The organism is Cytobacillus sp. Hm23, assembly GCF_051842895.1.
In the GTDB taxonomy this organism is placed as follows: domain Bacteria; phylum Bacillota; class Bacilli; order Bacillales; family SM2101; genus Nanhaiella.
The window spans coordinates 1-51525 of the sequence record NZ_JBPXRQ010000038.1; the positions used below are offsets into that span (position 1 = coordinate 1).

Sequence of the window (51525 nt, forward strand, 5' to 3'; positions counted from 1 at the left end):
TTATAATTACGATAGGTACCAAAAACGATTAAATGGCCTTAGCCCTATGGAATATAGAGCTAAAGCCGCTTAAGTGACTTTTTATTATTTCCGCTGTCTACTAGACAGGGAGCAGTTCACATTATAGTGTTATCCTCTTTTTGTTTATTTACAGAATCAATGTTGTTAAAATACGCCAGTACTAATTTTGCTTAGGTTCAAATTATGAGGAACTTTGGCACTTGCTGTTAGTTAAATTAACAACATTAGGCAGGTTTTGCGAGATTATGTAACACTGTTTCCGCTATTTTTGTTAAAATAGTTTCATAATACATAGAACCTGATATAAAAGGAGGTTTATATGCAAATAGGGGTTATTGGTGCTGGTTCAATTGGACTATTATATGCGTGTTACCTTTCAATATATCATCAAGTTACGATTTATACTCGACGCAAAGATCAAGCTAGGCAAATAAATTCCAATGGTATTCAATTGATTAAGAGCGGTATTGAATCCAAGTATAAGATTACTGCAAAAGTATTAGACGAGGAGTTAGATCATGAGGATTTGGTAATTGTGACGGTTAAAGAGTATCACTTAGAACATGTTCTGAAAACGACAAATCAATTTCGAAATGTTAATGCACTGTTATTTTTGCAAAATGGTATGAAGCATATATCACTATTTGAGAAATTAAACAATAAAGTAATACTGGTTGGGGTAGTTGAACATGGCGCGTTAAAAACTAATGACTATACAGTAAATCATACTGGTGTTGGGATAACGAAAATTTGTTCATTTAGAAATGGAGAAGGTTTAATAGAGCCGTTTCAAAAAGGTCAACACACCGACTTTGGGGTTTTAGTTGCTGAAGATTGGTATAAGGTGCTTTCTGAAAAGTTAATCGTTAATGCTGTTATTAATCCATTAACCGCCTTATATTGTGTGGAAAATGGGGACTTGCTTTCCAATCGTTTTTTTCTTTCGCGAATGAAGAACCTTTTTATAGAAGTGACTTCAGTTATGGATGTTAATACAAATAATATGTGGGAACGTCTAGAGCATATTTGTATACAAACTAAGAATAATCGATCATCTATGCTAAGAGATATTGAGAGTGGTCGACAGACAGAAATCGATGCAATATTAGGATATATCATAGCAGAGGCTGAACAAATGGGGAAAAGTGTACCAGTTAGTACTTTTTTGTATGATTCTATAAAAGGTAAAGAATTGCAGAGAGGTGATTTGTCATGTCACAGTTAGTTGCTGGTGTTTTTGCAACAGTAGTCACTATACCAATAATTGGTTTATTTCTTGTGTATTTCATCTTGTGTAAGATCACCCGTCGTAAAAGGAGTTCTATGCTAATAGCTATCGACATTTCTACAGCCTTATTTATCTTGTCAGTATATTATTTAACAGAGGTTATTTGGGGACAATCTATGTTTTGGCTTATCTTACTTGTAATCGTGTTAATTGCGATGGTTGTTGTTATTTTACAGTGGAAAATAAAACAAGATATTGATATACGCAAAGTATTAAAAGGGTCGTGGCGGTTTAGTTTTTTGTTTTTCTTTTCTGCCTACATCATTTTGTTTGTATACGGTTTAATTGATCGTGTATTGGCATTTGTTAACACTTAATAGTTTACGAGCAAGTTCTTTCCATTTTTTAAAAATCAATGCTATACTACGGGGAGTAGATATAAAAGCAGCTAGAAAGGAAGTTAAATTCATGGAGGTTAATGATCTTTTTCTCCCTTCATTAAATAAATTTGCAACTGATTACATGGAGAATTCCAAAGATTGTCATCAGTTTTTTCATTACAATATTCATGATGCATCAGTGTATGAACAAAGAAAAGATGAGCTTGCATCAAGACGGTTTCAGCGTGAGAGGCTCGTAAATCATCTACTACATTATCACTCTAAATTTCAACATAATGATAAATCTAAACAGCATATTGAGAAGCTTTTAGATCAAAATAGCCTTGTTGTAATCGGTGGTCAACAAGCTGGATTATTAACGGGACCTTTGTATACTATTCACAAAATATTGACAATAATCCAAACGGCAAAGCAGCGAGAGAAGGAACTAAATGTCCCAGTTTTACCTGTGTTTTGGATAGCTGGTGAAGATCATGACTTTGATGAAATTAATCATCTATTTGTAGAGACAGAAAACGGCATGAAGAAAAAATCGTACAACCGCCATATTACTAATAAGCAAATGGTATCAGATATACATATAGACAAACACCTTTGTGAGCAATGGATACAAGATATCATTCAATCGTACGGTGAATCGAATTATACAAATGAAATTCTATCTATGCTTAAACAGAGCTTAAAAGATTCAGAAACTGTTGTTGATTTTTTTGCTCAAATCTTAATAACATTATTTGCTGATGAAGGGCTTATTGTTGTTAACTCGGCTTCCCCTGATCTACGTGAGATAGAATCTGAATTTTTCCATCATCTTATTTATAACAATTCACAATTAGCAGAAGCGGTGTCTATGCAACAACATGTGTTAGAAGGAATTGGGTATAACAAAGTGTTAGATGTAGATATCAATTCTTCAAATTTGTTTTTTCAACATGGTGAAAATCGAGTGCTTTTGGAAAGAGATGGGGCTGAAGGGTATTTTAAAGGTAAGAATAATGAAGTGAAGATATCATTTGATGAACTTATTCAAATAGCTGAATCATCACCCCATTTGCTGAGCAACAATGTAGTCACAAGACCCCTCATGCAAGAATACTTATTCCCTACATTAGCATTTATTGCTGGACCAGGAGAACTTGCCTATTGGGGTGAGCTTAAAAATGCTTTTTCATTGTTCGATTTTAAAATGCCACCAATTTTACCGAGAGCTAATATTACGATTGTTGACCGAACAATTACATCAGATTTAGAGAAGTTAAACATACCAATAGATGCTGTTTTACAAGGTAATTTGCTCTCTTATCGTGATGAATGGGTGAAAACCGAGCTGAAGTATGACTTTGAAAGTATAATTAACAATGCGAAGAAAGAGGTTGAACAAATTCATCAACAAATTAGGCATAAAGCAACAGAAGTAGATGCTAGCTTACATTCTGTCCTAGTTAAAAATGCTCAATTAATACATTCTCAGTTTGAGTTTGTTTCAACAATAATTAATCGTTCTATCGAGACTAAACATGAAATAACTTTGAAAAAGTTTCAAAGAATAGAGAACTGTTTACGACCAAATCATTTACCTCAAGAAAGGGTATGGAACATATTTTACTTTTTAAATAAATATGGGGTTGGCTTTATGCAGCAATTAGTAAATGCCCCGATAAAATATAATGGGAACCATCAATTAATTTATCTATAAATGTAAGAAATGCTAGCTGAAGAGCGTGCACATTCTAGTTATATCAAGGTTTTCATCGCATTAATTGTTATTATAGGCTTACAAATATAAACACGTATATATCAAGTGTTCGTGGCATCATTGTTACTTTTATAATTGTTGGATTAGGATGATAAATCTAACTGGCCGTTTTTAATTAAAAGAGAAACAAAAGACAGCTAATTTAAACCTCTGTATTCATGCAGAGGTTTTTTTGTATGCCCTAATATTTTTTTGAATTATGGGCTTGTTGTTGTTTTACAAAACAAATATTGACTTTTTTGTACTGAAGCAAACAAAGTCGATATTTGACTACATATGCTTTTATGCCTAAATAACAAAAAAAGGGTGGAGAGAAGTGGGGAGATGTGGTACATTAATGTTAGAAAGTGGGGTTGTGTATCATGTTTATGGGAGAATTCCATCACAACATTGATCAAAAAGGCCGTATGATTATCCCTGTTAAGTTTAGAGATAATCTAGGTGATTCTTTTGTCCTTACAAGAGGGTTAGATCAGTGTTTATTTGCTTACCCCTTGAGTGAATGGAGCATTATTGAAGAGAAGCTTAAAAGCCTCCCATTAACAAAAAAAGATGCACGTGCTTTTACTCGTTTCTTTTTTTCCGGCGCTATAGATTGTGAAATTGATAAACAAGGTAGAATAAATATACCTATTTCACTGAGGAAATACGCTTTAATTGAAAAGGAATGTGTAGTAATTGGTGTCTCTAATCGCATTGAAATTTGGAGTAAGATAAGTTGGGATCAATATGTTTCTGAATCTGAGGAATCATTCGCTGAAATCGCAGAAAACATGATCGATTTTAACTTTTAATGAACGAGTTTAAAGCAGGTGCTTTTTTCAAACTTTGTTGCTACTATTTCATGGTCACTGATTAAAAGAGGTTTTATGCGAGTTTCTAGATTTTTTAGAAGATAAGCTCCTACGAAACTTTAACTAATATCGTGTTCATTACTTAGTAAGAAAAACAACAATCGAAATGAAAACAGCCTATGCGTAACATAGTTATTTACTTAATTGATAATTTGAACAGAGAGACAAATACTACTCAATATGTAGAAAATATGGGCAAAGTATATTTGTCTCAAGGTGGTGCTAGACATGTTTAAACATAAGACAGTTTTATTAGACGAAGCAGTAGATGGTTTACGAATTAATCCAGACGGCATATATGTTGACTGTACTCTCGGTGGTGCAGGTCATAGTGAATTAATTGCGAGCAAGCTATCTCATAGTGGAAGATTAATTGCGTTAGATCAAGATGAAACAGCGATCGAACATGCTAAAAAAAAGTTAGCTAAACATCAAGATAAGATTACGATCATAAAGAGCAATTTTCGATATATACAACAAAAGCTAGCAGAAATAGATATTCATGCTGTTGATGGTATTTTATTTGACTTGGGAGTATCTTCTCCTCAATTGGACACGCCTGAGAGAGGTTTTAGTTATAATTACGATGCTCCATTAGATATGAGAATGGACCATCAAGCAACTTTATCTGCATATGATGTTGTAAATAATTGGCCCTACGAACAATTGGTAAGAATATTTTTCCAATACGGAGAGGAGCGTTTTTCAAAACAGATCGCTCGGAAAATTGAAGCTGCTCGAGAAAAGAAACCAATTGAAACGACAAGTCAACTAGTTGACCTTATAAAGGATGGAATTCCTGCAGCGGCACGTCGGACTGGTGGACATCCTGCCAAAAGAATTTTTCAAGCTATTCGAATTGCTGTTAATGATGAACTACAAGTGTTTGAAGATGCACTTGGACAGGCTATTGACATGTTAAAGCCTGGTGGCAGAATTTCTGTTATAACATTTCACTCATTAGAAGATAGGATGTGTAAAGTAGCTTATAAAAAAGCAAGTGAAGGTCCTCCTCTTCCCCCTGGGCTACCTATAGTACCAGATGAGTATAAGCCAACCTTAAAGCTCGTTACACGAAAACCTATTTTACCATCAGCTAATGAACTAGAACAAAATAACCGAGCACGTTCAGCAAAGCTAAGAATTGCGGAAAAAATGTAACTTTTTCGATATCATTTGTCCGAGACTAATTGAAGAACCTCTAAAAAGCTATATTTTCTTATCTTTTCAAAAGGCTCTTTTCGTATCTTTTGTATAAAGAATTACAAAGTGAGAACATCTAGGTATATTTTTTATGAGGTTCATAACATGTATAAAAACGAAAAGATGCCCCGAAATGTTGTTGTGTACGTGTTACCTATGTACGATTAACAACAATTTATTGGATTCACAGCCTTTAAAAAAGGAGAGAAGAAATGAATGAGTAACTTAGCACACAGAGTTCAAGAACAGCGTCAACACGAAGTCAAACATAAACGTAAATTAGTCAAAAAGAAGAGCGCGAAGATATCATTAGGTGAAAAATGTATATTGTTAATTTTTGCAACTGCAATATTAGTTGGTGGGATAACCATCATATCAAATACAGCTACGATATATGCTTTAAATAAAGAAATTCAACAAACTGAGACGTCGATAGCTGAACAAGGAAGAGTAAATACAGATTTACAGGTGGAAATTCAAGAGCTTAGTACATACGAACGGATATGGCAAAAAGCACAGGAGCTAGGGTTACAACTAAACGAAAAAAATGTAAAAGTAGTGCAGGATTGATATTATGACGATAAAAAGAAAAAATATTAACAAAGGAGCAGCGTTGTTAAGTATTGTTTTCACACTGCTCTTTTTTATGTTGTTGACCCGTTTTGTGTTTATTCAATGGTCAGGTGAAGCAGGCGGTGAAGTATTAGCGATTAAAGCTGAAGAGAAGTATAAGAGGCAAAGAACGATAGAGGCAAGAAGAGGCTCAATCTACGATAGAAATGGTGAAGTAATAGCAGAAGACATCCCTTCTTATACAATTGCGGCTGTGATTGATGAAAGCTTAACAACTGATGAAGACGAGCCAAATCATGTAGTTGATTCACGCGATACTGCTGAAAAATTAGCACCACTAATTGGCATGAATGTACATGAGATGGTAGGAATTTTAGAGTTAGAAGATAGGAAGCAAGTTGAGTTTGGACGTTATGGTCGCAATATTAGCCATCAATTGAAAAAAGAGATTGAGGAGTTAAAATTACCTGGTATCACATTTATTCGAGATGAGAAGCGTTATTATCCAAATGGCGTATTTGCGTCGAGTGTGATTGGGTATACAGTGAAAGAAGAAATTGAAGACGATACACAAATTCGTAAACAAACAGTGGGTATGTTAGGGCTTGAACAATTACTAAATGATTACTTACATGATGAAGATGGGTATATTACGTATGAAGGTGATCAACAAGGCTTTCGACTCCCTAATAAAGAGACTAAGATTGTACCACCGGAAAATGGGAATGATGTATATTTAACGATTGACAGGAAAATTCAAAGCTTTTTGGAAGATGCTATGAACAAAGTGAATGAAGAATATACACCAGAAAAAATTATTGGCGTTATTGCAAACGCAAAAACTGGTGAAATCTTAGCAATGAGTACAAGACCATCGTTTGATCCTAACGTAAGAGATATTGAGAACTATTTAAATGATGCTATATCCTACCCTTATGAACCAGGTTCAACGATGAAAATATTTACACTTGCTGCAGCAATTGATGGCGGTGTATATGATGGCGAAGAAACATTTAAATCAGGTTCCTATTCAGTTCCCGGAAGTAAACCGATAAATGATATAAACACGACCTGGGGTGATATCAATTTTAATGAAGCGGTTAGGCGCTCTTCTAATGTTGGTTTTGCCATTCTTGCTTATGAGAAATTAGGTCCTGATAAATTCTACGAATATTTGCAAGCTTTTCATTTTGATCAGCCTACAGGCATTGATTTACCTGGGGAGGTAGCAGGAAGTATATTGTTTAACTATCCAATTGAACAAGTAACGACAGCCTTTGGTCAAGGAACAACTGTAACTCCTATTCAACTCGTTCAAGCCGCAACTGCTATTACTAATGGTGGTGAAATGTTACAGCCGTATATAATTGATAGAATAGTTGATTCAAGTTCGAATGAAGTAATAGAGCAAGGTGAATCAACAGTTGTAGGGAAGCCTGTATCTGAGAATACTTCTGAAGAAGTATTAGATTTGCTTGAGCAAGTTGTTGTAGGTGAACATGGGACAGGAGCAGCTTATGATATAGATGGCTATCAAGTTGCTGGAAAAACGGGAACCGCTGAAATACCAAACCCAAAAGGTGGGGGGTATTTAGAGGGACACGGGAATTATATTTTTTCCTTCCTCGGTATGGCTCCAAAAGAAGACCCTGAATTAATCATGTATGTCTCGGTGAAGATGCCGAACATAGCACCAGACGAAAAAGGGTCTGCACCAGTCTCAAAAATATTTAATCCTGTTATGGAAAGCAGTTTAAAATATTTAAATATACTTCCTACCGAAGTAGAGGACGAAAAAAATAATCTACAAAACACAGCTGTTACGATAAAATCTTATATTGGAAAGTCTGCGAAGGAAGCAGTTAATAGTTTACAAAAAAGCGGCCTATCCCCAATATTAGTTGGGAATGGGGAAAAAATAATAGCGCAATATCCTAATAGTCAAATCGAAGTGATAGCTAATGAAAAAGTAATTTTAGTAACCGATGGAGAATTATTAATGCCTGATATGACGGGTTGGTCATTACGGGACGTTTTAAAGGTTGTTGAACTATTAGAATTGCAGCCAAATATAGTAGGTAGTGGTTATGTTACAAAGCAAAATATTTTCCCTCATTCGGTAGTTCAAAAAGGTGATTTGTTAATCATTGATCTTCAACAACCGGCGGTAACGGCGGAACTAGAAAATGAATCATCTATGGATGGTGAAGACGCCGATTTAGAACAAGGTGAAGAAGAGGAAACAATTGAAGTGTTAGACTAGATGTGATCTGTTCTAAACAATCATGTACAAGCATATATTTGAACGAGCAATTTTATGGGAGGTTCACTTATATGCGTGTGTCTCAAGTTACAGTAAGAAAAAGGTTAACTTTAACTTTATTAGTAGGTTTACTCATCTTTTTTATCATTGATGTACGGTTAGGGTATGTTCAATTTCTATTAGGCAATGAATTAACTGAGAAGGCTGAAGGCTTATGGAGTCGGGATATAAAATTTGAACCTAAACGTGGCGAAATACTAGATCGAAATGGCGTTCCATTAGCAACAAACATAAGTGCCCCTACTGTTTGGGTTGTCCCTAGACAGATAGAGGATCCTGTTCTCACGGCAACTAAACTAGCCGAAGCATTAGACATGTCAAAAGAAAAAGCATACAAACTTGTCACTGCTGAAGAGGTGAATGTCAGAATTCACCCAGAGGGTAGAAAGATATCTCATGAGAAGGCAAATGAGATTCAGGAGTTAGACCTAGCCGGTGTATATATCGGTGAAGACTCCAAGCGTCATTATCCATTTGGTAGCTATTTATCCCATGTATTAGGGTTTGCTGGCATTGATAATCAAGGTTTAATGGGTCTTGAACTTTATTATGACAAACAGTTAAATGGTGAACAAGGCTCTGTGCAATTTTATGCTGATGCGAAAGGGAAACGGATGCCGGATATGGCAGATGATTACAACCCACCAATTGATGGTAATGATTTGAAGCTAACCATTGATACGAGGGTTCAGACGATTATTGAACGTGAATTAGACATTGCTGAAGCTGCTTATAATCCAGATGGGATTATTGCAATTGCTATGGACCCAAACAACGGAGAAATACTTGGTATGGCGTCTAGACCAGATTTTGATCCAGCTAATTTTCAAAATGTTGCCCCAGAAATATACAACAGAAATTTGCCAGTTTGGAGTACGTATGAACCAGGTTCAACCTTTAAAATTATTACTTTAGCAGCTGCTTTACAAGAGGAAGAAGTTAATTTAACTGAAGATCATTTTTATGACTCGGGCTCAATTTCTGTTGCAGGATCTAAGCTTCGGTGTTGGAAAAGTGGAGGTCATGGCAGTCAGTCATTTTTGGAGGTCGTACAAAATTCATGTAACCCAGGATTTGTAGAGCTAGGGCAAAGGTTAGGCAAAGATAAATTATTTTCTTACATTACTGCATTTGGCTTTGGAGAAAAAACTGGAATAGATTTGGCTGGAGAAGGGACAGGAATTCTGTTTGATTTGGAAAAGGTAGGGCCAGTCGAACTCGCCACAACTGCTTTTGGTCAAGGGGTTTCTGTTACGCCTATTCAACAAGTTGCTGCAGTAGCTGCTGCGGTCAATGGTGGAATATTGTACACACCCTATATCGCGAAGGAATGGATTGATCCAATAACAGGTGATGTGATAAGTCGAAATACTCCTGATGAAAAGCGCCGTGTTATTTCAGAAGACGTATCAGAACAAGTGCGATACGCTCTAGAAAGTGTTGTAGCATTAGGGACAGGAAAAGGTGCATATGTTGATGGTTATAGAGTGGGTGGAAAAACAGGAACTGCTCAAAAAGCTGTAGACGGTCGTTATTTAGAGAATAATTATGTTGTATCGTTCATAGGTTTTGCCCCAGCAGATGATCCTCAAATTGTTGTATATATTGCAGTTGATAACCCAAAAAATACAGTTCAATTCGGTGGAGTGGTAGCTGCTCCTATTGTCGGAAATATAATGGATGATAGTTTAAGGGCTTTAGATATTAAACAAAGAGAAGGACAAATTGAGAAAGAAGCAACGTGGTTAGATGAACCGCAAATTACTGTACCTAATCTTGTAGGATTAACTAAGAAGGATCTTCATACACAACTCGAAAATTTAAAGATAGACAGTAGCGGAGAAGGCGATGAAGTCATACAACAAGCTCCAGCTGCTGGCGCAAAAGTAAAGCAAGGTTCCACCATTAGAGTGTTTTTTGGTGATTCAGACAAAGAACGAGAGTGAAAAATTTTGATCTATCACTCCATTTTAGTTTATGAGTATTAAATATAGAAGTAATCCTCCCCACCTATAAAGGTGGGGTAATTAATCATCAAGTTGTAATGGTTGTCCAAATAAGTGTGATCGAGTCTATGGTGATCTAAGCAACATTAAAAACAAGTATTGATGAAAAAGAAAATTCGTTTTATAATTTTTTTTGTGTTTAAATTATATAGTATACATATATACATAACTTTGAATACGATGATAGTCATATCTATATAGATATAATACTGAGAGGAATTGGTTTTATGGACTTACAAACTTTGCAATCATTGTTGTATGATTTTCCAAGGAAGGTTGCGGAAAATCCAACTATTACTTCAATAGAAACTAACTCACGTGAAGTAAAGCAAGGAAGTCTGTTTATTTGTATAAAAGGGTATACGGTTGATGGACACGATTTTGCACAAGAAGCGATCAATAAAGGTGCCGTAGCTATCATTGCTGAAAAACCATTAGATGTGGATGTGCCAGTAGTCGTTGTTCAGGATACGACACGTGCAGTATCAGTTATTGCAGATGCTTTCTATGAACAGCCTACAAAACGGTTTAGGCTGATCGGTGTCACGGGGACGAACGGTAAAACAACAACTACGCATATTATTGAGGAAGTTTTCCAACATGCTGGACAAAATACTGGATTAATTGGGACGAATACTATAAAAATTAATAATCAAACTTATGGCGTAAAGAATACAACACCAGAAGCATTAACGCTTCAAAAAACATTTAATGACATGGTTGATAATCAAGTTGATACTGCAATCATGGAGGTATCTTCACACGCCCTTGATTTAGGAAGAACTTTTGGGTGTGATTTTGATGTGGCAGTTTTTACGAACTTAACCCAAGATCATTTAGATTATCACGAGACAATGGCTGAATATCGACGTACTAAAGGGTTATTATTTGCTCAATTAGGTAATAGCTATAATCACAGTAATCCTAAATATGCAATATTAAATGCTGATGATCATGCAAGTGATGAATTTAGAAGAAGCACAGCTGCAACAGTGGTTACTTATGGGATGGAAAATCGAAGTGATTTTATGGCAAAACATATTAAAATGACCCCTTCTGGGACAGATTTTGAACTAATAACCCCTTATGAAACATTTAAAGTATCAATGAAATTAATTGGTCTTTTCAATGTATACAATGTGTTGGCTGCAACAGCAGCTTGTTTTGTTTCTGGAATCTCCCTCACTTCAATTATTAGTACAATAGAAACTTTAGAAGGAGTAAGTGGTCGTTTTGAAGTGGTTGATGGGGGGCAAGACTACACAGTGATTGTTGATTATGCCCATACACCTGATAGCTTAGAAAATGTGTTAAAGACGATCAATAAATTTGCTAGCTCCGATGTATACGTTGTAGTAGGGTGTGGAGGAGATAGAGATCGAACTAAACGTCCGTTAATGGCTAAGGTAGCCGAAAAATATAGTAACTTGCCGATATTTACTTCAGATAACCCTCGTTCAGAAGATCCTGAAAAAATCTTAGTGGAGATGGAAGAAGGAGTAAAAGGAAAGGACTATACATCGATCATAGATCGTAAGGAAGCAATTTCTTATGCGATTGGCCATGCAAAGAAAAATGATATTGTTTTAATCGCCGGAAAGGGTCATGAGACATACCAAGAGATTGGCGACCAGAGGCTGGACTTTGATGATCGTGAAATCGTACTCCAACTTATAAAGGAGCGAGTATAACTATGCTTCGATACCATCATCTAAAAAAATTATACCCACATACTAGGGGTGTTGAGGATGATATCCATTTCAAGTATGTCTTTACAGATTGTAACATATTAGTGAATAAAGGGTTATATGTACCAATCAATAGTCAATGTAATGATAACAGAGATTTATTAACAGCAATAGAAAATGGAGCAGTAGGATCATTATGGGATGAAGAGCGGGAATTACCAAAATATATACCTAATCATTTTCCTGTTTTTATTGTTCATGATTCGTACATAGCCTTAAAGAAATTACTTGTTTTTTATGACAATTTGTTGAAATTGGAAGAAATAGGTGCAACTGATCGTACGGTTTTTAAGGGTAATATTCCAATTGAGGAAAATGAGTTGAATATAAAAATATTAAAACTAATGAAAGGGGGGGATAATCTTGCTTGAAAAAGTAGTGCTATTTTCAATATTGATGGCATTTTTAATAAGTGTATTATTATCTCCAGTTTTTATTCCCTTCTTACGTAGACTTAAATTTGGACAGAGCATTCGTGATGAGGGACCCAAATCGCATCAAAAGAAATCTGGTACACCTACGATGGGTGGAATTGTCATTTTGCTATCCATTATACTTACTGTAGTTATTATGACTTCAAAATATACAGAGGTAACGGTAAATACATATTTGTTACTATTTGTTACTTTAGGTTATGGTCTGTTAGGGTTTTTGGATGATTTTATTAAGGTAGTGATGAAAAGAAATCTAGGTTTAACGTCTAAACAAAAATTAGCAGGACAAATTATTATTGCTGTAATCTTCTATGTAGTATTAATGCAGAATAATATTTCTACTACAGTTGCTATTCCTGGATTTGATGTTTCTATCGATTTATCTTGGGCATATATTATCCTACTTATTTTTTGGCTAGTAGGTTTTTCAAACGCAGTTAATTTAACTGACGGTTTGGATGGGCTTGTTTCAGGTACAGCTGCAGTAGCCTTTGGAGCGTTTGCAGTATTAGCTTGGAATCAAACGCAATACGATATTGCCATTTTTGCTGTTGCGGTTGTTGGTGCGGTACTAGGCTTTTTAGTGTTTAATGCACATCCAGCTAAAGTTTTTATGGGGGATACTGGTTCGCTTGCCCTCGGAGGGGCTTTAGCAACTGTGGCCATTCTAACAAAGCTTGAAATTATATTACTAATTATTGGTGGCGTTTTTGTCATTGAAACACTTTCTGTCATCATCCAAGTCATATCATTTAAAACAACTGGTAAAAGGGTGTTTAAAATGAGCCCTCTACATCATCATTATGAGTTAGTAGGATGGTCAGAATGGCGAGTTGTCGTTACTTTTTGGACGGTAGGTTTATTATTTGCAATGCTTGGATTATATATTGAGGTGTGGTTGTAATTGAAGAATACTGAACGTTTTCGCGATAAAAAAATACTTGTTTTGGGCTTAGCCAAAAGTGGCTTATCTGCAGCTAAGCTTTTAATAGAACTATGTGCCGAAGTAACAATTAACGATAAAAAGCCTTACGAAGAAAATGAAAACACGAAAAATTTAATAAATTTAGGTGTGGACATTATTTGTGGAAGTCACCCAGTAGACTTGCTCGAAGAAAATTTTGATTTAATCGTTAAAAATCCAGGGATTCCTTATACAAATCCCATTGTGGTAGAAGCATTAAAAAAAGATATTCCAATCATTACCGAAGTTGAATTAGCTTATTCAATTTCAGAAGCAGAGTTTATTGGTATAACAGGTTCGAACGGGAAAACAACGACGACAACATTAATTTATGACATCATGAAGCAAGCACAGAAGAACCCTCTCATTGCCGGAAATATTGGGACTGTTGCTTCCGATGTTGCACAATTAGCAACAAACGAGCAAATGATAGTAACTGAATTATCCTCCTTCCAATTGCAAGGGGTTGACCAGTTTCGTCCTAAAATATCAGTAATATTAAACATTTTTGATGCACATCTGGATTATCATGGTTCGAAGGAAGCTTATGTTAAAGCGAAAGCAAAAATATTTCAACAGCAAACTCCAAAAGATTTTGTTGTTCTTAATGCTGACGATAATATCCTTGTAGAATTATCTAAAGCAGCTCAAGCTAAGAAAGTATTTTTTTCTACAAAGCAAAATTTAAGAACTGGAGCGTATGTAAACAATCATACGATTTTCTTTAATGATGAAGAAATTATTAGTACTGATGAAATTGTGCTTCCTGGTGAACATAGCTTGGAAAATATTTTAGCTGCTGTTGCTGTGTGTAAGCTTTTGAATATAACAAATGATGCAATAGGTGATGTGCTTAAAAGATTCTCAGGGGTTAAACACCGCTTACAGTATGTTAAAACATATCATGGTCGTAAATTTTATAATGATTCAAAAGCAACAAATATTTTAGCAACACAAAAGGCACTTAATGCTTTTTCAGAACCAATCATTTTGTTAGCAGGTGGACTTGATCGAGGGAATCATTTTAAAGACCTTGTCCCTTATTTACAAAACGTAAAAACACTTGTGACATTTGGCCAAACAGCTGAGTTATTAAAAGAAGCTGGAGTGGAAGCAGGAATAAAAAACATAGTTCGTGTCGATAATGTTGACAAGGCTGTTTCTATAGCCTATGACAACTCCGATAAAGGCGATATCATCCTATTATCTCCTGCATGTGCAAGTTGGGATCAATATACAACATTTGAGGAAAGAGGAGACATTTTTATAGACGCAGTGCATATGCTTAACTAAGGGCTTGGCCGCTCTTAATTTAGGACGTTGAGGTGTTTCTATTGTCCCCCAAAAAAGCTACTCCGGATTTTATTTTAATTCTTGTAACTTTGTCATTATTAGCAGTAGGTCTAATCATGGTATACAGCGCCAGTGCGATTTGGGCAGAATACAAGTTTAATGACTCATTTTTTTTCGCCAAACGGCAGCTATTATTTGCTGGCATAGGTGTGATAGCGATGTTTTTCCTCATGAGTATCGACTATTGGACATGGCGTACTTGGGCAAAGGTCATTTTAATTTTCTGCTTTTTGCTACTTATAGTCGTATTAATTCCTGGCATTGGCGTTGAAAGAAATGGGTCACAAAGCTGGATTGGAGTTGGTGCATTTTCAATTCAACCTTCTGAATTCACTAAATTATCAATGATTGCGTTTCTAGCAAAATTTCTTTCCGAAAATCAGAAGGATATTACTTCTTTCAAAAGAGGCCTTTTACCATCACTGACCTTAGTTTTTAGTGCCTTTGCTTTAATTATGCTTCAGCCTGATTTAGGAACAGGGACTGTTATGTTAGGGACTTGCATCGTTATCATTTATGTAGCTGGCGCTCGGATTAGTCATTTCGTTTGGCTTGGCATGTTAGGTATTGCAGGCTTTGCTGGACTGATTATATCAGCACCTTATCGTATGAATAGAATTACTTCTTTTATTGATCCATGGCAGGACCCACAAGGTACGGGTTTCCAAATCATCCAGTCACTATATGCAATAGGTCCAGGGGGGTTATTTGGCTTAGGCTTAGGACAAAGTCGCCAAAAATTCTTTTATCTACCTGAACCACAGACGGATTTTATTTTCGCTATTATATCTGAAGAGCTTGGTTTTATTGGAGCGTCATTTGTCATATTGCTTTTCAGTCTCTTATTGTGGCGTGGTATTAGAATAGCGCTTGGTGCACCTGACTTATTTGGTAGCTTCCTTGCAATAGGAATTATCTCCATGATAGCTATACAAGTTATTATTAATATTGGTGTTGTAACTGGTCTAATGCCAGTTACTGGGATTACATTGCCGTTTTTAAGCTACGGTGGCTCTTCATTAACTTTAATGCTAATGGCTATCGGTGTATTACTTAATGTGAGTAAGCATTCAAGGTATTAGTGTATACGTTCGAAGAGTAGCCGCTTTACAATAAATTTTTTTTCAAGAGACCCTGTTAATATAACGGGGTTTCTCGTATTTTATTATAGGCTCTTTTCACTTACGTTTGAAACAGATGCTAAAGTATGATTTTTATAGTCTTTAGAAAAGATGCCACGAGCTTTAATTGAATTTGTACTTAACTCATTCGAAAACAGCCTTATTATAAAATAGTGAAATAGGGGTCATTATGTTTCATAAATTAACGAAAACTTGTTGTTTCAGATGGTGTTACGAAACTGTATAATAAAGTATAATAGGCTTTTTATAACAAACTTTGGTGCTACTGTAATTAAATTAAAAGAGCAAGCTGAGTTTGGTGTGAGTATCACCTTTTAGAGAAAGGCTCTTTTAGCTAACATTGTTGCTATTGTTATCAAATTAATACTAAAAAAATGAATCTATACTGTTAGTCATCGTTGTATAGAAGAACAGATGCTATGAATATTCTAGTTGTGCACGTGTTTATTTCTTAATACAAAAAACAACAATTAATGCGAAAACAGCTAAGAGAAGGGACTAATTGTATTGATGTATATACAAAATTCTATAATATATCCATATACCATTATAATATCATTCTAGTTTATAAACTCTTAGTTTTATTCAACATAGATATAACCAGTACAGAAGGAGGTTGCCAAGATGGAAAAAATAGCTGCGGAGTTGCTTCATGAAAATGTCGGAAAAGTTCGGTTAAATGAACCGCTTGCTAATCATACGACAATAAAAATTGGGGGCCCAGTAGACTTATTTGTTGAGCCAAAAGACATACCAGCTTTATACAAAACGATGGAAATAGTAAATAAATATGGAGTAACATGGCGAGCAATTGGGCGCGGATCAAATTTATTGGTCTCAGATTTGGGAATCGAAGGAGTAGTAATTAAGCTTGGAGAAGGCCTTGATCATTTGGATATGGATGGTACAAACGTTACTGTTGGAGCGGGTTATTCTATTATAAAACTAGCTACCATCATTAGCAAAAAGGGTCTTTCAGGTTTAGAGTTTGCAGGAGGTATACCAGGTTCAATTGGTGGTGCCGTTTATATGAATGCTGGTGCACACGGATCTGATATTTCGAAAATACTTAAAAGAGCGCGCATACTGTTTGAAGACGGTACGATTGAATGGTTATCATGTGAAGAGTTGGAATTTTCATATCGAACCTCTATATTGCAAAGCAGGCGTCCGGGAATTTGCGTGGAAGCCCAGTTCACTTTTGAGTCAGGTGACCGTGAACTTATTGTAGCTGAGATGCAAAAAAACAAAGATTACCGACGTGATACGCAACCATTTCATTTCCCTAACTGTGGAAGTGTTTTTAGAAACCCCCTACCAAATTATGCAGGACAATTAATTGAAGTTGCTGGATTAAAAGGGTATGCAATGGGTGGTGCACAAATCTCTGAACAGCATGCAAACTTTATCGTTAACACTGGTAAGGCACAAGCGGAGGATGTATTGAATTTAATACAACATGTTAAGCGAACAATATACGATCTTTACGATATTGAAATGAAGACAGAGGTTGAAATAATAGGAAAAAAGTAGCATGTTTTTTCTCTGATTTCAAGTATATATTGTGATATAATAATTAACAATACAAACTATTGAAAATGTTAAACGGCATATATAACCTATGCCGTTTTGTTTCTCTTTTTCAACCCTGTTGGTAATAACGGTGTGAAAGTTTCTCCTAACATATAGCTGGCTTTCGCTTCAATCGTTGTTTTTTGGGCTTAAGAAATTAGCACGCCTACAACTAGATTTTAATTAGCCTTTTCTTCTTTAATGATGCAATTGTATAAAACCACTATTTACTGTTCTTACATAGTAACATGAGTAATAACATGAAATGAGCTTTAAATATAGATCGGGGTGACTTTTTTTGGGGAAAGAAAAAGTTGTTGTACTTGAAGATCGGGTTCCCAAACTAAAACAGCAACGAAAACAAAAGGTAAATAGAAGGCTTATTTATTATATTCTATTTTTTTTTCTTATGATCATTACAATTGTGTATTTTCAGTCCCCCTTAAGTAAAGTTTCTTCAATATCGGTAAGTGGGAATCACCATGTTTCAACTGAAGAAATCATTGATTTGAGTGGAGTTTCGACCAAAAATAGCTTTTGGAGCGTCAATGAAAACAGCATAACACAGTCCATTTCTGCACATGAAGAAATAGCAGAAGTATCTGTTCAAAAGCAATTTCCAAACAAAGTACTTATATTAGTTACAGAGACAAAGCGGATCGGTTACATGTTAAACGAAAGTCGCTTTTATCCGATTTTAGAAAATGGTAAATCCCTTACTGATGAAAAACAATCCGTTTCATCCCCAGATGCACCTGTATTTGTAAATTGGTCGAACAGTGATGATGTTGACATGATGATAGAAGAATTAGTTCAGTTACCTGATGAAGTGAGCAATTCAATTTCAGAAATTCATCATACACCAACACCTTCAGACCCATTGCATATTACCCTTTATATGAATGACGGATTTGAGGTAAGTGGTACAATAACAAATTTCTCTAGAAAAATGGCTTTTTATCCGTCAATTGTAAATCACCTTGATCCTTCAGTAAAGGGGATTATTGACATTGAAGTTGGGAGTTTCTTTTCACCTTACAACCAGTATAAGGAGGAGCAGGAGAGTGAAAATCAGGGGTAAACATGTCATTTTATCCTTTGTTTCTTTAGTTATCGGTTTTCTTATCGCATTTTCTTATCATGTTACCACAAGTAACGATGGGACTCCTCGTATAACGGACAAGCAGTGGGAGAGAGATTTTCGATATCGAGAACAATTGATAGCACTAGAGGAAAAAAACCGAGAATTGTTTAATACCATTAAAGAAAAGCAAGATGAAGTAAGAGAATACGAAGAGGAATTAGCTAAACAGGAAGGTATATATTTTAATTTAGTTGAAGATGTAGAAAAATATAGAATGTTTGTTGGAGAAATCGATGTGCAAGGTGAAGGTATTGAGGTTACTTTGTCGGATGCAGAATACGTACCTGATGAAGAGAACGTGAATAATTACATAGTTCATGAAGGGCATGTATTTAAAGTAATAAATGAATTACTCATATCAGGTGCTTCAGCGATTGCGATCAACGGACAAAGAATTTCTCGAAATTCGTACATATTATGTAATGGACCTGTTATTGAAGTTGATGGTAATCAACATGCTGAACCATTTGTCATTACAGCTATTGGAGAAGCAAACACGCTTTATGAAGCCCTTTATATTATTGGTGGTATTTATGATCAATTAGTGAGTGATAATATTTTTGTAAGTATAGACAAAAAAGAAAACATCATGTTTGAACCCCTTTTAGGAGTAAGTACACAATAGTTGGATTATTAGGCTATTTTTTATACTTTGTAGTTGATTATATAAAGTGATACCCAAAACAAGGCAGGCAACAACGATACGAAAACAGGCAATTATTAAGGTCAGGTGATTTTCATTGGGCAGCAAAAAAGTTATCTCAATAACAATAATCACAGTAATTATAGGATTTATGATTGCAGTTCAATTTCAAAGTATTAACAAGCCTGTTGTCCGTGATACGAGAGATACTTGGGAAATTCGTGAGGATATTAAGAAAGAACAAGAGCTTACATTTCAGTTACATCAAGAGATTTCAAATTATAACGATAAATTGGAGAAATATAAAACAGAACGACAAGATGATGCGGTACTTAAGGAAACGTTAGACGAGCTAAAAGTAAAGGCTGGTTTAACTGATGTAAGTGGACCAGGTGTTATCTTAACAGTTAAGCCGTTTTTCGCTGATATCATGCCAGGTGAACGTGTTCATACAGTTTCGCCAGAACTATTGAAAAGGTTAATTAATGAATTAAATCAATATAACGCAGTAGATATTTCTATAGCTGAACAACGGGTAATAAATACTACAGTGATTAGAGACATAAACGGCATCACAAAAATAGATGGTTATCCTCTTAATAGATTTCCATTTGAAATTAAAGTAATTGCTAAGAGTGAAGAAGGAGCAGAAAAATTATATAACAGATTACAGGTCTCTAGCATGATTGATGCTTTCGTTTATGATAATTTACAAGTTGTGATCTCGGATCCAATAGCATCGATTGAAGTGCAGGCTTTTTCAGAAATACCTCGTATCAAAAATATGAAGCCTGCAAATGCCGAAGAGGAGGAGAAATAGTATGTGGCTTCCACTTATCGGCTTAATTCTTGGAATAATATTAGGTTTGCTAACAGAAATACGCATACCAGATGAATATTCTAATTATTTATCAATTGCTATACTTGCAGCGTTAGATACGCTCTTTGGAGGAATCCGGGCACATTTACAAAATGTATACGATGAGAAAGTCTTTGTGTCCGGCTTTATCTTTAATATACTTTTAGCTACAAGTTTGGCTTTTCTAGGTGTTCATCTTGGTGTAGACTTGTATTTAGCAGCAGTATTTGCATTTGGGGTAAGATTGTTTCAAAATATTGCAGTGATTAGACGAACTTTATTGTCTAAATGGAAGATTACTCACAAAAAAACTGAAAAAAATTAATTTTTATTAAAGGGAATAGATAGGATTTGTTGAATATTTTCCATATAAGAATGTGTTCAATAGGGAAGATATAAAGGACTGAGAAGGACAAGCCGGTGAAGCATTGAAGGCTAGAGTAAAGCTCAAGTACATGAAAGAGGTTATTGTTGCCTTGTATCAAGTAGCCTTTATTACCTTTGCTTCATTTGTAGATGACATAAAAGCTATACGTAAGGATACAGAAAAGCCCACTATGGTGTCTACCACGTCAATTACATACGTGCACAGAACTGCTTGTTCAAGTTCAATTTTCCCAGACCTTTAAACTTTCTTTGAAGATTGATTTGTAAAGTTTGATTGATGTACCATTTATTGAATCGATTAATAAAGGACATATGCTCAGCTTGAAAAGTTATTATTTATGATTGAAAAAGGAGGTGCCAAAGAATGAACAGCAATGAAGTTTTTGTTAGTCTTGACATCGGTACATCCAATGTTAAAGTGATCATAGGTGAAATGGCAAATGATACTTTAAATATTATTGGGGTAGGTAATGTTAATTCACATGGATTAAGAAAAGGTTCAATTGTTGATATAGACGAAACCGTTCATTCTATAAAAAAGGCAATAGAACAAGCCGAAAGAATGGTTGGTATTCCCATCCAAAGTGTTGTTGTGGGTGTGTCTGCTAATTGTGTGCAACTCCAAGATGCACACGGTGTTGTAGCTGTATCGAGTGAAAATAGGGAAATTAATGACCAAGATGTAGCTAGAGTCATAGAGGCAGCGCAAGTTGTATCAATCCCCCCAGAGAGAGAAATTATAGATGTGATTCCAAAACAATTTATCGTCGATGGGCTTGATGAAATTAACGACCCGAGAGGAATGTTAGGAGTCCGCCTTGAAATGGAAGGGACCATTATTACTGGATCAAAAACGATATTACATAATTTACTTAGATGTGTAGAGCGTGCAGGTTTAGAAATAACGGCTATTTGTTTACAACCACTCGCTGCGGGTTCGATCTCTTTATCTCGGGATGAAATGGAGTTTGGTGTAGCTCTAGTTGATATCGGTGGCGGTTCTACAACTATAGCGTTTTTTGAAAATGGACATTTAAAGGCCACAACGGTTTTACCGATAGGAGGGGATCATATAACAAAAGATCTTTCTATTGGTTTAAGAGCCTCTACTGAAGACGCTGAAAAGATAAAAACAAAGTATGGACATGCTTTTTATGATACAGCCTCAGAAGAAGAAACATTTAATGTTCCGATTATTGGTAGCGATAAAGAAGAACAATATAATCAACTAATAATCTCAGACATTATTGAAGCTAGATTTGAAGAAATGTTTGACATGATTAAAAATGAAGTAAGACAATTAGGAATTCGTGAATTGCCTGGAGGTTATGTACTTACTGGTGGTGCTGTTAATATTTCAGGATCTTTGGAATTAGCACAACAAATTTTAGCAAATAACGTGAGGGTAGCAATTCCTGATTACATTGGTGTAAGAGAACCTCAATATACTACTGGAGTAGGATTAATTCAATTTGCATATAGAAATGCCAAGCTACAAGGCAAAAGTATTGTTGAGGAAAATGGCCATATAGATATAGCAGAAAAAAGAGTAGCAAAAAAACCTCAACAATTAAAGCAAAAGTCTAAGCAAAAAAATGAAGAAAATCTGGGTGAAAAAGTCAAGAAATTTTTCGGGTTATTTTGGGAATAACAAGATGAAAACTTCTTAGTAAATCGATAAATTAGGAGGATTTGTGATGTTAGATTTTGAAACAAATCTTGATCAATTAGCGACAATAAAAGTAATCGGTGTCGGTGGTGGAGGAAATAACGCCGTAAATCGAATGATTGAGCATGGAGTTCAAGGTGTTGAATTTATAGCTGTAAATACTGATGCACAAGCGCTAAATCTTTCAAAAGCAGAGATTAAAATGCAAATCGGGGCAAAGTTAACACGAGGTCTTGGAGCTGGCGCTAATCCTGAAGTAGGAAAAAAAGCAGCTGAAGAAAGTAAAGAACAGCTAGAAGAAGTGTTAAACGGAGCTGATATGGTTTTTGTTACAGCAGGAATGGGTGGAGGTACAGGGACTGGTGCAGCACCTGTTATAGCCCAAATTGCGAAAGATTTAGGCGCATTGACTGTAGGAGTTGTAACACGTCCTTTTACATTTGAGGGTAGAAAGAGATCTACTCAAGCTGGTGGCGGTATTGCAGCAATGAAAGATTCTGTAGATACTTTGATTGTTATCCCGAATGATAGATTATTAGAAATCGTTGATAAAAATACACCAATGTTAGAAGCATTCCGTGAAGCTGATAATGTATTACGTCAAGGTGTACAAGGTATTTCAGACTTGATCGCAACGCCAGGTTTAATAAACCTTGATTTTGCTGATGTTAAGACAATAATGTCAAACAGAGGCTCAGCATTAATGGGTATCGGTATTGCAACAGGTGAAAACCGTGCTGCGGAAGCTGCAAAAAAGGCTATTTCAAGTCCATTACTTGAAATTCCTATTGACGGTGCTCAAGGAGTCCTAATGAATATAACTGGTGGCATGAACTTAAGCTTATACGAAGTACAAGAAGCGGCCGATATTGTAGCTTCTGCATCAGATCAAGAAGTGAATATGATTTTTGGCTCAGTAATCAATGAGAGCTTAAAAGACGAAATAGTAGTAACGGTGATTGCGACAGGATTTAACGAAACTGAAATTCCTCAAGGTAGACAAATTCGTCAATCAGTAGGTGCGAATACGCAAAAAGCAACTGCAGCAACTAGCCGTGAAAAGGAAAGTGAAAATGTACCGAACTATAATCCTCAGCAGACTGAGGATACATTAGACATCCCTACATTTTTACGTAATCGAAACCGCAGACGCTAATAATTTCATATTAAATACTTCTAAGAGAGAGCATGAATCGTATTTATTGATTCGTGCTTTTTTCCATTAGACTATTTTCACTTGGATTGTTGTTTTGGCACAACATGTAAACAAGTTTACTATGGTGGGTGGCACTTTTTCTTATTTATAATGGTAATGATAGTGTGAAAATCTGAACAGTTGTGCTATTTATATAGGATTGCAACAAAGTTTAAGAAAAGGTCCTCATATTAAAAAGTCATTCCTTCTGGATTCGTCAGTTTTTTTGACAATATAAGCTTAAATCCAACAAAAAATTCCTCATTAATTCCTACAAAGATTGACAGACATCACAACACATTATATATATACTTGTTTCAAATAAATATACTAACAAAGGAGCTACAAGGAAGGGGAACTTGAGTGTCTATTTATATTGACATTATATGGTTTCTTAATTTGTTATTTGATGGATCATTACTGCTGTTAACTGCAGTAATTCTAAAGAGAAGAATTAAGTTTTGGAGACTTGTGGTTGGCTCGTTAATAGGTTCATCTCTCGTTCTATTAATAGTTTCTCCACTAGCTTCCGTCGTATCCAATCCATTAATCAAATTTTTATTTTCACTAATTATCATTTGGGCTGCTTTTGGATACAAGCGTTTTTCTTATTTTATCAAGAACCTTTGCACTTTTTATTTCGCAACGTTTGTAGTCGGAGGTGGTATTATTGCTTTCCATTATTTATTACAAAAAGAAGTTAACATAAATAATGGTATCTTTCTTACGACGTCAACTGGATACGGTGATCCAGTTAGTTGGGTATTTGTAATAATTGCGTTTCCATCTCTATGGTATTTTTCAAGGTCGCAGATAGATGGGATTAAAAGTAATAAGATGAAATATGAGGAAATTATTGATGTTACTATAGTTATTACTAATATCAAATTAACCATTAAGGGATTGATTGATAGTGGTAATCAGCTATACGATCCAATTTCTCGGTCACCAGTAATGATTATCGATAGTACATGTTTAGTTGAACATGTGCCAGCAGGAATTATTGAACTATCAAAAAACGTTGATATGTTAATGAATGAGATGACTGTTGATGATCCTCAATGGGAAAAACGACTTCGACTAATTCCATATAGAGGTGTAGGACAAGATCATCAAATACTATTAGCAATCAAACCAGATCACATTTCACTACGATATGAAAATAATTGGTTAGATGTGAATAAAGGGCTCATTGCCTTAAATCATGTCAAACTTTCAAGTGACGATGAGTATCAATGTATCGTTCACCCTAAGATGATTCAATCATCCTCAGTACAATCAGCCTAGTATGTCCTTGATCTATATCTCTGTACAAATTGAAGGAGGAACAATTTTGAGAAATATGACAGTTCGTTTTACATATTATTGGTACAAATTATTAATGAAACTAGGTATCAAAACTGATGAAATTTATTATATAGGAGGAAGTGAGGCTTTGCCACCTCCTTTATCAAAAGAAGAAGAAGGCCTCTTATTGCAAAAACTCACGAAAGGTGATAAAGCTGCTAGATCTATTCTAATCGAAAGAAACCTTCGTTTAGTCGTTTACATTGCTAGAAAATTCGAAAATACAGGAATTAATATTGAGGATTTAATTAGTATTGGTACGATAGGTTTAATTAAAGCTGTAAATACTTTTAATCCAGAGAAAAAAATTAAGCTAGCTACATACGCATCAAGATGTATTGAAAATGAAATTTTAATGTATTTAAGAAGAAATAATAAAATACGATCTGAAGTATCATTTGATGAACCTCTCAATATTGACTGGGACGGAAATGAACTGTTGCTATCAGATGTATTAGGAACTGAAGACGATGTCATCACGAAAAATTTGGAGGCAAATGTAGATCGGAAATTATTGCTAAAAGCTTTACATCAGTTGAATGATCGTGAAAAACAAATTATGGAGCTTAGGTTCGGACTTATAGGTGGTGAAGAAAAAACACAAAAGGATGTTGCTGATATGTTAGGTATTTCTCAATCATATATTTCTCGACTAGAGAAAAGAATTATAAAGAGGCTTAGAAAAGAGTTTAATAAAATGGTTTAAGCATTTTTGATCATTACTTTTTTTCTTCAATATGAACGTTGTGCATATTTTTCCCTCCTAAGGAGATACTTAACTTAGGACATCTACTCCTGTTAGGGGGGAAAGAATTGACTAGAAATAAAGTTGAAATTTGTGGCGTTGATACGTCAAAGCTTCCAGTACTAAAAAATGTAGAGATGAGAGAACTATTCCGTTTAATGCAAAGCGGGGACATACAAGCTCGTGAAAAATTAGTTAATGGGAACTTGCGACTTGTATTAAGTGTTATTCAAAGATTCAACAATAGAGGAGAGTTTGTAGACGACCTGTTCCAGGTTGGTTGCATCGGTTTAATGAAGTCCATCGACAACTTTGATTTAGGTCAAAACGTTAAATTTTCCACATATGCTGTGCCGATGATCATAGGTGAAATTCGGAGATATTTACGTGATAATAATCCAATTAGAGTTTCACGTTCATTACGCGATATTGCATATAAAGCTTTACAAGTAAGGGAAGAATTAATGGGGAAGACATCGAAAGAACCAACAGCAGAGGAAATATCCAAAGTGTTAGAAGTTCCATATGAGGAAATAGTGTTTGCTCTTGATGCAATACAAGACCCAGTATCATTATTTGAACCGATTTATAATGATGGAGGGGATCCAATTTTTGTAATGGATCAGCTAAGTGATGAAAAAAATAAAGATTCGCAATGGATTGAAGAAATAGCTTTAAAGGAAGGTATGCGAAGATTAAATGATCGAGAAAAGCTTATTTTAAGGAAACGTTTTTTTCAAGGTAAAACCCAAATGGAAGTTGCTGAAGAAATAGGAATTTCTCAAGCGCAAGTGTCAAGGTTAGAAAAAGCAGCAATAAAGCAAATGAATAAGAATATTCAAAGCTGATGTCAAAGAGCTGTTCAATAATGGACAGCTCTTTTTTATGTAAGGCTGTTTCGCAATTATTGTTGCTATTAGTAAAAGGCGCTAAATACGTAAACCTCAAACGTTCGTGGTATTTTTTCTCCTTTTATAAATATTAAGCTCACAAGAAACTCAACATACTGTCCATTATTAATGGTAATAGTAACAAAGTTAACGAAAAAAGCCTTAGTAAAGGCTGTCTTCACAACGAATGTTGCTTTTCGTAATAGGCACTGAACAAGTATAAATCAAAAGTTCGTGGCATTTTTCTCCTTTTAAAATTATTAAGCTCACAAAAAACTCAACACACTGTCCATTATTAATGGTAATAGTAATAAAGTTAACGAAAAAAGCCTTAGTAATAACGATTTATCGCTGTAATTTTCATTACGATATGTTGATTAATCATTAAATGTTGTTTTTTCTATGAAGATATACACATACTTTACGAGCGGTAGTAGCAGCATCTTTCTTCTTTAAATCGCTATTATCGGAGAACAATCCCTAACTCTTTAAATATATTAACAAAAGAGTCTAACAAAAAAATTCCACATTTTAATGTCATCTAATTGTTCAACAAAAAATTGCTCATGAACTAGAGTAGCTTACACATATATTGACTATAAGGGACGTTAATTTTTATGGAATGCCAGAATACGAGGACAGGGGAGAGTTTTTTATGGTAAAAATCTCTGAATTTCAAGCGAAAAGTGTAGTTAATGTAGCTGATGGTACAAATTTAGGCCATATTGGTGATATCGATATAAATTTGAGTACAGGAGAAATAGAATCAATTGTTATTTTTGCTAATGGCAAAGTTTTAGGGTTTTTTGGACGAGAAGAAGAAGTAGTAATACCGTGGGCAAATATTGTGAAAGTTGGTAAGGATGTTATTTTAGTTAGATATCAATCACACGAAGCTAAGCTAATTGAGGAGTGAGAATACAAAATATGTAAAACGTTGTGAAAACAAATCTAACGAAATACTACAATTTGTGTTAAAATAAACAAAAGTAATGAGGCTCATAGTGAGGACTGACTGTTATGTACGAACCTTTTCAACAAATTGAACATGAAGAAATTCTTTATTTACCTTGGCATGTTTTTAATTCTAAAGTAGTAGCTGGGTTTACAACGAAAAATGGTGGATATAGTAAATTTCCGTATGAGACGTTAAATACAGGTTTACATGTTAATGATAAACCTGATACGGTGGTGAAAAATAGAGAGGCGGTAGCAAAATCAATTAATTTTCCTATTGAAAACTGGGTATGTGCTGAGCAAATTCATAATCATACCATAACTAAAGTAACAAAGAAGGATATAGGGAAAGGAGTCTACTCCTATTCTACATCTATAAATGGTACAGACGGCTTATATACTACTGATGCTGGTATATTGTTAACATTATGCTATGCAGATTGTGTCCCTATATATTTTCGGGCTAAGAATAAGGATATAATAGGCGTAGCTCATGCAGGATGGAAAGGTTCAGTGAAAAATATTGTTGGGAAGATGGTACAGCAATGGATTGAAAATGAAGAAGTTAAAAGAAATGACATATATGTTGCTATTGGACCATCAATAGGAAGTTGCTGCTATAAAGTGGATGATCGTGTAATTAAGCAAGTAGATGCTATCTTACACAACCATGATCTCCTTCCATATACTTTTATTGGTAATGGAGAATATAGTTTAGATTTAAAACAATTAAACCAACAATTGTTGGTTGAAGCGGGCATACTAGTTGACAATATTGAAGTTTCAAATTATTGTACGAGTTGTCAAGAAGGGTTATTTTACTCTTACAGACGTGACAATGGTAAGACTGGTAGAATGATGAGCTTTATTGGTATGAAGGAGGTATAATGTCAGATTGTCTGTTGAGGTAAATTTAGCTATTATTGAAGAAAAAATAAATGAAGTGTGTGCAAAAATTAATCGTGACAGGAAAAATATAAATATGATAGCTGTGACAAAATATGTAACTGTTGAACGGGTAGAAGAAGCCATACAAGCAGGAATTACTCATTTTGGTGAGAACCGAGATCAAGGTTTCAACGATAAATGGGAACAAATTGGAGCAAAGGTTACCTGGCATTTTATTGGGACGTTACAAACGAGAAAGGTAAAGAATATTATTAATAAGGTTGACTACATTCATTCTTTAGACCGACTATCGTTAGCTGAAGAAATTCAAAAGCGTGCTACGAAGCAAATTAAATGTTTCATCCAGGTGAACACTTCAGGTGAGGGCTCGAAACATGGTATGTCTCCGGATGAAGTAATACCATTTATTAACCAAATAAAAGATTTTTCAAATGTTTTCATCGTTGGGCTGATGACAATGGCACCACATACCGATGACGTTTCAATCATTCGATCGTGCTTTCAAAAATTAAAAGAACTTCAGCAACAAGTACAAGCACTATCCTTAGCATATGCACCTTGTAAAGATCTATCAATGGGTATGTCAAATGATTACGAGATTGCGATCGAAGAAGGAGCAACATATTTACGTATAGGTTCTTCTTTAGTTGGCAATGAGCAGTAGTTAAGAAGATTGTTAGCGTGTTGAAGAGTAATTTTGTATTTAGCAAAAGGTTCGATTATGAAAGCTTATATGGATTATCGTCTGAAAGGCTATTTAATAAGTTGAGAGGGGAGTGTCAATATGAGCATAATGTCAAAGTTTAAGAACTTTTTTGCACTTGAAGATGAATATGATTATGTTGATGAGCAAGAAGAATATGAGCATGATGATGAAATAGACGTATCGAAACAGCCAAAAGCGGCTAATCAGAAACAAAATATTGTGAGTTTACAGAGCGTACAAAAATCTTCTAAAGTCGTATTAATTGAACCAAGAGCGTATAGTGAAGTTCAAGATATTGCTGATCAATTAAAAAATAGACGTTCTGTTGTAGTAAATTTACAACGAAACCAACATGACCAAGCAAAAAGAATTGTTGATTTTTTGAGTGGGACAGTGTATGCTCTCGGTGGGGATATACAAAAGGTAGGATCTAATATTTTTCTATGTACGCCAGATAATGTTGATGTTTCGGGAACAATTTCTGAGTTGTCAATTGATGAAGACTCTTTAGGACAGAGGTGGTAAACTTATATGGAACTATTACTTAGTATTATTTTATTTGCAGTAGATATATATTTTTATGCTCTTTTTATTTACATATTAATGTCTTGGTTTCCAAACGCAAGAGAAACAAGTATCGGTCAAGTTTTAACTTCTATTTGCGAACCTTACTTGGAACCATTTAGAAAAATAATCCCACCTCTTGGTATGATTGATATATCACCAATCGTTGCAATTCTTGTATTGCGGTATGCAAGTTTTGGTTTACAGTATTTGTTTAGCTCTTTTATACTTTAATATAGCAGTATAGATGTAAGGAATCTTTCTTAGATTCCTTTTTCTTACGCAAGATAAGGACTGAATTGCACATGAATATTTACCAACATTTTCGCAAAGAGGAGCACAATTTTATAGACCAGGTGATAGAATGGAAGAATACAGTTCAAAATACGTATAGCTATAAACTCACTGACTTTTTAGACCCTAGAGAACAAGAAATAACCAAATCTATTGTAGGTGAGAATCAAGATGTTCACGTGGAATTATTTGGTGGTGCTGAGTGGACCGAAAGGAAGAGGGCGCTTATCTATCCTGATTATTATGTTCCTAGTGATGATGACTTCAAACTTGCTGTTTTCGAACTTGGATACCCTGAAAAATTTGTAACGATTGAACACCCACAAATGCTAGGTTCGTTAATGGGGCTAGGGATGAGAAGAGCTAAATTTGGTGATGTAATTATACAGGATCGTGTTGTTCAATTCGTCGTCGCAGAAGAGGTCGAAAACTATATACAGTTGAATCTCCAATCAGTTGGTAAGAGTAAAGTCTCAGTTAAAAGAATTAATTTATCAAGCATAGTAAACCGTAAGGAATTGTGGAGAGAAAATGTAGCGACTGCATCCTCACTTCGTCTAGATATTATGATAGCAACAATATTCTCAATTTCTAGACAAAAAGCTCAACAGCTTATTAAAAATGGTCTTGTTCGCATGAATTGGAAAATGATCGAGCAAACTTCATTTGAATGTAAAGAAGGGGATATCATCTCTGTACGTGGAGTTGGTAGAGGGAAACTTTTGTCAATTGAAGGTAAGACAAAAAAAGAAAAATGGCGAATTGTCGTGGGAATACAAAAATAAATTGGGAAAAGAGCAGGAATTATTAATAATATGTCGAATAACTTAAAAAAACATTTACGTAGTGTATAACAAGAGTTTTTCGTCATAAAACATACATACGACTTTGTGGAGGTGGCATATGTGCCTTTAACACCATTAGATATTCATAATAAGGAATTTAGTAAAGGATTCCGAGGTTATGATGAAGATGAAGTAAATGAATTTTTAGATCAGGTTATTAAAGATTATGAAATTGTAATTAGACAAAAAAAAGAATTAGAAGACAAGGTTACAGATTTAACTGAGAGAATAAACCATTTTACAAGTATTGAAGAAACACTCAATAAATCAATCGTTATTGCTCAAGAGACAGCAGAGGAAGTTAAAAGAAATGCTGAAAAGGAAGCAAAGTTAATTGTTAAGGAAGCTGAAAAGAATGCTGACAGAATAATTAATGAATCACTTTCTAAATCTCGTAAGATTACCTTGGAAATAGAGGAATTGAAGAAGCAATCAAAAGTATTTAGAAATCGTTTTAAAATGCTCATAGAAGCTCAACTTGATATGCTTCAACATAACGATTGGGATAGTTTAATGGAGTATGAAGAAGATCCACAATCAGTTGTGAAATAGGAAAACTGGACTTGACTAACTGAAGCACGATAGCATATAATTTCTAAATATGTGTCATAACTTTAAATGTAGACCATGATAGGGACAGTAATTCTTTAACGAGTTTATTATAAAAAGCGAATCGAGGACGGTGGAAGCTCGATATAAACAAAAGGAATGAACATCACCCTTGAGTTCCTAGCTGAAATTATAAAGTAAGCGATGGCGTTTATTCACGTTACGAATAGAAAGCGGACTAATTGTTTTTTGTATTATAACAAGTAACAGTCTACAAGGGTGGTACCGCGGGAGACCTTCTCGTCCCTATTTAGGGATGAGAAGGTCTTTTTTTAGGTTCTTATCGCTACTTCGTGTTATTATAAGGCTTTTTTCGTAAACTTTAGTGCTTTTTGTTACTTGAATTTGATTAACTAATGTGGATGATATGATTATTATTGTTTAAAGAAGAAAAGGTATCCATAACGTTAGTTATATTCATGTATAGCTCTTATTACGAAAAGCAACAATTAATGTGGAAGTTTCTTATAAAAAAGCCATCTATGTAACGTATTGTGCATACTAAAGAAGACAATGTTTCACCACGAATGCTAGTTGTATGCTTTTATAGCGAAAAACAGTTACATATGGAAAACAGCTTTTTAGTAATTATTTTATGTTATTTTTGGAGGAATGGAAAATGGAGTATAAAGATACCTTACTTATGCCGAAAACAAGCTTTCCAATGCGTGGAAATCTTCCGAATCGAGAGCCACAAATTCAACAGCAATGGGACGAGCAACATATATATGAAATGGTTCAAGAAAGAACAAAAGATAGACCATTATTTGTATTACATGACGGCCCTCCATATGCAAATGGTGATATCCATATGGGGCATGCTTTAAACAAAATATTAAAAGATTTTATTGTACGCTATAAATCCATGAACGGTTATAATGCGCCATACGTGCCAGGTTGGGATACTCATGGTTTACCTATAGAAACAGCACTAACAAAAAATAAAAAAATAAAACGTAAGGAAATGAGTGTTGCTGAATTTCGTAAGCTCTGTGAAGAATATGCGTATAAACAAATTAATAATCAACGCGAGCAATTTAAACGCTTAGGTGTTCGTGGAGATTGGGAAAATCCGTATATTACATTAGAGCCTGCTTATGAAGCACAACAAATTAAAGTATTTGGCGAAATGGCTAAAAAGGGCCTAATTTATAAAGGCTTAAAGCCTGTCAATTGGTCACCATCAAGTGAATCAGCTCTTGCAGAAGCTGAGATTGAATATAAAGATAAAAGATCACCTTCTATTTATGTAGCATTTGAAGTGAAAGATGGGAAAGGGGTACTCCAAGGGGATGAAAAAATAATTATTTGGACAACGACACCTTGGACACTTCCTGCAAATCTTGGAATTACTGTTCATCCTGATCTTGATTATAGTATTGTTCAAGCAGATGGACAAAAATATGTTATTGCAACTGATTTACTAGAAGCCGTACAAAATGAAATTGGCTGGGAGAATACGACAACAGTAAAATCCATAAAAGGACATCTTTTAGAGAATGTCGTTGCTGCACATCCATTTTATGAGCGTGATAGCCTTGTCATGTTAGGAGAACATGTAACGACAGATGCAGGTACTGGATGTGTTCATACTGCACCTGGTCATGGGGAAGATGACTTTATAATAGGAAAAAAATACGGTTTAGATGTACTTTGCCCTGTAAATGAAATGGGTTATATGACTACTGAGGCACCAGGCTTTGAAGGGTTGTTCTATGATCAAGCGAATAAGCCAATTACTGAGAAATTAGAGGAAGTTGGAGCTTTACTCAAACTTACCTTTATCACTCATTCATATCCACATGACTGGAGAACAAAAAAGCCTACAATATTTAGAGCAACAGCACAATGGTTTGCTTCAATAGATAGAATACGAGAAGATTTACTTAACTCAGTAAAAGAAACAAAATGGGTGCCGGAATGGGGCGAAACCCGCTTGCATAACATGGTGAGAGATCGTGGGGACTGGTGTATTTCTAGACAACGTGCCTGGGGTGTACCTATTCCTGTGTTCTATGGGGAGAATGGAGAGCCTATTATTACAGATGAAACGATTGATCATGTATCGAACCTATTTAGAGAGCACGGCTCAAATATTTGGTTTGAACAAGATGCAAAAGGCTTGCTCCCAGAAGGCTTTTCACATCCTTCTAGTCCAAATGGAAAGTTTACAAAGGAACAAGACATAATGGATGTATGGTTTGATTCAGGATCTTCTCATCAAGCCGTTCTCCTCGAAAGAGACGATCTACAACGTCCAGCAGATTTGTATTTAGAAGGGTCTGACCAATATCGCGGTTGGTTTAATTCTTCCTTATCTACATCTGTTGCGGTTACTGGACATGCTCCATATAAAGGTGTATTGAGCCATGGCTTTGTGCTTGATGGAGAAGGTAGGAAAATGAGTAAGTCTATCGGGAATGTCGTCGTTCCAGAAAAAGTAATGAAACAATTAGGTGGCGATATTCTACGCTTATGGGTAGCTTCAGTTGATTATCAATCAGACGTTCGAATCTCAGATGCTATATTAAAGCAAGTAGCTGAAGTATATCGCAAAATTCGTAATACATTCCGCTTCTTATTAGGGAATTTATTCGATTTTGAACCAACTAAAGACACAGTGGCATATGAAGATTTAAGAGAAGTTGATCGCTATATGCTTATTAAACTTAATAAAATCATTAACAAAGTGAAGAAATCTTATGAAACATATGAATTTGCGAGTATTTTCCACGATGTTCACAATTTTTGTACGATTGATTTAAGTTCATTCTATTTAGATTTTGCTAAGGATATTTTATACATTGATGCACCAAATGATATGAACCGTCGTGCTATTCAAACAGTCATGTATGAATCATTATTAGCACTTACGAAGCTTGTAGCACCTATACTACCTCATACAGCAGACGAGGTATGGTCGCATATTAATACAGTATCAGAGAAAAGTGTGCAGTTAGTTGACATGCCTGAAGCAACAGAATTACAAAATGCTACACAAATTGAAGAGAAATGGGATGCATTTATGTCACTTCGTGACGATGTATTAAAAGCATTAGAAGTGGCTCGGAATGAAAAAGTGATAGGTAAATCATTAAATGCTCATATTGCATTATATACTACTGATGAGACTAAACATCTTTTAAATGCTATCGAAGAAGATGTAAAACAACTATTTATCGTTTCAGGATTTGACATTGCAGGAATGCTAGAAGATGCACCAGCGAATGCACAAAAATTTGATCAGACTGCAATTGTTGTATCACCAGCTGAGGGAGAGACGTGTGAACGCTGTTGGGTTGTTTCTCAAACAGTAGGTGAGGATAAAGATCATCCAACGATTTGCTCAAGGTGTGCAACGGTAGTTAAGGAACATTATACTGAATAAATGAAGAACCTTAGCAGTGTGTTATCTGCTAAGGTTTTCTTTGTTTTACGTTTATGTAATGGAAAAATGTAGTTTACAGGATATATTGTAAATAAGCATATACTATTGTCATCAAACAACTGCTTCGTATCTTAGGAGGTTTATGTATGTATGAACAAACAGCAGAGATAAAAGCAGAATTAGAGCTTGCAAAGTTGGAACTAGAAGCAAGGTTAGGACAAGTGGATAAAGATGACGAATATACATTAAATAATGAGAAACATATGGAGATTATACATTACGTCAAAGAAGACCTAGATGATGTAAATAGAGCATTAGCGAAAATTGATTTAGGCCTTTATGGCTTATGCGAATCAACAGGTAAAAGAATCCCCCTAGACAAACTGCGAATTTTCCCGACTGTTAGAACAATTGATGAAGTAAATTATCCAAACAATTATATACATTAATATATAAACGTATTATTTTAACAATAGCATCATTAGTGAATATATTATTATGAATTCATTGTTTCTTTTCAAGACAATATGCTAAAATGCAGAAGTACATTATATTTCATGGAGGTACTTCTGTGTATTATTATATCTTAGCATTTATCGTTATTTTAATGGATCAAGTAACAAAGTGGATGATTGTTACGAAAATGGAGTATGGTGATCATCTACCAGTTATAGAAAATTTTTTATACATAACTTCACATCGTAATAGAGGGGCTGCTTGGGGTATTTTGGAAGGACAGTTGTGGTTCTTTTATATTGTCACAACGATTGTCATCATTGGCATTATTTATTATATGAAAAAACTCCCTCAAACACAGGTGTTGATACGTGTTGCACTTGCATTAATGCTTGGAGGAGCAATCGGTAACTTTATTGACCGCCTGTTTAGAAAAGAAGTTGTTGATTTTATTAACTTTACGAATATTTTTAGTTATGATTACCCAATTTTTAATATAGCTGATGCAGCATTAGTTGTAGGAGTCATACTGGTAATTATCCATACACTACTAGATGGACGAGAGAAGGAGAAAAATTAATGGATGTTATTGAGTTAATTGTAACAAATGAACAGCGTAACGAAAGGCTTGACAAAGTGATTTCAGAGCATGAAAATGAATGGTCTCGTTCTCAAGTACAGCAATGGATTAAAGCTGGAAATATTACTGTTAATGACAAGAATGTTAAGCCCAATTATAAATGTAATATAGGGGACGCTGTGAAAATAACTGTACCAGCAGCTGAAGAACTAGATGTGATTCCACAGGATATGGGTTTAGATATTTACTATGAGGATGCAGATGTAATCGTAGTTAATAAGAATAGTGGAATAGTTGTTCATCCTGCACCAGGACATATGGAAGGTACATTAGTAAATGGACTTTTAGCACATTGTACAGATTTATCTGGTATTAACGGCGTGCTAAGGCCAGGAATTGTTCATAGAATTGATAAAGATACATCAGGGCTTTTAATGGTAGCCAAAAATGATGTGGCTCATGAATCATTAGTCAATCAATTAGTAAATAAAACTGTCACACGTAAATACAAGGCAATCGTTCATGGTGTTATTCCGCATGATAAGGGAACGATTGATGCACCAATTGGACGAGATAAACGTGATCGTCAAAGCATGACAGTAACTGACGAGCATTCAAAAGATGCAGTTACGCACTTTAAAGTACTTGAAAGATTTAATGATTACACTTTAATTGAATGCCAACTTGAAACAGGAAGAACCCACCAAATTCGTGTTCATATGAAATATATTGGTTATCCTCTAGTTGGAGACCCAAAATATGGTCCAAAGAAAACATTGCAAACAAATGGACAAGTACTTCATGCAGCAATTCTAGGTTTTGATCATCCTAGAACGAATAAATATATTGAATTTGAAGCTCCTTTGCCTTCAGAATTTGTCACAGTATTAAATGAGATTAAAAAATAATATTGACATTACCTAACCGTTAATATATTCTAAATGTAGTTGCATACTAGATCTTTAACCCAGTCCCGTGAGGCTGAGAAGGATACGGAAATTTATTTAAGAGTAATTGTAGTAGCTCTACAATTATGAATCCTCTCGCCACAGGTGTGAGGATTTTTTTATGCTGTTGACCACCATTTATAATCAGAGGTGATAACGATGCAAAAAGCTGTAGTATTAGATAATCAAGCTATTCGCAGAGCACTAACTCGTATTGCACATGAGATTATTGAAAAGAACAAAGGTATCAACGATTGTGTCCTCGTTGGAATTAAAACTCGGGGTATATATCTTGTTAATAGGTTGGCAGAAAAGATTGAGCAAATCGAAGGAGACAAAATCGCAATAGGTGAACTAGATATCACATTATATAGGGATGATCTAACAAACACGACATCGAATAAAGAACCACTTGTGAAAGGTTCTCATTTACCGATAGATATTACAAATAAAAAGGTAATATTAGTAGATGATGTGTTGTTTACTGGGCGGACAGTTCGTGCAGCGATGGACGCGTTAATAGACGTAGGTAGGCCAGCTCAAATACAATTGGCAGTTCTAGTTGATCGAGGCCATAGAGAGCTACCGATAAGAGCAGATTTTGTTGGTAAAAACATTCCAACTTCTAATGCCGAAAAAATAGTTGTTAAATTAGACGAAGTTGATCAAGTTGATCAAGTAGGTATTTACGAAATTTAATCCCCTTTTTAAGGTTATCCTGTGAGATGACTAAGAGGGTACAACCTCAAGTATGTCGATACTTGAGTAGTTTGCACACCCTCTTTGTATATAAAACAAAGAGGGTTTTTATATGGATTTCTAGTGTGTGTTTTACAGAGGAGGAGACAAAGTTGGAGATGAAGCAAAAGGATGTAACTCTTAATGTACAGGAAATCCCACCCTTAAGTAAATGGATTATATTTAGTATCCAACATTTATTTGCAATGTTTGGAGCTACAATACTAGTTCCCTTTTTAGTCGATTTAAGTCCTGGAGTAGCACTTGTTTCAAGTGGTCTTGGAACTATAGCGTACCTATTAATAACTAGAGGTCAAATACCTGCATATTTAGGCTCCTCATTCGCATTTATTGCACCTATTATTGCAGCAAAAGCAGCTGGAGGTCCACAAGCTGCAATGTTGGGAAGTTTTTTAGCTGGTGTTGTCTATGGGATTGTAGCTCTGCTTATTAAAGGTTTTGGTTTAAAATGGATTATGCGTCTCTTACCACCTGTAGTTGTAGGTCCTGTGATCATTGTAATTGGTTTAGGCCTAGCAAATGTTGCTGTTGGAATGGCAATGTATGAAAATGCTGGTGCACCATCAAACGAATTAATTTATAATCCAACGTATTTGTCAGTGGCTATAGTGACACTTGCATTAACAATTATCTGTTCTGTGTTTTTGAAAGGGTTCTTTGGACTCATTCCCATTTTAATAGGTATTGTTGGCGGGTACACATATGCATTTTTTATGGGCATTGTTGATCTCACTCCGATTCGTGAAGCAAAGCTTTTCGAAGTGCCAGATTTCTATATTCCCTTTGTAAACTATACACCAAACTTAGACTGGGAAATTGCTCTTATCATGGTTCCAGTCGCCATAGTAACAATTGCAGAGCATATCGGTGATCAGATGGTCCTAAGTAAAGTTGTAGGGCGTAATTTTATAGAAAAACCAGGCCTTCATCGCTCAATCTTAGGTGATGGTATTGCAACAATGATTGCAGCAACATTAGGGGGGCCACCTAATACTACTTACGGAGAAAATATAGGTGTATTAGCAATTACGAAAGTGTTCAGTGTCTTTGTTATCGGAGGCGCAGCCGTGTTTGCAATATGTTTTGGATTTATCGGTAAAATAACAGCATTGATTGGCTCGATCCCATCGCCTGTCATGGGCGGTGTATCGATATTATTATTTGGAATCATTGCATCATCAGGCTTACGTATGTTAATAGATAATAAAGTTGATTTTGGAAATACAAGAAACTTAATCATTTCTTCAGTTATTATAGTCATCGGTGTTGGTGGAGCTTTTGTTCAAGTTACAGATCAGTTGCAAATTGCTGGTATGGCATTAGCAGCAATTTGTGGTGTTATACTTCATCTTATACTACCTGGCAAAGAGTCTAGTTATGGTACTAATGAAATGTTTGAACTATCGGAAGAAAAGCAACAAATAAGCGGCTAAACCTTTTAAATGAGTCCTGTGAGACTAGTAAGGGTGTAAGGTAATAAGTGTATTTGATACGCAAAATGAATCATGATCGTATCATAACACTGAAATGTCTTTCAAACACCCTACACAAATTTGTAGGGTGTTTTTTCTTAAATAAATGTAACACTAAAAACCAAAAAGGGGATCATAATATGAAACATTTACTCGCGATGAATGAGCTATCAACGAATGATATTGAAATGATATTGCAAGATGCGCATCGGTTTTCTAGTGGTGAATGGACTGATATTGCGCAAAACAAATTTATTGCTAATTTGTTTTACGAACCTAGCACAAGAACGAAGTTTAGCTTTGAAGTAGCAGAGAAAAAGCTTGGAGCACATGTGTTAAATTTCGATGTGTCAAACACAAGTGTCCAAAAAGGCGAAAGCTTATACGATACTGTGGGAACGTTACAAGCAATTGGAGCAAATGCGGTTGTCATTAGACACGAAGAAGACCAATATTATGATGAATTACGTGAACAAATCAGCATCCCTATCATTAATGCAGGTGATGGATGTGGTCATCATCCAACACAATCATTGCTTGATTTATACACGATTAAAGAGGAGTTTGGAACATTTAAAGGGTTGAAAGTTGCGATAGTTGGCGATATTCGTCATAGTCGTGTAGCACGTTCTAACTCTGAAGTATTAACAAGACTTGGAGCTAATGTGATGTTCTCTGCACCAGATGAATGGCGAGATGAAACGAATCAATTTGGTAAGTATGTTGACATAGATGAGGCGGTACAGACAAGTGATGTATTGATGCTATTACGTATTCAACATGAACGTCATCAAGAAGGAAATGATCATGCTTCACAAAGCTATCATGAATCTTACGGATTAACAATTGAGAGAGAAAAGCAAATGCAAGCACATAGTATTATTTTACATCCAGCCCCAGTGAACCGTGGTGTGGAAATAGCTAGTGAATTAGTGGAATGTGGTCGATCTAGAATCTTTAAGCAAATGGAAAATGGTGTATATATTCGTATGGCTGTTATTCAAAGAGCATTACAATCTGTACAAGGGGGATTAACAAATGAGTATTGTACTAACTAATGGTAAGTGGTTCAACGAAAATGGGGCATTAGAATCGATAAATATAAAAATTGAAGATGGGAAAATCGTGGAAATTGGCGAGGGTATTGATACGACAAATACACAGGTGATTGATGTTAAGGGTAAGGTCATTTCACCAGGATTTGTTGACTTACATGTACATTTGCGTGAGCCTGGTGGTGAACATAAAGAAACAATTCAGACAGGCTCATTAGCAGCAGCTAAAGGTGGGTTTACGACGATTGCAGCGATGCCTAATACCCGTCCTGTTCCTGATACGAAAGATCAAATGAATTGGCTCCAAAAACGAATCGAAGAAACAGCACATGTCCGTGTCTTACCGTACGCAGCTATAACAACTCGTCAGCTTGGAGAGGAGCTAACGGATTTTGAACAGCTAAAAGAGGCAGGCGCATTTGCCTTCACAGATGACGGAGTAGGGGTGCAATCAGCGCATAAGATGCTTGAGGCAATGAAAAGGGCAGCCGATTTAAATATGTCGATCGTTGCTCATTGTGAGGAAAACACGTTGATTAATAAAGGTGCTGTGCACGAAGGAGATTTTTCAGCAAAACATCACTTGAATGGCATTCCGTCAGTATGTGAATCAGTTCATATTGCGAGAGACGTACTATTAGCAGAGGCAGCGAATTGTCATTATCACGTTTGTCATATTAGTACAAAGGAATCAGTAAGAGTAGTTAGAGATGCGAAACGCGCTGGAATTAATGTTACAGCCGAAGTGACTCCACATCATCTACTGTTAACAGATGACGATATCCCAGGGCTAGATTCAAATTATAAAATGAACCCACCACTTAGATCAAAGGCTGATAAAGAAGCATTAATTGAAGGATTGTTAGATGGGACAATAGATTTTATTGCTACAGATCATGCTCCTCACACTTCAGAAGAAAAATCAGAAGGAATGGAGCTTGCACCATTTGGAATTGTAGGTCTAGAAACAGCGTTTCCGCTTCTTTATACACATTTTGTTGAAAAAGGCATTATTACATTAGAGGAGCTAATAAATTATTTAACTAAAAAGCCAGCAGAAGTGTTTAATCTTCCGTTTGGAAGCTTACAAGTAGGATCCCATGCAGATTTAACAATTATAGATCTTGAATTGGAACAAACAATTGACCCTGAAACATTTGCTTCAAAAGGGAAAAATACGCCATTTGCTGAATGGACTTGTAAAGGTTGGCCTGTAATGACATTAGTTAACGGAAAAATTGTATGGCAGAAGGGATGAATTCTTATATGAAACGACAATTAATTTTAGAAGATGGAACAGTGTTTGTTGGTAAAGCATTTGGTAGTGAGAAAGATACGGTTGGTGAGGTAGTTTTTAATACAGGTATGACAGGATATCAAGAGATACTTTCAGATCCATCATATTGTGGTCAAATCGTAACTTTGACTTACCCTTTAATCGGAAATTATGGCATAAATCGAGATGATTTTGAGTCAATTACTCCTGCGATAAACGGGTTCATTGTGAAAGAATTTAGTGAACATCCTTCAAACTGGAGAAATCAATATACAATAAATGAATTTTTTAGAGCGCAAAACATTCCAGGGATAGCAGGAATAGATACTAGGAAACTAACGAGAATTATTCGTCATCATGGAGCTTTAAAAGGAGCTATTTGTTCCATGGACGTTGATGTAGCTGAAATGATCAAGCGTTTATCTTCAACTACACTTCCTACAAATCAAGTACAGAAGGTATCAACGAAAAGTCCATACCCTAGCCCAGGCCGTGGTTATAAGGTCGTATTAGTGGATTATGGGATGAAACATGGGATTTTACGAGAATTAAACAATCGTAATTGTGATGTAATTGTCGTTCCATATAATGTTACAGCTGAAGAGATATTAAGACTTAGCCCAGATGGTGTCATGTTAAGTAATGGACCAGGAGACCCGATGGATGTACCTGAAGCAATCGATATGATTAACGGCATTATCGGCAAAGTACCGCTATTTGGAATTTGTTTAGGGCATCAATTATTTGCTCTAGCTTGTGGAGCAAGCACAGAAAAAATGAAGTTTGGTCATCGTGGATCGAATCATCCAGTTAAAAATCTTGAAACTGGAAAAGTAGATATTACTTCACAAAACCATGGATATACAGTAAATGAACAGTCAATTTCAAATACAAAATTAAATGTTACTCACATTGCTTTAAATGATGGAACAATAGAAGGCTTAGCTCATCAAGATTATCCAGCTTTTACAGTTCAATATCACCCTGAAGCTTCACCGGGTCCAGAAGATGCGAACGGTTTATTCGATGAATTTATGAGCCTAATTGAAACATACAAGAGAGAGGGAGAAAAAGTATGCCAAAACGTGTAGACATTGAGACGATTTTAGTAATTGGATCAGGACCGATCATTATTGGACAAGCAGCAGAATTTGATTATGCAGGAACGCAAGCTTGTCTAGCGTTAAAAGAGGAAGGATACCGTGTTATCTTAGTTAACTCCAATCCAGCTACAATCATGACCGACACAGAAATTGCAGATAAAGTTTACATTGAACCACTTACTCCTGAATTTGTGAGTAGAATTATTCGCAAAGAAAGACCTGATGCATTAGTACCAACATTAGGGGGGCAAACTGGTTTAAATTTAGCTGTTGAGCTCTCAAAATCAGGTGTGTTAGAAGAATGCAATGTTGAGATATTAGGTACAAAACTGGATGCTATTGAAAAAGCAGAAGATCGTGAACTGTTTCGTAATCTAATGAATGAATTAAATGAGCCTGTACCACAAAGTGAAATTATTCATACACTTGAAGAGGCGCAAAGTTTTGTTGAAGAAGTAGGCTATCCAATCATCGTTAGACCCGCATATACGTTAGGTGGCACTGGCGGAGGTATTTGTCATAACGAGGAAGAGCTCCATGAAATCGTATCTAGCGGTATAAAGATGAGTCCAGTTAATCAATGTTTACTGGAAAGAAGTATTGCAGGCTTTAAAGAAATCGAATATGAAGTAATGCGTGATTCAAATGATAATGCCATCGTAGTATGTAATATGGAAAATATTGACCCAGTCGGCATTCATACCGGGGACTCTATTGTTGTAGCGCCAAGCCAAACTCTTAGTGATCGTGAGTATCAATTGTTACGGAATACTTCTTTAAAAATTATTCGTGCGTTAAAAATTGAAGGTGGATGTAATGTTCAGCTTGCTATAGACCCGCACAGCTTTGACTATTTTATCATCGAGGTAAACCCTCGTGTAAGTCGCTCATCCGCATTGGCATCAAAAGCAACTGGCTATCCGATTGCTAAACTAGCTGCAAAAATAGCAGTTGGACTAACATTGGATGAAATGATTAACCCTGTTACGGGAAAAACATATGCTTGTTTTGAACCAGCATTAGATTATGTTGTCTCAAAGATTCCAAGATGGCCTTTCGATAAATTTGAATCAGCAAACCGTCATCTTGGCACACAAATGAAAGCTACTGGAGAAGTAATGGCAATCGGTAGAAACTTTGAAGAATCGATCTTAAAAGCTGTTCGTTCACTAGAAGCTGATGTATTTCATCTAGAGCTAGATGAAGCAAGTACTCATAGTGATAAAACGATTGAAAAACGCATCCGTAAGGCTGGCGATGAGCGGTTATTTTATGTAGGAGAGGCACTCCGTCGTGGTATTACAATTGAGCAGCTCCATGAATGGAGTGCAATTGACTTATTTTTCCTACAAAAATTTCAAAATATCGTTCGTTTTGAAACTGTTTTGCAGAATAACATCGGTGATAAAGACGTGTTACATGAAGCAAAAGAACTTGGCTTTGCAGACATAACAATCGCTAAGCTATGGAATCAAACAGAACATCAAGTTTATGAATTCAGAAAACAGTCGAACATCATTCCTGTATATAAAATGGTTGATACATGCGCTGCAGAATTTGAATCTACAACACCTTATTATTATGGAACATATGAGGAAGAAAATGAATCAATTGTTTCTGAGAAAGAGAGCGTGGTTGTTTTAGGTTCTGGTCCTATACGTATCGGACAAGGTGTGGAATTTGACTACGCAACAGTTCATTCAGTTTGGGCTATTAAAGAGGCAGGATATGAATCAATCATAATTAATAACAATCCAGAAACGGTTTCAACAGATTTTAGTGTATCAGATAAACTCTATTTCGAACCGTTAACGATTGAAGATGTCATGCATATTATTGACTTAGAGAAGCCTATCGGTGTTGTTGTCCAGTTTGGCGGACAAACAGCGATTAATTTAGCGAATGAACTTGCAGAACGTGGAGTGAAAATTTTAGGAACATCTCTTGAAAACTTGGATCGCGCTGAAGATCGAGATAAGTTTGAGCATACGATAACACAGTTAGGTATACCACAACCTAAAGGAAAAACGGCTACTTCTGTAGAGGAAGCTGTACAAGTAGCTGACAGAATCGGTTATCCAGTACTTGTTCGTCCATCTTACGTTTTAGGTGGAAGAGCAATGGAGATTGTATATAAAAAGGAAGAGCTGCTTCATTACATGAAAAATGCTGTAAAAGTAAATCCACAGCATCCAGTACTAATTGATAGGTATATGATTGGTAAAGAAATAGAGGTTGACGCGATTTCTGATGGGGAAAGTGTATACATTCCTGGCATTATGGAACATATTGAACGAGCTGGTGTACACTCAGGTGACTCGATCGCTGTGTATCCACCACAAACATTAACGTCTGATGTAAAACAGAAAATAGTTGATTATACAACGTCACTGGCTAAAGGTTTAAACATCGTCGGGCTACTGAATATCCAATTTATCGTGTATAAGCAAGATGTATACGTTATAGAAGTAAATCCACGATCAAGTCGTACGGTACCGTTTTTAAGTAAAATCACTGGTGTGCCTATGGCTAATATCGCAACAAAAGTAATACTAGGTGCGAAACTAGAACAGCTTGGTTATTCAACTGGTTTACATGAGGAAAGCAAAGGGGTATTTGTAAAAGTACCAGTCTTTTCGTTTGCAAAATTACGTCGCGTTGATATTACATTAGGACCAGAAATGAAGTCAACTGGAGAAGTAATGGGTAAAGACAATACATTAGAAAAAGCTTTGTATAAAGGGCTTGTTGCAGCTGGTATGAGAGTTCAACAATTTGGTTCGGTCCTTCTAACTGTAGCAGATAAAGATAAAGAAGAAGCTTTAATGATCGCTAAAAGATTTCACCGTATAGGTTATCAAGTATTAGCGACAAGTGGTACTGCTGATTTTCTAGCAAAAGAAAATATTCCTGTGACCGTCGTTAACAAAATCGGAACAGATAAACCTAATTTGCTTGATGTTATTAGACAAGGAAAAGCCCAGTTTGTCATTAACACATTAACGAAAGGTAAGCAGCCTGCCCGGGACGGTTTTAGAATTAGAAGGGAATCAGTTGAAAATAATGTACCATGCTTGACAAGTCTTGACACAGCACAAGCAATATTACGTGTTCTCGAGTCGATGACATTTTCAGCAGAAGCGATGCCTCTATTTGAGCAAGCTAAAGAGGTGACACATTCATGATAATGCAAGAGGACATGCAGGTAGTTTCTCAAAGAGAAATTGCACAAGATATTTTTGAATTGGTATTACAAGGTGAACTGGTAACACAAATGGGAGAGCCAGGACAGTTCGTGCATATTAAAGTTTCAGAAGGGGCAGAGCCTTTGCTACGTCGGCCAATAAGTATTGCGAATGTTGATAAAAAGAATAGCCAATTTACAATGATTTATCGTAAGGAAGGACTCGGCACACGAGTCCTTTCTAGAATAAACAATGGGACAGTCAATGTATTAGGGCCATTGGGCAATGGTTTCCCAATTAACGAAACTAAACGAGGAAACACAGCTTTATTAGTAGGTGGCGGTATCGGAGTTCCACCATTATATGAGCTTTCAAAGCAACTCGTTGCAAAAGGTGTGAAGGTTATACATGTTTTAGGTTTTCAAGATAAACAGGTAGCTTTTTATGAACAGCAGTTTTCAGAGCTTGGCTCAACACATATTGCAACGGTAGATGGATCGTTAGGTATAAAAGGTTTTGTGACTGATGTAATCGATCAATATCAATTATCTTTTGATGTTCTTTTCTCATGTGGTCCTACCCCAATGTTAAAAGTGATAGAAGACCGCTATCAAGATAAGAAGGCCTTTATTTCTCTTGAAGAACGTATGGGCTGTGGGATCGGTGCATGTTTTGCATGCGTTTGTCATACACAAGAAGATCCTGAAGGTACATCGTATAAGAAGGTTTGTAGCGATGGTCCAGTCTTTAAGGTTGGAGAGGTGGTATTATGAATCGACTTAACATAGAGTTACCAGGACTGAAGTTGAAAAATCCAATTATGCCAGCTTCCGGTTGCTTTGGCTTTGGTAAGGAATATGCAAATCTATATGATTTAAGTAACCTTGGAGCAATAATGATTAAAGCAACTACACTCGAGCCACGCTTTGGTAATTCTACTCCACGTGTCGCTGAAACTTCAGCAGGCATGTTAAATGCCATAGGCTTACAGAATCCAGGGCTTGAAAAAGTGTTAGCTGAGGAATTACCATGGTTGGAACAATATGATGTCCCAATTATTGCGAATGTAGCAGGTTCACAAGTCGAAGACTATGTTGAAGTTGCTCAAGAGATATCTAAAGCGAAAAATGTTCATGCGCTGGAGCTGAATATTTCTTGCCCAAATGTGAAAACTGGTGGCATAGCATTTGGAACAATACCTGAGGTTGCGCATGATTTAACAAAACAAGTAAAAGAAGTATCTACTGTGCCAGTATATGTGAAGCTTTCACCGAATGTAGCGAATATCGTTGATATGGCAACAGCAGTTGAAGAAGCTGGAGCTGATGGCTTAACGATGATTAATACACTTTTAGGGATGCGTCTTGACCTAAGAACAGCTAAGCCAATTTTAGCGAATCGTACAGGTGGGTTGTCTGGGCCAGCGATTAAACCTGTTGCAATTAGAATGATTTACGAAGTGAGTCAAAAGGTCTCCATACCAATCATTGGAATGGGAGGAGTGCAAACAGCTGAGGACGTTATTGAATATTTATATGCAGGTGCAAGTGCTGTCGCTGTAGGAACAGCAAATTTCGTGGATCCATTCGTATGTCCAAATATCATTGAAGAACTGCCATTATTACTTGATAAGCTTGGTATTGATCATATATCAGACTGCATAGGAAGGAGCTGGAAAGAGCGTGAAAAGACCATTAATCATTGCTCTTGATTTTGCAGAACAGGAGCAAGTGAATCAATTTTTAGCGAATTTTCATGGTGAAAACCTTTATCTCAAGGTAGGTATGGAACTTTTCTATCAGGAAGGTCCTCAAATTGTTTCACAGTTAAAAAATGCCGGTCACAACATCTTTTTAGATTTAAAACTACATGATATTCCTAATACAGTAAAGTCTGCCATGAAAGGAATCGCACGATTAGGTGTCGATATTATCAATGTTCATGCTGCTGGTGGGAAGCAAATGATGAAAGCAGCGATGGAAGGTCTTGAAGCGGGTACGCCTTCTGGAAATGATCGTCCGAGTTGTATTGCTGTTACACAACTGACGAGCACCTCACAACAAATGTTAAGTGAGCAACTACTTATTGATCATTCACTTGATAATGTTGTGCTTCATTATGCAAGTAACGCAAAACAAAGTGGGTTAGATGGTATTGTTTGTTCAACACTAGAAGTACCGATGATTCAGAAAGAACTAGGAAAAGGGTTTGCTACTGTAACACCAGGCATTCGTCAATTAACAGACAATCAAGACGATCAAGTCCGTATTGCAACTCCAGAAAAGGCTCGCCAGTTAGGTTCCACCGCTATAGTCGTCGGGAGAAGTATTACGAAAGCGCAAGATCCGATAGCAGCATATAAAAAAATGAAAGCAGAATGGGAAGGAGCCTCCATATGAAAGCAAAAATAGCTGAACATTTATTAGAAATTAAAGCGGTTTTTTTACAACCAAATAATCCTTTTACATGGTCTTCAGGAATGAAATCACCGATCTACTGTGATAATCGCTTAACGTTATCTTATCCTCGTGTTCGAACAGATATAGCGGACGGCTTAGTAGAATTAATTAAAGAACATTTCCCTGAAACAGATGTCATAGCTGGTGCAGCTACAGGCGGCATTGCACATGCTGCTTTGGTAAGTGAAAGAATGAATCTACCTATGTGCTACGTTCGAGGTAAGGCCAAAGGCCATGGGAAAGGAAATCAAATAGAAGGTGTCGTGTCTGAAGGCCAAAATGTTGTCGTGGTTGAAGATTTAATCTCTACTGGAGGAAGCGCGTTAACAGTTGTTGAGGCACTTAGAGCAGAAGGCTGTAATGTATTAGGAATCGCTTCAATTTTTACGTATGGACTACATGCAGGTCAGCAAAAATTAGATGAAGCTAATGTAAGAGCTTATTCGTTAACAGATTTTGCGGCTTTAACTGAAGTAGCTGCTAAGAATGGGTATATAACTCAAGAAGATATTTCGAAACTGTTGAAATGGAGTGAAAATCCTCAAGACGAAACATGGATGAATAGCTAATAATAGTCAAAATTTTCTTTTATTTGACACTTCTTACAATTTGAATAATAATGTTATTATATGAATAAATATCCCTATTGTTTTTGATAAACTAAGAATTATGAATAATCATACTAATACACTACTTAGTTATAAAAATCTTCATAGCAAAGATTTTTGAATAAAACTTTATTATTATTCTACTAAACTAAAAAACAAGGGGGATAAAATGTAATGACAAGTGTTGTAGGATGGCTAAATGATCATATTTGGAGTAATTATCTGATATTTTTATGTTTAGGAGCAGGCTTATTCTTTACGATTGCTACGAGATTTGTTCAAGTTAGATACTTTAAAGAAATGATTAAATTAATGTTTGAGGGAAAAAGCTCCAAATCAGGAGTATCATCCTTCCAAGCGTTAGCACTATCTTTATCTGGGCGCGTAGGTACCGGGAATATTGCTGGTGTTGCTTCTGCGATAGCATATGGAGGGCCTGGAGCAGTTTTCTGGATGTGGCTAATTGCCTTTTTAGGTGCAGGCTCCGCTTTCGTAGAATCATCCTTGGGGCAAGTTTTTAAAACAAAACAAGATGGTGAATATCGTGGTGGACCAGCGTTCTATATCGAAAAAGGTCTTAAAATAAAATGGTACGCAATTTTATTTGCGCTTGTTACTGTTATTGCAACTGGAATGCTCTTACCAGGTGTACAAGCTAACAGTATAGCAGCAGGAATGGATAATGCATTTGGGATAAACCCTACGATTACTGGTGTGTTTTTAGTTGTATTCCTAGCGTTAATTATTTTCGGTGGAATTAAGCGTATTGTCCATGTTGCTCAAGTAGTTGTACCATTTATGGCTATAGGGTATATTTTAGTTTCTATGTACATCTTAATTACAAACATCTCGCAGGTTCCTGAAGTGTTTAGTCTTATCTTTAGCAGTGCTTTTGGGACAGATGCTACTTTTGGTGGTATTTTAGGTGCAGCTATTGCATGGGGAGTCAAACGTGGTATTTACTCTAATGAGGCTGGACAAGGTACGGGACCTCATGCAGCAGCAGCAGCTGAAGTTTCACACCCTGCAAAACAAGGACTTGTTCAGGCGTTCTCAGTATACATAGACACGTTGTTTGTATGCTCAGCAACGGCATTTATGATTATTATTACTGGTATGTATAATGTTACACCAGAAGGGGAAGCGCCGATTGTCAATAATTTAGCAGATGTAGAACCAGGACCAGTATATACACAACAAGCAATAGAATCACAAATACCTGGCTTCGGAGCACCGTTTGTTTCGATTTCACTTCTCTTTTTCGCTTTTACAACAATTATGGCATACTACTATATGGCTGAAACAAACCTAGCATATCTTAACCGTAAAGTGCGACGGGTTTGGTCTGAATATTTATTAAAAGTTGCGCTGTTATTTGTTGTCTTTTATGGAAGTGTAAAAACTGCAGATTTAGCTTGGGGCTTAGGTGATGTTGGTGTTGGTAGTATGGCATGGTTAAATATAATAGCAATATTACTGTTGACGAAACCAGCGTTAAGAGTACTTAAAGATTATGAAACTCAGAAAAGAGCAGGTAAGGACCCAGTATTTAACCCTAGCAAGTTAGGTATTGAAGGTGCTGATTTTTGGGAAGAGGAATACAAAAATCACGAAGCTGATGAGTCAAAATCAACTAAAGCTGTCTAATTGTAAGGTTCTTTTCGAAAAAATTGTTGCTATGTTTACTGACAGTATGATGAGTTATATGATAACTCAATAATTGTAAAAGTAGCAAAGATGCCACGAACACTGGATGTATACGTGCTTTAATGAAAAAACGAAGAGTAACAATTAATGTGAAAGCAACTAAATGAAAAAAGTAGAGGGGGCCGCAGGTCCCCTTTTGTTATGGAAAATAATATTCTAAGTTTACTATTTTCTAATTTTTTGTTTAGTCTCAATCCTTAAGCCTAAAAGGTACGGCTTCGAATGCTACGCATGTCCTTGTGCTTATAGAAAATGGTAAAGAAACTTACAGATTTTCACGAACGGGAAAGCCCACTCCTTAAGGTGTGGGATGGTAGTGAGATCAGATACGGTGTAGCTTCTGCTACATTAAGTATCTGAAATTCCCTACATTTTTTGTTGCAGTAAAACACTAAAACTGATAAATTAATGTTATGGAAGAATATAGAAGAACCAAGACTACTGTTTCATTAATTAACTATCATTTTGTTTTCTGCCCACGGTATAGGCGAAAGATATTCCTTCAAACAAAGGTTGAAGAACGTTTTAAGCAGTTGGTTCAAGAAATATGTGAAGAATTTGACATTCAAATTATTGCTATTGAATGTGATAAAGACCACTCTCATTTATTTCTTAATGCTTTGCCGACATTAAGTCCTGCTGATATTATGGCAAAAATTAAAGGAGTGACTTCTAGTACATTGAGGAAGGAGTTTCCTCATCTTCAACACTTGCCGAGCTTATGGACACGTTCTTATTTCGTTTCAACTGCTGGAAATGTATCAAGTCAAACGATTAAAAGATACGTTGAACAACAAAAAACAAGGGGGTGAGACTGTGAAACAAACAATCACTGTGAAAATTAAATTGCTTCCAACAAAAGAACAAGCCGATGTTTTAACCAAGATGAGCTATGAGTATATTTCTGCAATTAATACACTCATTTCAGAAATGGTAGAAGAAAAGAAAAGTACAAAGAAAACAAGTAAGCACGTAAATGCCATCCTACCGAGTGCTGTAAAAAACCAAGCTATTAAGGATGCGAAAAGTGTATTTTCTACAAAGATAAAGAAAAGTAAATATAAAATAACTCCTGTTCTTAAACAGCCTGTTTGTGTATGGAATAACCAAAACTATTCATTCGATTTTGAAAATATTTATCTACCATTAATGTTGAACGGTAAATCTAAAAAAGTCCCTGTTCGTGCTT

Annotated in this window: 47 protein-coding genes, 1 pseudogene and 1 other annotated feature; all 48 genes and pseudogenes read left to right on the forward strand. The window is 35.7% G+C overall.

What is annotated here, in order from left to right:
- The first annotated feature begins 340 nt into the window (after positions 1-340).
- Positions 341-1246 (forward strand): 2-dehydropantoate 2-reductase, encoded by a 906-nt coding sequence (locus tag ACSVDA_RS19115; protein ID WP_485885238.1) that lies wholly within the window; start codon positions 341-343, stop codon positions 1244-1246.
- Positions 1234-1626 carry a DUF3397 domain-containing protein gene (locus ACSVDA_RS19120; RefSeq protein ID WP_485885239.1) on the forward strand — a complete coding sequence of 131 codons (393 nt, stop codon included), beginning with the start codon at positions 1234-1236 and terminating at the stop codon, positions 1624-1626. The genes ACSVDA_RS19115 and ACSVDA_RS19120 overlap by 13 nt, the downstream gene beginning before the upstream one ends.
- A gap of 91 nt (positions 1627-1717) precedes the next feature.
- A complete protein-coding gene (bshC, locus tag ACSVDA_RS19125) occupies positions 1718-3346 on the forward strand; it encodes a bacillithiol biosynthesis cysteine-adding enzyme BshC (protein ID WP_485885240.1) in 1629 nt (542 codons plus the stop codon).
- A gap of 422 nt (positions 3347-3768) precedes the next feature.
- The gene (gene mraZ, locus ACSVDA_RS19130) at positions 3769-4200 is read left to right on the forward strand and encodes a division/cell wall cluster transcriptional repressor MraZ (protein WP_320208603.1); all 432 of its coding nucleotides are present in this window, start codon (positions 3769-3771) and stop codon (positions 4198-4200) included.
- Positions 4201-4488: 288 nt separating this feature from the next.
- A complete protein-coding gene (gene rsmH, locus ACSVDA_RS19135) occupies positions 4489-5421 on the forward strand; it encodes a 16S rRNA (cytosine(1402)-N(4))-methyltransferase RsmH (RefSeq protein WP_485885241.1) in 933 nt (310 codons plus the stop codon).
- A 258-nt stretch (positions 5422-5679) separates the two neighbouring features.
- Entirely contained in the window at positions 5680-6033 is a 354-nt protein-coding gene (gene ftsL / locus ACSVDA_RS19140; protein WP_320208605.1) for a cell division protein FtsL, read from the forward strand.
- A gap of 4 nt (positions 6034-6037) precedes the next feature.
- The gene (locus ACSVDA_RS19145; RefSeq protein WP_485885242.1) at positions 6038-8299 is read left to right on the forward strand and encodes a penicillin-binding protein; all 2262 of its coding nucleotides are present in this window, start codon (positions 6038-6040) and stop codon (positions 8297-8299) included.
- 71 nt (positions 8300-8370) lie between these two features.
- A complete protein-coding gene (locus tag ACSVDA_RS19150; RefSeq protein ID WP_485885243.1) occupies positions 8371-10305 on the forward strand; it encodes a stage V sporulation protein D in 1935 nt (644 codons plus the stop codon).
- Between the two features lie 287 nt (positions 10306-10592).
- Entirely contained in the window at positions 10593-12056 is a 1464-nt protein-coding gene (locus tag ACSVDA_RS19155) for a UDP-N-acetylmuramoyl-L-alanyl-D-glutamate--2,6-diaminopimelate ligase (protein WP_485885244.1), read from the forward strand.
- A gap of 2 nt (positions 12057-12058) precedes the next feature.
- Positions 12059-12484, forward strand: coding sequence for a hypothetical protein (locus ACSVDA_RS19160; RefSeq protein ID WP_485885245.1), 426 nt, complete (start codon positions 12059-12061; stop codon positions 12482-12484).
- Positions 12477-13451: a phospho-N-acetylmuramoyl-pentapeptide-transferase gene (gene mraY / locus ACSVDA_RS19165; protein ID WP_410628551.1), complete on the forward strand. Its 975-nt coding sequence runs from the start codon at positions 12477-12479 to the stop codon at positions 13449-13451. The genes ACSVDA_RS19160 and mraY overlap by 8 nt, the downstream gene beginning before the upstream one ends.
- Positions 13452-14804, forward strand: a complete 1353-nt coding sequence (gene murD / locus ACSVDA_RS19170) for a UDP-N-acetylmuramoyl-L-alanine--D-glutamate ligase (RefSeq protein ID WP_485885246.1) — start codon at positions 13452-13454, stop codon at positions 14802-14804. It begins immediately after the preceding gene.
- A 41-nt stretch (positions 14805-14845) separates the two neighbouring features.
- A complete protein-coding gene (spoVE, locus tag ACSVDA_RS19175; RefSeq protein WP_485885247.1) occupies positions 14846-15946 on the forward strand; it encodes a stage V sporulation protein E in 1101 nt (366 codons plus the stop codon).
- A 684-nt stretch (positions 15947-16630) separates the two neighbouring features.
- The gene (murB, locus tag ACSVDA_RS19180; protein WP_485885248.1) at positions 16631-17539 is read left to right on the forward strand and encodes a UDP-N-acetylmuramate dehydrogenase; all 909 of its coding nucleotides are present in this window, start codon (positions 16631-16633) and stop codon (positions 17537-17539) included.
- A 337-nt stretch (positions 17540-17876) separates the two neighbouring features.
- Positions 17877-18659, forward strand: a complete 783-nt coding sequence (locus ACSVDA_RS19185; protein ID WP_485885250.1) for a cell division protein FtsQ/DivIB — start codon at positions 17877-17879, stop codon at positions 18657-18659.
- Positions 18643-19347: a DUF881 domain-containing protein gene (locus ACSVDA_RS19190; protein WP_485885252.1), complete on the forward strand. Its 705-nt coding sequence runs from the start codon at positions 18643-18645 to the stop codon at positions 19345-19347. Before ACSVDA_RS19185 ends, ACSVDA_RS19190 begins: the two co-directional genes overlap by 17 nt.
- A gap of 115 nt (positions 19348-19462) precedes the next feature.
- Positions 19463-20185: a DUF881 domain-containing protein gene (locus ACSVDA_RS19195; protein ID WP_485885254.1), complete on the forward strand. Its 723-nt coding sequence runs from the start codon at positions 19463-19465 to the stop codon at positions 20183-20185.
- 1 nt (position 20186) lies between these two features.
- Complete coding sequence (locus tag ACSVDA_RS19200) at positions 20187-20549, forward strand: small basic family protein (RefSeq protein ID WP_485885256.1); 363 nt, start codon at positions 20187-20189, stop codon at positions 20547-20549.
- 130 nt (positions 20550-20679) lie between these two features.
- Positions 20680-20853, forward strand: a complete 174-nt coding sequence (locus tag ACSVDA_RS19205; RefSeq protein ID WP_485885258.1) for a hypothetical protein — start codon at positions 20680-20682, stop codon at positions 20851-20853.
- Positions 20854-20975: 122 nt separating this feature from the next.
- Positions 20976-22262, forward strand: coding sequence for a cell division protein FtsA (gene ftsA, locus ACSVDA_RS19210; protein ID WP_485885260.1), 1287 nt, complete (start codon positions 20976-20978; stop codon positions 22260-22262).
- Positions 22263-22308: 46 nt separating this feature from the next.
- Entirely contained in the window at positions 22309-23436 is a 1128-nt protein-coding gene (gene ftsZ, locus ACSVDA_RS19215; RefSeq protein WP_485885262.1) for a cell division protein FtsZ, read from the forward strand.
- A 402-nt stretch (positions 23437-23838) separates the two neighbouring features.
- Positions 23839-24762, forward strand: coding sequence for a sigma-E processing peptidase SpoIIGA (gene spoIIGA, locus ACSVDA_RS19220; RefSeq protein ID WP_485885264.1), 924 nt, complete (start codon positions 23839-23841; stop codon positions 24760-24762).
- A gap of 55 nt (positions 24763-24817) precedes the next feature.
- Positions 24818-25528, forward strand: coding sequence for an RNA polymerase sporulation sigma factor SigE (gene sigE / locus ACSVDA_RS19225; protein ID WP_410629464.1), 711 nt, complete (start codon positions 24818-24820; stop codon positions 25526-25528).
- 65 nt (positions 25529-25593) lie between these two features.
- Positions 25594-26415 carry an RNA polymerase sporulation sigma factor SigG gene (gene sigG, locus ACSVDA_RS19230; RefSeq protein WP_485885306.1) on the forward strand — a complete coding sequence of 274 codons (822 nt, stop codon included), beginning with the start codon at positions 25594-25596 and terminating at the stop codon, positions 26413-26415.
- A 697-nt stretch (positions 26416-27112) separates the two neighbouring features.
- Positions 27113-27373, forward strand: coding sequence for a YlmC/YmxH family sporulation protein (locus tag ACSVDA_RS19235; RefSeq protein ID WP_485885266.1), 261 nt, complete (start codon positions 27113-27115; stop codon positions 27371-27373).
- A gap of 104 nt (positions 27374-27477) precedes the next feature.
- Positions 27478-28302, forward strand: coding sequence for a peptidoglycan editing factor PgeF (gene pgeF / locus ACSVDA_RS19240; RefSeq protein WP_485885268.1), 825 nt, complete (start codon positions 27478-27480; stop codon positions 28300-28302).
- Between the two features lie 7 nt (positions 28303-28309).
- Positions 28310-28987: a YggS family pyridoxal phosphate-dependent enzyme gene (locus tag ACSVDA_RS19245; RefSeq protein ID WP_485885270.1), complete on the forward strand. Its 678-nt coding sequence runs from the start codon at positions 28310-28312 to the stop codon at positions 28985-28987.
- A gap of 120 nt (positions 28988-29107) precedes the next feature.
- Complete coding sequence (locus ACSVDA_RS19250; RefSeq protein WP_485885272.1) at positions 29108-29554, forward strand: cell division protein SepF; 447 nt, start codon at positions 29108-29110, stop codon at positions 29552-29554.
- 6 nt (positions 29555-29560) lie between these two features.
- Positions 29561-29827 (forward strand): YggT family protein, encoded by a 267-nt coding sequence (locus ACSVDA_RS19255; RefSeq protein ID WP_485885274.1) that lies wholly within the window; start codon positions 29561-29563, stop codon positions 29825-29827.
- 71 nt (positions 29828-29898) lie between these two features.
- A complete protein-coding gene (locus tag ACSVDA_RS19260) occupies positions 29899-30672 on the forward strand; it encodes a YlmH family RNA-binding protein (RefSeq protein WP_485885276.1) in 774 nt (257 codons plus the stop codon).
- 120 nt (positions 30673-30792) lie between these two features.
- Positions 30793-31284 carry a DivIVA domain-containing protein gene (locus tag ACSVDA_RS19265; RefSeq protein WP_485885278.1) on the forward strand — a complete coding sequence of 164 codons (492 nt, stop codon included), beginning with the start codon at positions 30793-30795 and terminating at the stop codon, positions 31282-31284.
- A 66-nt stretch (positions 31285-31350) separates the two neighbouring features.
- Positions 31351-31592, forward strand: a binding site (T-box leader).
- A gap of 368 nt (positions 31593-31960) precedes the next feature.
- A complete protein-coding gene (ileS, locus tag ACSVDA_RS19270) occupies positions 31961-34729 on the forward strand; it encodes an isoleucine--tRNA ligase (protein ID WP_485885280.1) in 2769 nt (922 codons plus the stop codon).
- Positions 34730-34875: 146 nt separating this feature from the next.
- A complete protein-coding gene (locus tag ACSVDA_RS19275) occupies positions 34876-35178 on the forward strand; it encodes a TraR/DksA family transcriptional regulator (RefSeq protein WP_485885282.1) in 303 nt (100 codons plus the stop codon).
- Positions 35179-35300: 122 nt separating this feature from the next.
- Positions 35301-35765: a signal peptidase II gene (lspA, locus tag ACSVDA_RS19280; protein WP_485885284.1), complete on the forward strand. Its 465-nt coding sequence runs from the start codon at positions 35301-35303 to the stop codon at positions 35763-35765.
- Positions 35765-36673 carry an RluA family pseudouridine synthase gene (locus tag ACSVDA_RS19285; RefSeq protein ID WP_485885286.1) on the forward strand — a complete coding sequence of 303 codons (909 nt, stop codon included), beginning with the start codon at positions 35765-35767 and terminating at the stop codon, positions 36671-36673. Before lspA ends, ACSVDA_RS19285 begins: the two co-directional genes overlap by 1 nt.
- A 198-nt stretch (positions 36674-36871) precedes the next feature.
- Positions 36872-37411 carry a bifunctional pyr operon transcriptional regulator/uracil phosphoribosyltransferase PyrR gene (pyrR, locus tag ACSVDA_RS19290; RefSeq protein WP_485885287.1) on the forward strand — a complete coding sequence of 180 codons (540 nt, stop codon included), beginning with the start codon at positions 36872-36874 and terminating at the stop codon, positions 37409-37411.
- A 158-nt stretch (positions 37412-37569) separates the two neighbouring features.
- The gene (locus ACSVDA_RS19295; protein WP_485885308.1) at positions 37570-38904 is read left to right on the forward strand and encodes a solute carrier family 23 protein; all 1335 of its coding nucleotides are present in this window, start codon (positions 37570-37572) and stop codon (positions 38902-38904) included.
- Positions 38905-39083: 179 nt separating this feature from the next.
- Complete coding sequence (locus ACSVDA_RS19300) at positions 39084-40001, forward strand: aspartate carbamoyltransferase catalytic subunit (protein WP_485885289.1); 918 nt, start codon at positions 39084-39086, stop codon at positions 39999-40001.
- Positions 39982-41256 carry a dihydroorotase gene (locus ACSVDA_RS19305; protein WP_485885291.1) on the forward strand — a complete coding sequence of 425 codons (1275 nt, stop codon included), beginning with the start codon at positions 39982-39984 and terminating at the stop codon, positions 41254-41256. Before ACSVDA_RS19300 ends, ACSVDA_RS19305 begins: the two co-directional genes overlap by 20 nt.
- 8 nt (positions 41257-41264) lie before the next feature.
- On the forward strand, positions 41265-42365 hold the full coding sequence (locus tag ACSVDA_RS19310) for a carbamoyl phosphate synthase small subunit (RefSeq protein ID WP_485885293.1): 1101 nt from the start codon (positions 41265-41267) through the stop codon (positions 42363-42365).
- Positions 42350-45562, forward strand: coding sequence for a carbamoyl-phosphate synthase large subunit (gene carB, locus ACSVDA_RS19315; RefSeq protein WP_485885295.1), 3213 nt, complete (start codon positions 42350-42352; stop codon positions 45560-45562). Before ACSVDA_RS19310 ends, carB begins: the two co-directional genes overlap by 16 nt.
- Positions 45559-46335, forward strand: coding sequence for a dihydroorotate dehydrogenase electron transfer subunit (locus ACSVDA_RS19320; RefSeq protein WP_410628568.1), 777 nt, complete (start codon positions 45559-45561; stop codon positions 46333-46335). The genes carB and ACSVDA_RS19320 overlap by 4 nt, the downstream gene beginning before the upstream one ends.
- Entirely contained in the window at positions 46332-47273 is a 942-nt protein-coding gene (locus ACSVDA_RS19325) for a dihydroorotate dehydrogenase (RefSeq protein WP_214483274.1), read from the forward strand. The genes ACSVDA_RS19320 and ACSVDA_RS19325 overlap by 4 nt, the downstream gene beginning before the upstream one ends.
- A complete protein-coding gene (pyrF, locus tag ACSVDA_RS19330; RefSeq protein WP_485885298.1) occupies positions 47245-47961 on the forward strand; it encodes an orotidine-5'-phosphate decarboxylase in 717 nt (238 codons plus the stop codon). Before ACSVDA_RS19325 ends, pyrF begins: the two co-directional genes overlap by 29 nt.
- The gene (pyrE, locus tag ACSVDA_RS19335) at positions 47958-48590 is read left to right on the forward strand and encodes an orotate phosphoribosyltransferase (RefSeq protein WP_485885300.1); all 633 of its coding nucleotides are present in this window, start codon (positions 47958-47960) and stop codon (positions 48588-48590) included. The genes pyrF and pyrE overlap by 4 nt, the downstream gene beginning before the upstream one ends.
- A gap of 213 nt (positions 48591-48803) precedes the next feature.
- The gene (locus ACSVDA_RS19340; RefSeq protein WP_485885302.1) at positions 48804-50276 is read left to right on the forward strand and encodes an alanine/glycine:cation symporter family protein; all 1473 of its coding nucleotides are present in this window, start codon (positions 48804-48806) and stop codon (positions 50274-50276) included.
- A gap of 473 nt (positions 50277-50749) precedes the next feature.
- Positions 50750-51148, forward strand: coding sequence for an IS200/IS605 family transposase (tnpA, locus tag ACSVDA_RS19345; protein WP_485885304.1), 399 nt, complete (start codon positions 50750-50752; stop codon positions 51146-51148).
- Between the two features lie 4 nt (positions 51149-51152).
- Positions 51153-51525 (forward strand): annotated as a pseudogene (locus tag ACSVDA_RS19350) (RNA-guided endonuclease TnpB family protein); the annotation flags it as partial.

Coding starts and splice junctions, on each gene's coding strand:
- ACSVDA_RS19115 (WP_485885238.1), top strand. CDS start 341: ATGCAAATAGGGGTTATTGGTGCTGGTTCAATTGGACTATTATATGCG.
- ACSVDA_RS19120 (WP_485885239.1), top strand. CDS start 1,234: ATGTCACAGTTAGTTGCTGGTGTTTTTGCAACAGTAGTCACTATACCA.
- bshC (WP_485885240.1), top strand. CDS start 1,718: ATGGAGGTTAATGATCTTTTTCTCCCTTCATTAAATAAATTTGCAACT.
- mraZ (WP_320208603.1), top strand. CDS start 3,769: ATGTTTATGGGAGAATTCCATCACAACATTGATCAAAAAGGCCGTATG.
- rsmH (WP_485885241.1), top strand. CDS start 4,489: ATGTTTAAACATAAGACAGTTTTATTAGACGAAGCAGTAGATGGTTTA.
- ftsL (WP_320208605.1), top strand. CDS start 5,680: ATGAGTAACTTAGCACACAGAGTTCAAGAACAGCGTCAACACGAAGTC.
- ACSVDA_RS19145 (WP_485885242.1), top strand. CDS start 6,038: ATGACGATAAAAAGAAAAAATATTAACAAAGGAGCAGCGTTGTTAAGT.
- ACSVDA_RS19150 (WP_485885243.1), top strand. CDS start 8,371: ATGCGTGTGTCTCAAGTTACAGTAAGAAAAAGGTTAACTTTAACTTTA.
- ACSVDA_RS19155 (WP_485885244.1), top strand. CDS start 10,593: ATGGACTTACAAACTTTGCAATCATTGTTGTATGATTTTCCAAGGAAG.
- ACSVDA_RS19160 (WP_485885245.1), top strand. CDS start 12,059: ATGCTTCGATACCATCATCTAAAAAAATTATACCCACATACTAGGGGT.
- murB (WP_485885248.1), top strand. CDS start 16,631: ATGGAAAAAATAGCTGCGGAGTTGCTTCATGAAAATGTCGGAAAAGTT.
- ACSVDA_RS19200 (WP_485885256.1), top strand. CDS start 20,187: ATGTGGCTTCCACTTATCGGCTTAATTCTTGGAATAATATTAGGTTTG.
- ACSVDA_RS19205 (WP_485885258.1), top strand. CDS start 20,680: ATGAAAGAGGTTATTGTTGCCTTGTATCAAGTAGCCTTTATTACCTTT.
- ftsA (WP_485885260.1), top strand. CDS start 20,976: ATGAACAGCAATGAAGTTTTTGTTAGTCTTGACATCGGTACATCCAAT.
- ftsZ (WP_485885262.1), top strand. CDS start 22,309: ATGTTAGATTTTGAAACAAATCTTGATCAATTAGCGACAATAAAAGTA.
- sigE (WP_410629464.1), top strand. CDS start 24,818: ATGACAGTTCGTTTTACATATTATTGGTACAAATTATTAATGAAACTA.
- ACSVDA_RS19235 (WP_485885266.1), top strand. CDS start 27,113: ATGGTAAAAATCTCTGAATTTCAAGCGAAAAGTGTAGTTAATGTAGCT.
- pgeF (WP_485885268.1), top strand. CDS start 27,478: ATGTACGAACCTTTTCAACAAATTGAACATGAAGAAATTCTTTATTTA.
- ACSVDA_RS19250 (WP_485885272.1), top strand. CDS start 29,108: ATGAGCATAATGTCAAAGTTTAAGAACTTTTTTGCACTTGAAGATGAA.
- ACSVDA_RS19255 (WP_485885274.1), top strand. CDS start 29,561: ATGGAACTATTACTTAGTATTATTTTATTTGCAGTAGATATATATTTT.
- ACSVDA_RS19260 (WP_485885276.1), top strand. CDS start 29,899: ATGAATATTTACCAACATTTTCGCAAAGAGGAGCACAATTTTATAGAC.
- ileS (WP_485885280.1), top strand. CDS start 31,961: ATGGAGTATAAAGATACCTTACTTATGCCGAAAACAAGCTTTCCAATG.
- ACSVDA_RS19275 (WP_485885282.1), top strand. CDS start 34,876: ATGTATGAACAAACAGCAGAGATAAAAGCAGAATTAGAGCTTGCAAAG.
- ACSVDA_RS19285 (WP_485885286.1), top strand. CDS start 35,765: ATGGATGTTATTGAGTTAATTGTAACAAATGAACAGCGTAACGAAAGG.
- pyrR (WP_485885287.1), top strand. CDS start 36,872: ATGCAAAAAGCTGTAGTATTAGATAATCAAGCTATTCGCAGAGCACTA.
- ACSVDA_RS19295 (WP_485885308.1), top strand. CDS start 37,570: ATGAAGCAAAAGGATGTAACTCTTAATGTACAGGAAATCCCACCCTTA.
- ACSVDA_RS19300 (WP_485885289.1), top strand. CDS start 39,084: ATGAAACATTTACTCGCGATGAATGAGCTATCAACGAATGATATTGAA.
- ACSVDA_RS19305 (WP_485885291.1), top strand. CDS start 39,982: ATGAGTATTGTACTAACTAATGGTAAGTGGTTCAACGAAAATGGGGCA.
- ACSVDA_RS19310 (WP_485885293.1), top strand. CDS start 41,265: ATGAAACGACAATTAATTTTAGAAGATGGAACAGTGTTTGTTGGTAAA.
- carB (WP_485885295.1), top strand. CDS start 42,350: ATGCCAAAACGTGTAGACATTGAGACGATTTTAGTAATTGGATCAGGA.
- ACSVDA_RS19320 (WP_410628568.1), top strand. CDS start 45,559: ATGATAATGCAAGAGGACATGCAGGTAGTTTCTCAAAGAGAAATTGCA.
- ACSVDA_RS19325 (WP_214483274.1), top strand. CDS start 46,332: ATGAATCGACTTAACATAGAGTTACCAGGACTGAAGTTGAAAAATCCA.
- pyrE (WP_485885300.1), top strand. CDS start 47,958: ATGAAAGCAAAAATAGCTGAACATTTATTAGAAATTAAAGCGGTTTTT.
- ACSVDA_RS19340 (WP_485885302.1), top strand. CDS start 48,804: ATGACAAGTGTTGTAGGATGGCTAAATGATCATATTTGGAGTAATTAT.
- tnpA (WP_485885304.1), top strand. CDS start 50,750: ATGGAAGAATATAGAAGAACCAAGACTACTGTTTCATTAATTAACTAT.